This window comes from Mesorhizobium sp. M6A.T.Cr.TU.016.01.1.1, assembly GCF_003952585.1.
GTDB lineage: Bacteria > Pseudomonadota > Alphaproteobacteria > Rhizobiales > Rhizobiaceae > Mesorhizobium > Mesorhizobium mediterraneum.
In genome coordinates this window covers 6,243,551-6,301,221 of record NZ_CP034452.1, presented here as the reverse complement: position 1 = coordinate 6,301,221, position 57,671 = coordinate 6,243,551, and the positions used below count along the sequence as shown (strand labels likewise).

Sequence of the window (57,671 nt, the reverse complement as noted above, 5' to 3'; positions counted from 1 at the left end):
ATGCGGGCCGACGTGCCGGTCGGCTCCTATCTTTCGGGCGGGCTCGATTCATCCCTTGTTTCGGCGCTTGCCGCCGGCATGACTCCTCGGAGGCTGCAGACATTTTCCGTAACGTTCGACAGCACCGAGCACGACGAAAGCGCCTTCCAGACCGAGATGGCTTCTGCACTTGGCACCCATCATCGAGCCATCGCCTGCCGTCCCGGCGATATCGCTCGTGTCTTTCCGGAAGTCATCCGCTTTGCCGAGCGGCCGATCATCCGCACGGCCCCGGCGCCTCTCTACCAGCTGTCCAGCCTGGTCCGCCAGGCTGGCCTGAAGGTCGTGCTGACCGGCGAGGGCGCCGACGAGGTCTTCGCAGGCTACGATGTCTTTAAGGAAGCGTGTGTTCGCCGATTCTGTGGACGTCAGCCGGCATCGCGCATAAGGCCACAGCTGTTCCGCAGGCTTTATCCCTATCTGCCGGGTCTGCAACAGCAATCTGTGGAGTACCTGTCCGCATTCTTTGGCACCAGCAACACTGCCCTCGACGATCCGCTATTCTCGCATCGGCCGCGCTTCAAGACCACGGCGGCGGCAAAGATCTTCTTTTCCGGTGACCTGCGTGCGGCCTTGAAGGGCTATGACGCGGCCGAGGACCTAGTCAGCCGGTTGCCCCAAGCATTTTCGCTGTGGCATCCACTGCATCAGGCACAATATCTCGAAACCCGCTTCCTTCTGCCGGGTTATATCCTCTCCAGCCAAGGCGATCGCATGGCGATGGCGCATGGTATCGAAGGACGTTTCCCTTTCCTCGATCCTCGTTTGGTGGAATTCGCAGCAAGACTGCCGCCGGAGATGAAGCTGAAGGGATTGGTGGAAAAGCACATACTGCGCAAGGCAGCCAAGCACCTGCTTCCGACGGCGATCCGGGAGCGCACCAAACAACCTTACCGAGCCCCGGACGCAAGCTCCTTTGTTGGAGCCGGAGAACTGGATTATGTACGCGACTGCTTGAGCGAAGCGAGCATTGCTGCCGGCGGACTGTTCAACGCCAAGGCGGTGGCGAGCCTCCATGAGAAATGCCGCACTCAGCCAGTATCCGGGTTTCGCGACAACGCGGCCTTTGTCGGCATTTTGTCGACGCAGCTGTGGCAGAAGAATTTCACCGGCCAAGAGGTCGGCGCAGCACGAGCAGCTTGAGAGGGAAGGAAGTAAAATGGTTACAATCAAGGACAAGGTCAGAACGTTTATCGTCGACAACTTCCTGTTCGGCGACACATCATACCAGCTTTCGGATACAGCCTCACTGATCGAGAACGACATCATGGACTCGACGGCCGTACTGGAACTTGTGGCTTTCATAGAGGACAATTTCGGCATAGCGATGGTCGATTCCGACATCGTGCCGGCCAACCTGGATTCGATTGACCGCCTCTCATCCTTCATCAGGGCGAAAGCAGAAGCGCTGGCAGCGTAGGTACAGTCAGCGAGGAGCGTCCATGCGGATCGAACATCTCCTGGCCGCCAAGGCCATTGCCCATCCCGCCAAAACGGCATTGATCACCAAGGACAAAAGGCTGCGCTACGAAGAACTGGACGATCTTTCGAGCCGCCTGGCCGCCGCCCTTTTCGCGAACGGCGTCAGGCGCAACGACCGGGTCCTGATCTTCATGGACAATTGCTGGGAGGCCGCGGTTTCGATTTTCGCAGTCCTCAAGGCAGGGGCGACGTTCAGTCCGATCAACGCATCCACCAAGGCCGAAAAGCTTGCCTACATCATCGCCGATTGCGACGCTGCCGCGATCCTCACGCAAGCAAAACTGATGCCCGTAGTCGCCGAGGCGTGCGGATCGAGCGGCAAGACCGGCATCTTCGTGGCTTCCACCGTTGGTGCCGATTACCAATGCCCGGCAGGGGCGACATCCCTGGCGGATTGCCTGACGCTCGAAGCCAGTGAGATCGACCACCGCGGCATCGACGTCGATCTGGCCATGCTCATCTATACCTCAGGCTCAATGGGCCGGCCCAAGGGCGTGATGATGACGCACCGCAATTGCGACGCGGCCGCGGACTCTATCACCACCTATCTGCGCAACTCGCCGGACGACGTCATTTTGAATGTTCTTCCCCTTGCCTTCGACTATGGCCTCTATCAGTTGCTGATGGCCGTCAGGCTCGGCGCCACGCTGGTGCTCGAAAAGTCCTTCGCTTTTCCTCAGGCGGTCTTCGAACGCATTCGCGAGGAGGGCGTCACCGGTCTTCCGCTCGTGCCGACGATGGCGGCGATGATCCTGCAGATGCGTGACCTGACGCCGGGCTTCCTGCCCAGCCTTCGCTATATTTCGAATACGGCAGCGGCCTTGCCGCAGGCGCACATAGAACGTCTGCGCTTCCTTTTTCCCGGTGTCAGGCTCTATTCGATGTATGGCCTGACGGAATGCAAGCGCTGCACCTATCTGCCGCCCGAGGAGCTCGATCGCCGGCCGGGATCGGTCGGAATAGCCATTCCGAACACCGAAGCCTTCGTCGTCGACGACAACGGGCAACCCGTGCCATCGGGCGGTGCGGGTGAGTTGGTCATTCGCGGGCCGCATGTCATGCAGGGTTACTGGCGCAACGAAGCTGCAACCGAACGGGCCCTGCGGCCTGGCCCAAACTCTTGGGAGAAGGTTCTCTACACCGGCGATCTGTTCAGAACCGATGAGGATGGCTTTCTCTATTTCGTCGGGCGCAAGGATGACATCATAAAGACGCGGGGAGAGAAGGTGGCTCCGAAAGAAGTGGAAGCCGTGCTTCACGCCCATCCGGGTATCGCAGAGGCCGTTGTCGTCGGCGTGGCGGATCCGCTGCTTGGCCATGCGATCGGCGCACTCGTCATACGCTCGGATCCGACGCTCAGCGAAAAGGATGTCATGCGCCACTGCGCACGTCATCTTGAGGATTTCATGGTTCCCAAGGTTATCGAGTTCCGCTCGGAATTGCCAAAGACGGATACGGGCAAGGTCAGCCGCCGGCTTGCTGCAGAGATGATGGAGGCCGCGCAATGAGTGTTCGCCCCAGCGAGGACGCGCAGACCATTCTGGCGCAGGCTCTGGCGATCGACCCCGGCGCCGAAACGGACAGGATCGTGACCGCTTTGCGCCAGCAGTTGCGCGGGATTCGCAAGCGGGGTCTCACGCTCGGTCTTTCCGGCGGGATCGATTCAAGCGTTTCGGTGGCGTTGGCAGCGCGCGCCGTCGGGCCTCAGAATGTATTGTGCCTGTTCATGCCGGAAAACGATTCCGATCCGGAAAGTCTGCGGCTCGGCCGCCTTGTCGCCGACACGTTCGGTGTCGAGGCTATTGTGGAGGATATCGGACCGACCCTGCGCGCCATGGGCTGCTACCAGCGTCGCGACGCCTTCATCCGCGAATTGGTCCCGGAATACGGCGAAGGCTGGGCCTCGAAGATCGTGATCGCGAACGCGCTCGAGAGCGAGGGCTACAATATTTCCTCGCTGGTGGTGCAGGACCCCAAAGGCAAGCAGACGAAAATAAGAATGCCGCTGCCGGTCTATCTCGGGATCGTCGCTGCCACCAACATGAAACAGCGCACCCGCAAGCAGATCGAATACTATCATGCCGATCGGCTGAACTTCGCCGTTCTTGGAACGCCGAACCGGCTGGAATACGATCAGGGATTCTTCGTCAAGAACGGTGACGGCGCGGCCGACGTCAAGCCGATCGCACATCTCTATAAAACGCAGGTCTATGCGCTGGCGGCCTATCTCGGCGTTCCCGACGAAATCCGCAACCGGCCGCCTACCACCGATACCTACTCGCTGGCGCAGACGCAGGAGGAGTTCTACTTCTCGCTTCCCTATGACCGCATGGATATTTGCCTTTGCGGCCTCAACAAAGGCGTGGCGGCCGAAGTGGTGGGGCAGGCGGCGGGACTAGACGCCTCACAAGTGGAACGCGTCTGGGCAGACATCACCGCCAAGCGAAAAGCCACGCGCTATCTGCACCTGCGCCCGCAACTCGTTGATGAGGTGGAGGAAGTCGGTACCTGACCTGCCTCTCCAACCCGGCCACGGCGAGCGCTTCAGGTGAAGCGGCCGCCGATCAACTGGCTCCACTGCTCGCCCGCAAGCCCGTTCAGGAAAGCTTGTGAGTTCTTCATGGCATCCAAAAGCTCGGGATCGCGTGAATGCACCACGGTCGAGGCAACGGTCAGGAAAGCTATGCGTCGCCCAAGCATTGCTTCCAGAAGTGCAGGTTGAATGCGTCCGCGCAGGCCGCTGATGCCGCGCGCGGTGGCATGATCGATCAGGCAGTCGATGACGGGACCCGCCTGGCCGGGGAGGGCGAGGATCTGCAGCACGCGACCGATTTCACCCGTCCGTGCGTGATAGGCGAATGCGCCGACATTGGTGCCGACTGGCGATGTCACGGAAACGTAGACAAGCTCGCCCAGATCCGTCTTTTGTGCCGCATCGGTCAGGATATGATCGAGTAGGCCTTCCGCCCAAGCCGGGCGCAGGGCGAACTGGGCGGTCAACGGTTCGATCAGCTTGGCAAATGTGTGACTGTCGATTTCGGACATCCGAAAGGCTCCGTGGCCTGCCCCGTCCGCCGCCACACCGGACCAGCGTCGTTCGCTCGACTTCATTCGTCTGCAATAAAATCGGTCGAGGGCGTGGGCAAACGGACTGAGCATTCGGACAAGCTTCATGCGACTGGCGGAAAGGCCGAGCACAAAGGTCGACGGCCGCATTACGCGTACCCAGTCAAGGCTGTATTGCGGCAGGACCACGCCGCGCAGCCGGGTCCACAACTTCGTGGAGATATCATTGGCCGTCTCGCTGAAGGAGATGTCCTGCGGACCATCCAAATAAGCTTTCAACAAGCGAGCGCCGGCCATCGGGTCGCGCTCATGATCCTCGACCATGAGCGAGCTGCAAATGGCGGCTCGTAATTGTCGGCCGTTGAACTGCATCGGCAATACGTGAACGCCGACAAACCCAGAGACGCGGCCGGCGTCGTTGACATGGACAAGCGACCGCAGATCGCCTCCGCAACCCGGCGCCTCCAGATAAAACCGTCTCATATATTCGATGAGCGCGGCCGGCGCTTCGGTCCGTTCTTTGCGCAGCACGCGTTGAAACATGCCCGCGACTGCAGGAAGATCGGCACCCTCAAAGGCGCGAATTACGCTCAAGCGCGGCTCCCGCCATCGGAGTCCCGTCCACCGCGTTTCCGGACCAAAGGAGAGCTGTGGTGTTGCGGCAAGGGCAGTCTCTTTGCTTGAACGGATGAAACCAGCGTTGCTGTACCAACTTCGGGTAAACCGATGTTAAAGTTTTGGTAGCGAACCTCGTGCATTGGCGCGGCCTTGCTTCGTCGGCGTCGCGGAACGTCTGGCGAGGCCTCAGCCCTGAACCCGACAGCCTTGTAGAAGTTCAGCGCGTCAATATTCCGCCGCATGACTTCAAGGCAAAGCCCGGTTGAGCCGCAGGCGGCAAGGCGCTGATCGAGAAAGACCATCGCTCGCCTGCCGATGACTTTTCCGCGCGCCTGCGGCAACAGGTCGATATGGCCTTGCGAGGGATAGACGGCGAGCGCTTGCGGGACAGAAAAATCGGGATGATGGATCCGATGCCGCGCCCAATCGCTGCCGCGCCAACGGGAGCTATCGGGTCAAGGGTCGGCCACGCGTGCTTGAAGGTCGGGATACCACTTTGCGGCCAGGCTGGCATTGAAGGAATTTGTGTCGGCTGCGCCAAGGAGATAGCCGCAGGCACCCTCGGGATCATCGATGACGAAGGCCAGATCGGGTTGGAGGACCTGGTAGGAGATGGTGAAGGCCCGAGTAGATCCGGGTCGTCTTCGCGGCCGGTCGCGTCCTTGCCCGCATCACCGGTCTTCAGACAGATCATGGCAAGTGCCGGATGATCGGCTGTTGTTGCCGGCCGCAGGAAAAACCGTCACCGAAATCGAGGATCACGGCGGAAGGAGCCGAAAATCCTTGCCCTCGGGCAGCAATTGGCCGCCATCGACGACGATGGTCGTGCCGGTGATGTAGCTGGCATCGTCCGAGGCGAGGAACAGGAAGGCATTGGCCACGTCGCGCGGGCTGCCGAGCCGGCCGAGTGGAATGGAATCCTGCATGTTCTTGATATAGGCCGCGCCGCGGTGCATCTGGATTGCTTCGGTGAGGATGTTGCCGGGCTCAACGCCGTTGACAGTGACGCCGTAGCCGGAGAATTCCAGCGCCGCCGAACGGATGAAGCCGTTGATGCCGGCCTTGCTGGCGGCGTAGTGGCCGTGACCGGGGCTGGTGACGTGCGGGCCGGTAATCGACGAGGTGTAGAGCATGCGCCCGAAGCGCTGCGCCTTCATCGGCGCCAGCGCGGCAAGAGTGGCATTGAAGGTGCCGCGCAGATTGACGGCCATGACCCGGTCCCAGTCGTCCGGACTGGTGTTCTCGATGAGCTGCCAGGGGTAGATTCCGGCATTCTGGACCAGGATGTCGAGACGGCCGTGACGGTCGAGGGCCAGCGCCACGGCGGCCTCTGCATCGGCTATCTGCGAGATGTCGGTACAAATGAAGGCGGCGCCGAGTTCGTCCGCGGTCGCTTGCCCGGCCTCAACCTCGGTATCGGCCAGGACCAGCTTTGCGCCCTCTTCGGCAAAGCGTTGTGCGATGCCCTTGCCGATGCCGCGCGCACTGCCGACGATCAGCGCGACCCTGTTTTCGAGACGGCCAGTCATGCCAGCCTCTGGCGAATGGTTTGCTTGAATGCGTCGAGCAGCACGGCGGCGAGCACGAGCATGCCGTGGATCACTTGGGTGAAGTTGGCCGGCAGGCCCATGAGGTTGATCGCCGTGTTGATGGCCGACAGCAAAAGCACACCGGCATAGACGCCGGGCAAAGTGCCGACGCCACCCTTCAGACTGACACCGCCGATGACGACGGCGGCGAAGGCGTTGAACAGCAGGCCGACGCCCAGATTGGCGGTGGCGCCGGAGGTGCGGATCGCCAGCAGCCAGCCGGCAAGGCCGGCTATGGCGCCAGCGAGAACAAAGGCAATGACGAGGTTGCGGTTCACGCGGATGCCGGCGCGGAAGGTTGCGGTCTCGTTGCCACCGATCATGACGAGATGCCTGCCGAACGGTGTCTTGGCCATAATCAGCGAGAAGACCACGAAACACGAAATGGCGATCCAAGCGGTGAGGGGGAGGCCAAGGAGCCGCTGAATGCCGAACCAGCGGATCGCCGGCGCAAGGTCCTGCGCAGAGCGGCCGCCGGAAATAACCAGCACAAGGCCGCGCACCCAGATGTAGGACGCGAGCGTGATGATGAAAGCACTCATCTTCACTTTCACGACCAAATAGCCGTTGATGACGCCGATGATGCCGCCGACAATCAGGGCAAGCAGCAGCGAAACCGGAACCATCAGCCATTCCGGGTGCAATTGAACGCCAAGGCCGATACCCGCCGAGCAGAACAGGATGCCGACCGCCATAGCGCCGAGCGCCGCCACGGACTCGACCGACAGGTCCATGTGTCCAGTGATGATGACCAGCGCCAGGCCGATCGACATGACACCAAGCACGCTCGACGCCTCTATGATGTTGGCGAAGATGCCGAGCTGGAAATAGTTTGGAATGAAAATGGAGAAGACCACCAGCACGAAGACCAGCATGAACCAGACGAGGTTGTCGAGGGCGAACTCGAGGGCGTGGCGCGTGCGGGGATTCATGTGCTGATCCGGCTGGCGCATGACCCCGAAAACCGATTCGATTTTTCCGGGATCGTGCGCGGATTGAAAATTGCTGCAGCGTCCCTGCGCGTTCGTTCTGACGTGCCGGGCTGTAGCGGTTAGGCTCCGGGCCAGCTTGGCCCGAAGCCCCAGGGGACCTTGCTATTCGATCGGCTTCACCGTGTCCGAGGGCGGTTTCATATTGCCCCAGAAGGCCGGGTTATCGACATTTTCCTTGGTGATCGCAGCGCCGGGGATCTTGATGTTCGGCCCCCAGGCTTCTTTGGTCACGGTCGACTTCAGGCCGAGCACTTCGTACTCTCCCGGCTTGATCTCCTGTTTGTTGACGACCTTGTCCATGAACATGGCGACGGCGGCGGCCTGAGCGTAGAGCGGCTGCTCGACTTCGACATTGAGCCAGCCCTTGCGGATCAGGTCGAGGCCGACCGGCGCACCGTTCGAGCTCATCAGCATAACGTCGCCCGGTTTCTTGCCGGCGGCCTCGAGCGAGGCGACGGCAGCGACCGAGAGATGCGCGGCGTGGCTGAAGATCAGGTCGATATCCGGGTTGGCGAGCATCTGGTCGGCAACGATGGTGCCGGCGTTGCTGGCTTCCCATTGCATGGCCGGAACCGAGATGATCTTGACGTCCGGAAATGCCTTCATCTTCTCCTCGAAACCCTTCTGGATATCGAGCGTGTAGGGATCGCCAGGATCGCCGAGCACCTGGAGGATTTTCCCCTTCACCGAGCCGTTCTTCGCCTTCAAGAGCTTCTCGGCCTGGTCGGCGGCGACGTAGCCGATCTCGACCGTTCCCGCCACCGACGTGAAGTCGGACGGTGTCGAGGTGATCTGGCGGTCGAATTCGACCACCGGGATGCCGGCGGCGCGGGCGGCCTCGATGGACGGCTTCAACGCATTGAAATCGACGGCGGCGAGAATGATCGCCGACGGCTTGAGCGCGATGACGTCGTTCATCTGCGATTGCTGAGCGTCGGTCTTGTTATCGGCGTTCAGCGTTTTCATCTCGTAGCCGACCTGCTTCAGGAACAATTCCAGAGCGCTCACCGAGCCGGTCTGAAACTCGTCGAGTAGCGTCGGCACCATATAGTAGACGGTGCCCTTGGACTGGGCGAATGCCGGCGTGAGCGTGGCAAAGGCCAGTGCCAGGATACCGAAGACAGCAAGAAGTATTTTCTTCATGTCGTTCGCTCCTTTTGCGCCGGACCCCTCATTTTGTCCCTCAGCCAGCCGGTCCGGCACCGGCAAGCGTCTCTCCGGTGATCATGTTGATCACCGCGTCGGGACTTGTTTTGTTGCGCGCGACATCGCCCGCCACGACACCTTGCCGGATCACAACGATCCGGTCGGCGACCTGAAAGGCCTGCTGCATGATATGAGTAATGATGACGACGCCGATACCCTGGCTCGCCACCTGGCGGATCATGTCGAGACCGCGCCGCGTCTGCTCGACACCGAGTGCTGCGAACGGCTCGTCGAGAAGCACGAGCTTGCCGCCAAAATGCACGAATCGGTTGAGCTCGATAGCCTGTCGCTGACCGCCCGAGAGATGCTCGACATTGGTCCTGAGCGAGGGGATGCGCGTGCCGGCGCTGGCCAGCGCCTTCTTGACCACTTGCTCCATGGCGGGTTCGTCGAGCACGGGAACGCCAAGAAATTTCCTGGTGATCTCGCGGCCCATGAAGAAATTGGCGACCACGTCGACATTGGTGCAAAGCGAGAGGTCCTGGTAGACGGTCTCGATCCCCGCGGCCTTGGCCTCGGCGGGAGATTTGGCGAGGAATTCCTTTCCCTCGAACAGCATGCGGCCGGAGGTCGGCTCCAGCCCGCCGGCGATGATCTTGACCAGTGTCGATTTGCCGGCGCCGTTGTCGCCCAGAAGCGCCACCACCTCGCCCTTGCCGATCGAGAAGCTGATGCCCTTGAGCGCTTCGATGGCGCCATAGTTCTTGGTGACGTTGTCGAGCACCAGCAGGGGTTCGCTCATGCCAGGCTGAGTTCCGATCATGCCAGGCTGAGCTCCGCTCATGCCGCGATCCCCTTGCTTTGCAGGATGTCTCGCCCGCGTTCGCGCTCGGCGGTGAATATCTGGCCGAAGCGCGGCGAAAGCACTCCTGAAACTGCAAGTGCTGCGGCCCCGCGCAACACCGCATGCTGGCCGCCGCGTGCGACGGTGACACGGGGCGTCGTGCGGTCTCCTCGCGCCGAGACCGAGTTGGGAAGGTTCGCAACCGAACCGGCCAGCCGTTCAAGCAAATCGGTGGACGCCAGTCCGCCGAGGATGATGGTTTCGGGATCGAACAGGTTCTCGATGATGGTGATGGCGTTGCGGAAGATCGGCCCGACTTCATGAACCCAATCGGCGTCGCTGATGTTCCGGCGCCGCAGCGCCTCGAGCGAGAGGTATCGTTCGAGGCAGCCGCGATTGCCGCAGGGGCACGGCTCGCCAACCGGCACGACAGGGATGTGTCCGATTTCGCCGGCATTTCCCCAGGCGCCGCGCAAGGCGCTTCCGTCATGCACCATGACGCCGCCAAGACCGACACCGAAATAGAGATAGTAGTATTCGGAATATCCCGCTCCGAGGCCGTACAGGCGCTCGCCCATTGCCGCGGCCGCCATGTCGGTCTCGAAAAACGCGGGCAGGCCGGTCGAGGCCTCCAGCCGTTCCCGAAGCGCCACGTCCTTCCAGCCGGTCATCGTCGTCGGGCCGATAAAGCTCATCGATTCGACGCCGAAAGGGCCGGGCAGCGCCATGCCGATGCCGAGAACGCGACCGCCAGGCCGCAATCCGGTCAATTCAAGCACCATCGCGCCGATCAGATCGAAGGCATGGTCGGGCGTTGCGCTGGGAGCCTCGCGGTAGGTGCTCTCGATCACGTCACCGCTCAAATTGATCAGCGCCGCATTGATGCCGAGGGGCGTGACGTGGATGCCGACGGCGTAGCCGCCCTCCGGGTTGATCCGCAGGGTCGCCGGAGGCAGCCCGCGCCCCCGCGGCTCTTCGCGCATGGACAGAACGTAGCCATGTTCTTCCAACTCGCGAACGATGGTCGACACCGTTTGCACGGTGAGCCCGACCCGCCGAGCAATGTCGCCGCGGGCGATCGGGCCGTGGAGGCGGATGGATTCGAGGACGATGCGCCTGTTGTAAGGCCGCCCGAATTCCTGATTGGTCCCCCGCAGTGCCATGTCTTGCGCCCTTAGGAAACATAAGGTTCGCACCGAATATTTATTCAGTCAAATGGAATTCAAAAATAATTTTGCGCGCGATCCCGGTTATGTAGCGTTCCTTAGTGCCCCCCTCTGTCCTGCCGGACATCCTCCCCACAAGGAGGGAGATTGGCAGCTTCGGCGCGGTGCTCATTCATGAAACGTTGGAGACTGGCGGAAGCCGGGACGACCGCCGATCTCCCCCCATGTGGGGGAGATGCCAATTTTTGACAAAGAGGGCAGGACAGAGGGGGTGCTGTCCCGCCAGCCCCAAAAAGCAGGTACAACCTATAGGCTGCAACTAATGCCAGGGAATTAGATCAGAGATACTGCGCGACCTTCTTGCCGACCCTCAGAAAGCGCAGCGGGTCGATGGCTTCGCCATTGTGGCGGATCTCGTAGTGCAGATGCGGGCCGGTCGAGCGGCCGCTGCTGCCGGTCTTGCCGATGACGTCGCCGGCGTTGAGCCTCTCGCCGACGGTCACGCTGATTTTGCTGAGATGCCCATAGCGCGTCGCAAAGCCATTGCCATGGTCGACCTCGACCATGCGGCCATAGCCGCCGTTCCAGCCGGCCTTGACGACGACACCGGGCGCCGTGACCTTGGCGGGCATTCCGGTCGGCGCCCTGAAATCCATCCCCGAATGCAGCGCGGCGGTGCCGAGGAGCGGGTCGGTGCGCACGCCGAACGGGCTGGTGACCGAACGGCCGGGGGCAGGATTGGCGAGCGGCAGCCGTCTCGCCTCCGTCTTCAGGCGGTCGAGCGCGTCCAGCGCCTCGTCAAGTTCTTTGACCTTGCTGTCGAACATCATCGAACTGTCGAGCGGTATCAGCGGACCGCCGGCATCGCTCTTGCCGAAATCGCTGTCGACCGGCAGGCCAGCCGCCTCGAGCGCCTGTGAAATCGCATCGGCGTTTCTGTAGGCGTTGTCGGCAAGCGCGGTGATGCGGGTGAGCTGCTGGCTCTCTATGGCCTTGAGCGACTCGTTGATCGACACGAACAGTCTGTCGGCACGATCGGCCGCCGTGTCGCTCGGCAGCGGATCGGAGCGGGTCGACCACAAGGAGAACGGCCTGGTATCGCCGCCGCCAAGACTGGCGCCGACGCTGGCAACCGAATAGGCCTGCGGCTGTGCGTCGGTCACGTCGGCGCGTTTGTCCGGCTTTGCGGACGCAGGTGGCGCTCCGACGTCGCTCTCGGTGCGTTCGAGGATCGGGCCGAGGCGGCCATGGCGCAGGCTGAGCTGGGTCTGTCGTTCCAGCAGTTCGCCAACCTTGGTTTCCATGAGCTGCTGGTCGAGAAGCTGGCGGCTGGTGATCCGGTCGACCTGGGCGCGTAGCGCGGAGATGCGGTCCTCATAGGCCTGCTGCATGCGCGCCTGCCGCGCCGTGGTCGCGCCGATCAGGTCGTCGCGCAGCACGAGGTAGGAGGTCGCCAGCAGATAGCCTATGGCCATCGCTGCCAGCGCGGAGCCGCAAAATGCGGCAACCCATGGCCGTATGGTAAAATGCCTTATCTCGTTGCCCCGGGCGATAATGACCGTGTGGGGCTCCTTGCGCCTGCCAAAGACCGTTGACTGACTGGCTACGTTCACGGGACCAAGCTTTCGTTACGACACCAAACGACAAGCCTGATTACACATCATTAAGGTTAACGGTCGGTTGCTTGCGCGCAACTCCCTTACCGTTGGTTGCGTCGAATTTTTGGCGGCTCATGCTTCATTTGGGGCTTTCAAGGCCGCCATTGGCTCACCGTCAAAGCGCCCGCACCGCCTCCAGCACCGCCTCGGCGTGGCCCTTGACGCGAACGTTCCGCCAGATCCTGGCAATTCGTCCGTCGCTGCCGATCAGGAACGTTGCACGCTCGACGCCCATATAGCGGCGGCCATAAAGCTTCTTCTCGACCCACAGATGATAGGCTTCGATCACCTTGCGCTCCTCGTCGGCGACAAGATCGACGGCAAGGCCGTATTTCGATTTGAATTTGTCGTGTTTTCGGACGCTGTCCGGCGAAAGGCCGATCACGACGGCACCGAGCTTTTCGAATTCCGGCTTCAACTGCGAAAAGCCGATCGCCTCATTGGTGCAGCCCGTGGTGTCATCCTGCGGATAGAAGTAAAGCACGACCGGCTTTCCCAGCAATGCCGCAAGGCTGAGTGACCCGCCGCCGTCTCGGGGAAGTTCGAATTGCGGCGCAAGCTCGCCGACGTCGAGATCAGCCATATCGATGCCCTTGTTTGTGGTTACGCGCCAAGCCGCATCGATATAATGTCAAACCGGGATTCGTCCACCGGTCGAGTTCGTTCAACGGAAAATTGCGTGGATCAGGAGCAGCCGCAGCACGAGAAGATCAGATTCAGGCGTGATGAGATCACCGACCTGGAGACTTTCCCGTCCGCGTGCCGCGTGCCGCCGCTCGGCCAAGCGTCGATCGGCCGCGGCGTTCGTGTTCTTGCGCGGCTGTTTGCCGGCCTTGTGGCCCTCGTGCTGCTGGCCGCTGTCGCTGTGTATGCGATCGGCATTTCCGGTTTCGGCACCGAGCGGCTGCGGACCGAGGCGGAAATAGCCATCGAGAAATTGGCCGGCGTCGACGTCGATGTTGCGGTCGGACCGGCCCGTCTCACGCTCGACGGATCGAGCTTCATCGCGCTGCAGGTCAGCGACGTCAGCCTCAAGACCGCCGACGGCAAGCCGATGGCCGATGCCGGACGGGTCCGCTTCGGCATAAGGCTGATACCGCTGCTTTCCGGCGAGGTGCGGCTCACCAGCGCCAGGATTTCCGACGCGCGCATCATGATGGCGGCGATCCCGACTGCTGGCGACTGGACGGCGGCGCTGCGCAATGACGACGGCCTCATCGATCCGGAAAGACTATCCGATGCGGTCTTTGCCAACCTCAACCGCGCGCTCGACACGGTGCAGGTGGATTCGATGCGCCAGATCGACCTCAGCAATGTCGACCTCGTTCTGCCTGAGGCCGGCGCGGTCAAACTGGTCCGGATCACCGACGCCACCGTTGCGCAGTCGGGGCCGGGCGGCATGGAGTTTTCATCCGACGCGGATGTCGACGGCAGGGCACTCACCGTCGCTGCCACAGCCACCCGCGATACGACGACGCGGCTCGTGACGGCATTGGATGCGAGCGTCGAGATGGCGGAGGCCGGCAAGGCCGCGGCAGCGCCAGGCGGGAAGCTGGGCGCGATTGCCTTGAAGTTGGCGGGATCGGAAGGATCCGGCGAGAACGCGTCGCGGCTGACGGCCTCGTTGTCGCTCGCCGGCTCCGTGCTCGATCTCGGCCCGCGTGCGGGGATGCTTCCAGCCGATGTCGATCTCGACGCGACACTTGTCGCCGGCGCCAACAAGGTCCAAGTGGACAGGCTGCAGGTGAAGACCGGTCGCTCGACATTCGATTTCGCCGGTTCGGTCGGGCCGAAGCCGACGACTGGAACAGCGGGCGAGGAGCCGTCCTATCGCTACGACCTGACCAGCGACCGTTCGATACTGGCACCCTCGGAATCATCCGAACCCGCGCTCAATTTCATCGCCCGCGTCGCCGGCGTCTACCAGACCAGGAGCCATAAGCTCGTGGCCGAGCAGATCGGGATCAGGTCCGGGGGAGCCAGCGAGGCGCTGGGCACGGCGTCGGTCGAGTTCGTTGAGGCAAAGGTGCCGGGCATATCCGTTGCCTTCAACGTCCACGACATGCCGGTCTCGCATGTCAAGCAGTTGTGGCCCTGGTTTTCCGCGCGAAACGCCCGCCTTTGGGTGCTGAAGAACCTATTCGGCGGCCGCGTCGTTGACGCCAGCCTGCAGTTCCAGGTTGTGCCGGGGCGCCTGGGCAACGGGATTCCGCTATCTGCCGATGAAGTGTTCGGCCGTTTCCAGATCGAAGGGGCGCGCTTCGATACGGCCGGTCACATTCCGCCTATACGCGATGCCGTCGGCGTTGTTGAATTTCACGGCAACGACGTCGACGTCAGGCTCTCCTCGGGCAACGTCTATATGGTCAGCGGCCGCACGGTGGCGGCGAGCAACGGCACGATGACGGTCAAGGCGGCAAACCGCCCGCCGGTGATTGGCGCGCTCGACATCGACGTCGCCGGCGAGGCGTCTGCAATCGCCGAGCTCGCCTCCTATGAGCCGATCAACGCCATGCGCCATGTCGGCCTGCTGCCGGACGACCTGTCCGGCACGGTGACCGGCCACGTGAGAGCGGACATTCCGTTGCAGTCCGGCGTCGACACCTCGAAGCTCGATTGGCTGGTGGCGCTCGACTACAAGGACCTCTCGCTGGCCAAGCCGTTCGAAGGCCAGGCGGTGACGGAGGCCAACGGCTCGATCACTGTCGAGCCCAATCGGGCCGTGATCTCCGCCAAGGCGCTGCTGAACGGCATTCCAGCCGAGCTCGAACTGATCGAGCCGCTCAACAATGCCGGACCGCCACGCAGCCGGAAAGTGGCGCTGGTGCTCGACGACAAGATGCGCGCAACCGCCATGCCTGGCCTGTCGGCGCTGCTTTCCGGAACCATCAAGGTTGCGATCGACAAGAGCGGCGGCAGCAACCAGACTGTTTCGGCGGACCTGACCAACGCCAGGCTGGACATTCCGTGGGCAGGCTGGAGCAAGGGACCCGGCATTCCAGCCAAGGTCACATTTGCCATGACCAAGTCCGGCGACACCACGACGCTGTCCGACTTCGACCTGGATGGAAAGACTTTTTCGATCGACGGCGGCGTGGTGCTGGTCAACGGCGCCCTGTCCTCGGCGCGGTTCAGCAAGGTCACGTTGAACCGGGGAGACGACGTTGCCGTGTCGGTGAAACGATCGGGCAAGGGCTACGCTATCGACATCAGCGGCAACGCGCTGGACGCGCGCTCGCTGATCAAGCAATTCACGTCCGATGTCGACACCGCCACCAAGGCCACGGGTTCCGACGCAATTTCCGTCAGCGCCGATGTCAATTCCCTGACCGGCTTCCACAACGAGACACTGTCGAACCTGAAGCTCGACTACAGCGCCGCCGGCTCCAGGGTGAACGGGCTCAGGGTGAGCGCCACGGCAAGTTCGGGTGCTGCTATAAGCATCAGCAATACGACCGGCGCCGGCAGGCGCGCCCTCAACATGACGTCGGCCGATGCCGGCGCCATCCTGCGGTTCCTCAACATCTACGAGCATATGGAGGGCGGTTCGATCACGCTGGCGCTCGCTGGGGCAAGCGATGGGCCGATGAAGGGCCAGGTCGATTCGAGCAACTTCTTCGTGGTCAACGAGCCGAAACTCGCCTCGCTCGTATCGACGACGCCGGCGGGCGACAGCCGCAGCCTCAATGAAGCCGTCAAAGCCAATATCGACACGTCGAGAGTGAAGTTCGAGCGCGGCTTTTCCGAGATCGAGAAGGGCGCCGGCTATCTCAAGCTGGCCAATGGCGTGCTGCGCGGTCCACGCATCGGCACCACCTTCCAGGGCACACTCTACGACCGGAACAACAACATGGACATGACCGGCACGTTCATGCCGGTCTATGGTCTCAACCGCATCTTCGGCGAACTGCCGCTCTTCGGCGCACTGCTCGGCAATGGCCGCGATCGCGGGCTGATCGGCGTGACCTACCGGCTCAGGGGCGATGCCAACAAGCCGAAACTGGACGTCAATCCGCTGTCGGTGATCGCTCCCGGAATTTTCAGGTCGATCTTCGAGTATCGATGAGGTCAAAACCCAATCACTTCAAGCGACCGAGTCTTGACCCTAAGTGGACTCTAGCTCGCCCCGGCCGGATAGACGACGGTTTCCGCGCACGTAAGGAATGGCAGCTTTGCGCCCAATGTCGGCCGTCGAGGCCAGCTTTGCCACTTTCCGTAAGCAGACATTGCCGGCATACATATTGAGGTCGCGGTTTCCTTCCCTGGAGGCTTTCCGACGCCGGCCCCCTGCCGGAGGACAGGCTTTCGCTTGGGCCGGCATCCGAAACCCTACACATGACCGGACGTTCCCGGCACCTCTCCAAAGCGGGCGTTCGCGCTAGCGGGAGTTGCCCCAAGGGGTAGTCCAACTTCTGGCGGTCCCACAGCCTAGCCCTGGACGGTCTTACTCCGCCCGCACACTCGGCACCTATCGCCGTGGTCATCGGCTCGCACTGACTTGCGTCAATAGACGGGGCAGCCGCGCTCGCGGCCGAAAGTCAGATAGACGCGCTCACCATCGCGCGACCGACCGCGCACTTCGATGGTGCGACGACCCGCCGAGACGATGCGTGCCCGTCGGACACCTATCCGCTCGGCCTTGTCGAGCGCTTGGCCTTCCGTGCAGCCGCGACGAACGACCCGCTGCTCGACATAACGATCTTCGTAGCAGTCATCGTCTTCGTAAGGATCGCAACGTTCGCGCGTGCGCAGTTGCGGGCCATCGCGGCCGATGCTGAACTCGAATTCTTGTGCCGCGGTGGAGCCGGTAATCAGCGGCAAGCCCGAAATGCCCATTGCCAAGGCAAGGACCGTATTGATCAGGAAATTGCGCATAGTCGGTCCTCCGTTTAACACCACAACGATTTGGGAGGGCTTGGGTTTCAGCAGACCACGTAGTTTCTTTGGGGCATGGGGATAATCTGGAACCGTCTATCGGCAGCGGTTCCAGATTTCGATAGCAAAGTGCGACACGCAGCTCGGCCTGCGCTGAGCAAGGGCGGCGCTTACAGACCAGCTAGCTGATTGATCTTCGCTGCCATGATGAAATCGTTCTCGTGCAGGCCTCTGATCTTATGGGTCTGCAGCGAGATTTCCGCGTAGCCCCAGCCGAAGCAGATTTCCGGATGGTGCCCTTCCTCTTCCGCCAACCGGCCGACCCCGTCGACGAAGGTGAGTGCTTCCCGGAAATCCGCAAACTTAAATTTGCGGCGTATCAGGTGTCCGGCCTCCAGAAGATTCCAGCCGGGCGTCTGGGAAAGATATCCGCTGGCTTCCTTCTCGGTCAGCGGCGGTATGCCGCCGCGGCAAGGTGTACAGGTTTTCTGGGCAATGCTCTCTGCCATGACGATCTCCCCTTCTTGTTCCAAGTGGAGCGACCACTGTTTACCGCACTCGATATTTGCTCGCATAGTGCTTACGGAGAAACTTGCGAATCTGATCGGCAAGGCGCTTGTTGTCCGTCTCCCTCGGCCGATCGCGGCGCTTTTGTCGACTCGGTCGATCGGTACCCCGGCTCCGTTTCGGGTGTTTGTTCATCTCAGATCATCAGCGGCAACGGGGCCGTCTTCCGTTCAGAGACGATCTCGACCGGGTTCCGATCGCGAGCCCGAACCGAGGACGCTCTCTGACCACCAGCGCCGGCGACTGGCTGTATCGCCCGGTCAGGCCGGCCAGCAGACCTACCCCATCGATCGCTTCATCGACGGATTTGCGAAAATCCATTCCCACACAACCGTTATGGCGCAGGTATTGTGAACGGCAAGCTCAAGCCCGAACAGAACCGGTTTGCGCCGCCGATCCTAGCCGCCGGATTAGTCAGTAGACGGCGAACTCGCGCCCCATGTCGGCCGTTGAGGTGATGTTTGCTGCGGCCCGATGCAGACGTTGCGACCACCCTGAACATCGCCGTTGCGCCAACACCTGACATTGCTCGTAGATACAGGAAGGTCGCGATCAAGCCCACGCAGGCCCTCAGCAGGAAGTGCCACCTAAAGGTTCTGATTTCTGGCGAACCGCTCTATCGGTGGAAAAAAAACGTCGAGAGTCGGGCTACCGATCTTCCTCGCTGCGAATGGGGGACGAATCGATCGACCGTCGGTGACCTAGTATTTTTAGCTTTATTCTGCCTATGGTTCGTGTCTCAACTTAGTGGGCAGCGGTGCGACCGAGGGCTAGAACCTGCACATGCGGGAATCACACGGCCAACTCGAAGCTAGGATTGAGCTTCTCACGTTCGAGCTCAACGAAGCCCTCGAACGCGAGACGGCGACCGGCGAGCTGCTTCGCGTCATCGCCTCGTCGCCGACCGATATCAAGCCGGTCCTCGACGCTGTGGCGGCGAGCGCCGCCCGTCTTTGCGACGCCTACGACGTGATCATCCGGCTCAAGAAGGACAATATGCTCCATCTCGGTGCGCATTCGGGCCCGATTGCGGTCGACGAGGCGCCGTGGCCGCTGGAGCGCGACCGGGTAATGGCGCGATCGGTGATCGATGCGAGGACCGTGCAGGTCGAAGACCTATCCGAAGCCGGGGCCGAATTCGCGGCAGGCCGGGAAATGGCCATTCAGTACGGCTTTCGCACCATTCTGGCGACACCTCTCGTGGGCGATGGAAGAGCGATCGGTGCGATTAGCCTGCGGCGAAGAGAGGTGAGACCGTTCAGCGACAGGCAGATTGAGCTTCTGAAGACCTTCGCCGACCAGGCCGTGATGGCCATCTCGAACGTGCGGCTGTTCGAAGAAGTGCAGGCGCGGACGGCCGAACTCAGCGAAGCGCTGGCTCAGCAGACCGCGACGGCCGACGTGCTCAAGGTAATCAGCCGGTCGGCCTTCGACCTTGAACCCGTACTGCAGACGCTACTCGATTCGGCGATCCGCCTGGCCGGCGGTGATATGGGCGCGATCTCACTGCGCGATGGCGATTGGCTACGGGTCATGACCGGGACCGGTTGGACCGATGAACTTCGCGCTTATGAGAAGAGCCATCCACACCCGATCGGGCGTGGGACATTTCAAGGTCGAGCCGCCCTCGAAGGGGCAACCGTTCATGTGCCCGACGTGTCCAAGGATATGGAATACAAAAGGCCGGAAGCGGCTACCATGGGCGATTTCCGCGCGGCCCTTTCGGTCCCCCTCAAGCGAGGCCAAGAGGTGATCGGTGTCTTCGGCATGGCGAGACGAACCGTGGGGCCGTTCTCACAACGCCAGATCGAACTTGTGGAGAGTTTCGCCGACCAGGCGGTCATCGCGATCGAGAACGTGCGCCTGTTCGACGAGGTGCAGGCGCGCAATCGCGAAGTGACCGAGGCCCTGGAGCGCGAGACCGCGACGGGCTCCATCCTGCGCGTCATCGCGGCGTCGCCCACCGACATCCAACCGGTTCTCGACGCCGTCGCTGAAAGCGCCGCGCGTCTCTGCGATGCCCATGACGCGACAATCTATCTGCGGCAGGGCGATCGTTTGGCGGTCGGGGCGCATCATGGGCCAATTCCGGTCGACGACGCCGGGCTGCCTGTCGCCCGTGACGTGGTCACCGGTCGCGCGGTGCTCGACCGGGCACCGGTCCATGTTCATGACCTGACCGAGGCGGGTGTAGACTTTGCGACTGGTAGGGCAATGGCCCACCGGCTCGGCTTCCGCACCATCCTTGCGATCCCACTGCTGCGTGACGGGGAGGCGGTCGGAGCGCTGATGATCCGGCGCATCGAGATGCGGCCCTTCACCGACAAGCAGATCGCGCTGCTCAAGACTTTCGCAGACCAGGCCGTCATCGCCATTTCCAACGTCCGGCTGTTCGAGGAGGTTCAGGCGCGGACGAGGGATCTGCAGGAAAGCCTGGAATACCAGACCGCCACTTCCGACGTGCTCGGCGTGATCAGCCGCTCGCCGGCGCAGGCGCAGCCGGTCCTCGACACCATCGTAACGACCGCCGGCCACCTCTGCGAGGCGGACTATGCCTATGTCTACATGCGCAAGGATGACGGGAAATATCATCTGGTGGCGGCGCACCCGGCGGACGCCGCGCAGATCGACTACTGGCGCGCCAATCCGGTCAGCCTCGACCGCGGCACGACCACCGGACGCACGGCATTGGAGCGGCGAACGGTGCATATCCCGGACGCGACCGCCGACCCGGCCTATACGCGCTCGGAATGGATCAAGCTGAGCGACGCGCGCACCTTTCTTGGCGTACCGCTGTTGCGCGATGGCGATCCGATCGGCGTCATCGCGGCGGCGCGCAGGCGCACGGTGCCCTTCTCGGACCGCCAGATCGAACTGATCACGACCTTCGCCGACCAGGCGGTGATCGCGATCGAGAACGCCAGGCTGTTCGAAGAGGTGCAGGCGCGGACGGCCGAACTGACCGAAGCGCTTGCTCAGCAGACCGCGACGGCGGACGTGCTCAAGGTTATCAGTGCCTCGACATTCGATCTCAAGGCGGTGCTTCAGACGCTGATAGAATCCGCGGTGAAGTTATGCGGGGCCGAACTGGGTGGCATATATATGCTCGACGGCGACGTTTACCGCATATCCGCTTCGCATGGGGACTCGCCTGAGTTGAGAGCCCATGAGGAAGCCCATCCCAATCGGGTTGGCCGGGATTCCTGGGTTGGTCGCGCCGCATTGGAAAGGGTGGTCGTTCATGTCCCCGACGTGACCCTAGACTTGGAGTATGGTACTCCAGATGTGCCAAAAATAGGAAAGTTCGCAGCTGGATTATCGGTGCCGTTGTTGCGCGAAGGGATCCCGATTGGTGTCTTCTCGATGGCGCGTGCAAAGCCAGGCCCGTTTTCCGAGCGCCAGATCGAACTCGTTCAGACTTTCGCCGACCAGGCCGTCATCGCGATCGAGAACGTCCGCCTGTTCGAGGAAGTGCAGCAGCGGACGCGGGAGGCCACCGAGGCGCTAGAGTACCAGACGGCGACCAGCGATGTGCTTGGCGTCATCAGCCGCTCGCCCACTGATGTGCAGCCGGTGTTCAACATGATCGCGCAAAGTGCCGCCCGTCTGTGCGAAGCGCAGTTCTGCTTTGTCTACAGATATGATGGCCAGCTTCTGCATTTCGTCGCGCATCACGGCATCACCGAAGAAAGCGTTGAGATCGTACGCAACACCTTTCCCGTGGCACCTACTCGCGGCAGTGCCGCCGAACGGGCGATTCTCTATCTTGAGGTGGCGCAGATCCCGGACCTCACCTTGGATAGTGAGTTCACGCATCGCGCCGCGGCGGCTTTCTCGGGCCTGCGCAGCGTTGTCGCCGTGCCGGTGCTGCGTGACGGCCTGCCCATCGGTTGCATAGCAGTCGGGCGTGCTGAGACGGGCTTTCTTGCCGCCAAGCAAGTCGAACTTCTGAAGACCTTCGCCGACCAGGCCGTGATCGCCATCGAGAATGTCCGCCTGTTTGATGAGGTCCAGGCGCGCACGGCGGAGCTCAGCGAGTCGCTCCAGCAGCAGACGGCGACCGCAGATGTGCTGAAAGTCATCAGCGCATCCGCCTTCGACCTGCAGACGGTGCTGGACACTCTCGTGGAATCGGCAGTCCGGCTGTGTCGCGCGGACAAGGGTTGCCTCGAACGAATTATCGATGGCAGGTTCGAATATGCGGCCATCACCGGATTTCCCCCGGGCTTCAGGGAGTATGGCGAAACGCACCAGACGGAACCCGGCCGCGGATCGGCTGTGGGGCGCGCTGCCGAAGAACTGCGCGTCATCCAGATCGAAGATGTCACCGTGGACCCCGAATATACACATTCGGCGATTGCCGCGGTCGGCGGCATGAGCACCGTCCTTGCAGTGCCGCTGCTTCGTGAAGGCGAACTCCTTGGCACCTTTGCCATGATCCGCACCGAGGTGCGGCCCTTTAACGAGAGGGAAATCGAACTGGTCAAAACCTTCGCCGACCAGGCGGTGATCGCCATCCAGAATGTGCGCCTGTTCGACGAGGTGCAGGCACGTACCGCAGATGTCAGCGAGGCGCTGAGGCAGCAGACGGCGACGGCGGATGTGCTGAAGGTGATCAGCCGCGCGGCTTTCGACCTGCCCACCGTGTTGAACGCTCTGGTCGAATCGGCCGCCAAGCTGTGCGGAGCAAGCTATGGCGGAATCTTCCTTCGTTACGGCAACATGCTGCGTGGCCGCGCCACTATCTCCGAAAGAAAAACCGATTGGATGATGGATCATCCGATCGCAATCGACCGCCGGTGGCTTTCGGGACGCGTAGCCCTCTCGGGTAGTATCGAGTACATACCCGACGTGGAGGAGGATGCGGATTTCAATCTGCAGGAATTCCGGGCAATCACCGACACAAGGGCGCTGATGGGTGTTCCGATGCTCAGAGAAGGCAAGGTCGAGGGCGTGTTCTTCCTCGGGAAGATGGAGCCGAATTCATTCACTTCGCGCCAAGGCGAACTTGTGCAGACGTTCGCCGACCAAGCCGTGATCGCGATCGAGAACGTCAGGCTGTTCGATCAGGTGCAGGCGCGCACTGAGGAACTGTCGTGCTCGCTGGACGACCTGCGCAAGGCCCAGGATCGGCTCGTGCAGACCGAAAAGCTCGCCTCGCTCGGCCAGCTGACCGCGGGTATAGCTCACGAGATCAAGAACCCGCTCAACTTCGTCAACAATTTTTCCTCGCTGTCCGGCGACCTGGTCGTGGAGTTGCGCGAGGCGCTGCAAGGCGCGGCGATTGACGACAAGATCCGCGCGGAGATCGATGAGTTGTCGGACATGCTGAAGGGCAATCTCGACAAGGTGGTACAGCACGGCAAGCGCGCTGACTCGATCGTCAGGAACATGCTGCTCCACTCGCGCTCGGGCTCGGGCGAGCACCGGCCGGTCGACATCAATGCCGTCGTGGAGGAGAGCTTGAACCTCGCCTATCATGGCGCCCGCGCCGAGGGGAAAGGCTTCAACATCATGTTGGAAAGGAATTTCGATCCAGGCGCCGGCGAGGTCGATCTCTTTCCGCAGGAGATCACCCGCGTGCTGTTGAACCTGATCTCCAACGGCTTTTACGCGACGACGAAACGGCGGGCGGCTGAAGGCGAAACGGGTTACGAGCCGGTGTTGGCGGCATCGACGAAAAGCCTGGGCGATGCGGTCGAGATCAGGATCCGCGACAACGGCACCGGCATCCCGCCGGAGGTGAAGGAAAAGATGTTCAACCCGTTCTTCACCACTAAGCCGGCGGGCGAGGGTACGGGGCTCGGCCTGTCCTTGAGCCACGACATCGTCGTGAAACAGCACGCAGGCACCATAGAGGTCGACACCGAGCCGGGCGCCTTCACCGAATTCCGCATCGTCTTGCCGCGCGGGGCCGCGACGCTCGCCAAAGCAGGAGGCAACGCTTGAGTCTGCTCATCCTGGTCGTGGACGACGAGCCTGATGTGGAGGTGCTGTTCAGACAGCAGTTCCGGCGCGATCTTAGGGTAGGACGCTTCGCCATGGCCTTCGCGCTTTCGGCGCCGCAGGCGCTCAACGTAATCGAGGCAGCGGAGAGCGCCTCGCTCATCCTCATCCTGTCGGATATCAACATGCCGGGCATGAGCGGCCTGGAGCTTCTGCCGAAAGCGAGGGCGTTGCGTCCCGATGTGCCCGTGATCATGATCACCGCCTATGGCGACGCAGAGACCAATAGGAAGGCGCTGGAAAACGGCGCCGAGGCCCTATTGACGAAGCCGCTCGATTTCGTCGCGCTACGCGGCGAGATCGACGTTCGCGTCGGGCTCGCGGCATGACGGCGCTGATCCTGGTCGTCGACGACGAGCCGGACCTGGAGCCGCTGGTCCTGCAGAAATTCCGCCACCAAATCCGCGACGGCGCCGTGAGCTTTATCTTCGCCCGCGACGGCGTCGAGGCGCTCGACCTGATCGCCGCCAATCCCGACATCGAAATGGTCGTTACCGACATCAACATGCCGCGCATGGACGGGCTGTCGCTTCTTGCGAAGCTCCAGGACGCCGAGGAGCGGCTGTCGACCATCATCTTGTCGGCCTATGGCGACATGGCCAACATCCGGACCGCAATGAACCGCGGGGCCTTCGATTTCCTGATGAAGCCGATCGATTTCGCCGACCTCGAGACGACTATCGCCAAGACGCTGAGGCACCTTTCCCTTCTGCGCGACGCGCGGGGCAGGCAGGTGGCGGCCGAGCGCGCGCACGCCTCGCTGTCGCGCTACTTCTCGCCCAACCTCGCCGAGCGGCTCGCCGGCGACGCTGGCGAGCTTGCCGGGCAGCGACGCGAGGTGGCGTCGCTCTTCACTGACATCGCCGGCTTCACTGCGCTGGCGGAAACGCTCGACCCGGCGGTACTGGGCGAACTCCTCAACGCGTACCTCGCCGGCATGACCGAAATCGTTTTCCACCACGAGGGCACGGTGGCCAAGATCGTCGGGGACGCACTGCATGTACTCTTCGGCGCGCCGGGCGAGCAGCCCGACCATGCCGCCCGCGCGGTCGCCAGCGCGCTTGACCTCGACGACTTTTCGGAAGACTTCCGCGCCGGCTGGCGCGCCAGGGGCGTGGCGCTCGGCCCCACCCGCATCGGCGTCCACGCCGGGCCGGCGATCGTCGGCAATTTCGGCGGCGCCCGCTTCTTCGACTACTCCGCCTATGGCGACACCATCAACATCGCGGCGCGGCTGGAAGCCGCCAACAAGCAGCTAGGCACCCGTATTTGCGTGAGCGAGAGCGTCGCGAGGCAAGTTGTGAATTTCCGAGGGCGGCCGGTGGGTGACCTCGTGTTGAGAGGACGAACGGAGTCGCTGCGCGCTTTCGAGCCACTGCGGCCTGAGCAATGCGACGACCTCGCGACAAAGGATTACCTCGCCGCCTTCGCCAAGCTGGAAGCCGGCGACCCTAGTGCGGTCACCTCGTTCGCTGCTGAAGTAGGCAGGCGCGCAGAGGACCAGCTTGCGAGCTTCCACTTGAAGCGATTGCTGAACGGCGCGACAGGTCCGCGGATCAACATGGATTGATCGAGCCTACGTTCAAATGTCCACTTCCGCTCACTTCGATCGCCTTGAGGCTCGTTCCGAAATTCTTCAATACATGAACGGCATCGGCGGGCGCGCCGATCGTGGCGATGGCGCACCTCGGGAACATCCTTGGCCATCGCCAGGGACTGCCGCACCCTCCGATCGAATAGCCTATCAGCTAGGACGGTGCTCGGTAATGATTACGCAGATAGTCGACGGTCGAACGGAGGTCGGCGACATTCGAGGAGAAATTCGTCGGGGCGAATTCGCCCTCGCTCGATCCCAAGCCCGTGAAGTCGAAGCGTAGGACAGCGACTCCTTCGCGAGCGAGCCCAATTGGTTGAGAAGCACCATCCGCTCGTCCATCCGGAGGACCGGGCAATCTATATCGAAGGACTTCGCAAAGCCGGCCTCGGATGAGGCGAAGCGTCAATCGCTGCCCATTCCGAATTAGCAGCGCTCGTTGAACGAGTGCCCCCGCCCTCTCTCTATCGCTTCTCGGGCCCTTTTCTTCCAGCCCGTCCGACTTGGGTGAGATTCGGCGGCCGCCTCATCCAGGCGAATATCTGCTTTTCCACCTTGGCTGCACAAAGCGGACTGGCAGCCTTCGGCCCCGAACAAGACGTTCGGTGCATCGCCCTGAAGCGTCCGCAAGTGGTGCTACCTGCTCGTTCCGATCGATGAGACGAATGGCAATATTCACCCATCTCGGCCATTCTCAGTAGCGACCTGATTAAGTTTTACCTAGGCCGTGATCCCGAACCGAAGGTCAGCGCAGCAAGAAACCGGTTTTTCGGAAAAGATCGTGGCTAACGGAGCCCCATCCGATTCTATCGGGGACGGATCAGGCTCTGGTCAGACCGGCCGCACCAGAACGTGTTTTTTCTTGCCGAGCGACAGCTTTACGACCTCTTCCGGGCCGAGATCCTGAAGCGTCACCACCTTGCGGTCGTCGGACACAGGCTGGTCGTTCAGCCGCACGGCGCCGCCCTGGATGTGTCGCCGCGCCTCGCCGTTGGACGCGGCAAGTCCGGCGGTGACGAACAGCGACAATATGCCGACGCCGCTTTCCAGATCGGGCCTGCCCACCTCGATGGTCGGCAGTGTGTCGGCGGTAACACCTTCCTCGAACGTTTTGCGCGCTGTCTCTTCCGCTTGCTCGGCGGCGGCACGGCCGTGCAGAAGCATGCAGACTTCAGTCGCCAGGATCTTCTTCGCCTCGTTGATTTCGGAGCCGCCAAGCCGTTCCAAACGTGCGACCTCGTCCAGAGGCAGCGTCGTATAGAGCTTGAGAAAGCGGCCGACATCGGCGTCCTCGGTGTTGCGCCAGTATTGCCAGAATTCGTATGGCGACAGCATTTCGGCATCGAGCCAGACGGCGCCTGAAGCCGACTTGCCCATCTTGGCGCCGGACGAGGTGGTGAGCAGGGGCGTGGTCAGCGCGTAAAGCTGCGCGCCCTCCATGCGATGGCCGAGATCGATGCCGTTGACGATGTTGCCCCACTGGTCGGAACCACCCATCTGCAGCCGGCAGCCGAGACGCTTGTAGAGTTCGACGAAGTCATAGGCCTGGAGGATCATGTAGTTGAATTCGAGGAACGACAGTGATTGCTCGCGCTCGAGCCTGAGCTTGACCGAATCGAAGGCCAGCATGCGGTTGACGGAGAAGTGCCGGCCGACATCGCGCAGGAAGTTGACGTAGTTGATTTCCATCAGCCAGTCGGCGTTGTTGACCATGATGGCGTCGTTCGGACCACCGCCGAATTCGAGGTAGGGCATGAAATTGCGGCGGATACCGGCAAGATTGTCCTCAATGTCCTGCGGCGTCAGAAGCTTGCGTGCCTCGTCCTTGAACGACGGATCGCCGATCATCGAGGTCCCGCCGCCCATCAGCGCGATCGGCCGGTGACCAGTCTGCTGCAGCCAGTGCAGCATCATGATCTGGATCAGCGACCCGGCATGCAGGCTCTTGGCGGTCGCATCGAAGCCGATATAAGCGCTCACCGTCTCCTTGGCGAAAAGCTGGTCGAGGCCGGCATCATCCGAAATCTGGTGGATGAAACCGCGCTCGCTCATTATGCGCAGGAAATCGGATTTGAAGGCGGACATCTTTTCTTTCCCGAAAGCGCCCAACCGAAGCGGATCGGGCGTGGTATGCGTGAAGGCGGGCGTTTAGCATCCAAGCGCGATCAGCAAAAGGGGAATCCGGTTTTGCGGCCCGCGCGGATGGCGTGCGGATGCTTGCTTCATCGTTTGGGCTGGCGTAATGAGGCGCCGCGCCAGCGGGTTCTTGCAGCACTTACCCCGCTGGAACGGCACCGCACGGCATCGAATCGAATGCCATATCCTGTGACAGAGCCCGACGCGATATGCCGGAGATATCCATCATCATTCCTTGCCGGAACGAGGCGGCGAACCTGCCGCTTCTGCTCGATGAGATCGGGGCGGCGATGGCCGGGCGCGACTTCGAGGTGATCGTCGTCAACGATGGCTCGACCGACGAAACCGCTTCGGTCCTTGCCCTCCAGGCAGTACTTCGGCCGTTTCCGCTTCGCCACCTCCGGCATGAGAAATCCGCCGGCCAGTCGCTCTCTGTGCGTTCGGGCGCATGGGCGGCCCGCGGCGATATCGTCGCTACGATCGACGGCGACGGCCAAAACGATCCCAAATACATTCCGGTGCTGGTCGACGCCCTGCGGCAGGCCGGTCCCGATTTCGGTGTTGCGCAAGGAGAGCGCCTGAAGCGCCGTGACAGCAAGATCAAACAACTGGCGTCCCGTTTTGCCAACTGGCTGAGAAAGGCCATCCTGCATGACGAGACCCGCGACACGGGCTGCGGCCTGAAGGCGATCCATACCGGTATCCTCAGGAAATTGCCGTTCTTCGACGGCACGCACCGCTTTGTTCCGGCGCTCGTCATCCAGGAGGGGTATCGCGTCGTGCATTGCGACGTCGTCGACCGCTCTCGCCGCCACGGTAAGTCGAATTACGGAATTTTCGATCGCGGCCTGCAAGGGGTGCTTGATCTCGCCGGTGTCTGGTGGCTGCGCCGTAGGCGCCGGAGAATGCCAAAAACAGAGGAAATCAGGCATGGCTAACGTGCTTCAGGAATTGGCGATCTGGCTTCACGAGGTCTTCGTCAAGCAATTCGATGCGTGGGTTCTGCTCGGCTTCGTCGCTCAGTTCTTTTTTTCGATGCGCTTCGTCGTGCAGTGGATCGCGTCGGAAAAAGCCAAGCGCAGCGTCGTGCCGATCGCTTTCTGGTTCTTTTCGCTGTTCGGCGGCAGCCTGCTGCTGATCTATGCCATCCAGCGGCAGGATCCGGTGTTCATCGCCGGTCAATCCATGGGCATGTTCATCTATGTTCGCAATCTCTGGCTGATTGCCAATGAGCGCAAGGCGGCGATGACGAAGGTCGACTGAGCGACGGGCCTCCGTAAGAAGCAAACCGAAGGGGCTGACGTGGCGAGCAGGAACTATCTTTTTCTCTTCCTGTTCAGCCTGCTGATGACGATTTCGGGACTGGCGGCCATGCCGCCGCTCGACCGCGATGAGCCGCGCTTCGTCCAGGCCACCAAACAGATGGCCGAGACCGGCGACTATGTCGACATTCGCTTCCAGGAACGCTCACGCTACCAGAAGCCGATCGGCATCTACTGGTTGCAATCGGCAGCCGTCGCGCTGAGCGGCGAGGGCGCCGAGGCGCCGATCTGGGTGTATCGACTGGTCTCGGCGCTGGGTATCGCCATTGCCGTTGTGGCGACGGCCTGGACAGGGGCCAATCTTTTCGGCGCCAACGCCGGTCTGGCCGCCGGCCTTGTCATGGCTGCGATCTTCGCGACGGCTTTCGAGGGGCGTGACGCCAAGACCGACGCGATGCTTTTGGCCTGCTGCGTGGCGGCGCAAGGCGCGCTGGCGCAGATCTATACGTCGTCGCGGCGGAACGAAGTCGTCGGCAGCCACCTGCCATGGATATTCTGGGTAGCCCAGGGTGCGGCAATCCTGATCAAAGGGCCGATCGCGCCGCTGCTGTCGGCGCTGACGGTCGCCGTGCTGTTCGCGTTCGAGCGGGACTGGCGCTGGCTGTCGAAGCTGAAGGCGGCTCGCGGTCTGGCTCTCGCTTTGCTGATCGTGCTGCCCTGGCTCGTCCTGATCACCTGGAAAAGCGGCGGTGCTTTCCTGCAGCAAGCCATCGGCAAGGATATGCTCGGCAAGGTGGCGCAGGGCGAGCAATCGCATGGCCTGCCGCCCGGCTTCTATGTCTTGACCTATTCGCTGTTCATGTGGCCTTTCGGCCTGATCGCGGTGGGTGCCGGGCTCCAGGCCCTCAATCGCCTGCGCGATGATCCCCGGCTCCGTTTCTGCCTCGCCTGGTACATTCCGTTCTGGCTGCTGTTCGAGCTGATCCCGACAAAACTGCCGCACTATGTCCTGCCGGCCTATCCCGGCATGGCGCTCATGGTCGGTTGGCTTTTGACATTGAAGCCGCAGGACGCGAACGCGCCGCTCCAGCGCTGGCAGACCTGGTTGTGGTGGGCGACTGCCTTTGGCCTCGCCCTGGTCACGACAGGCCTTGCCGTGCTCTGCATTGCCGCGCCGCTGTATTTTACCGGCACCTTCTCATGGTGGAGCATTCCGGCTGCCCTTGCTGCGCTCGGAGCCGGCTATCTCGGCTTCTCTCGCCAACTGCAAGTGCCGCTCGCTCGTATCGGGGCAATCGCGATTTGCGCCGGTATCACCTACGCTTTGCTGTTCGGTGTCATTGCGCCGTCGTTGAAGCCTATTTGGATGAGCCGCGAGATCGAGGCTGCGGTTCGCGCCAATCGACCCTGCGAGACGACGGTGCTTGCCTCGGCCGGGTATCACGAACCGAGCCTGGTATTTCTGGTGGGCACAAAAACGATATTGACCAATGTCGATGGTACTGCGCAACATCTGCTTGCCGATCGAGCCTGCGCGCTGGCGCTGGCACCGGTCGGCGAGGAAAAGCGGCTGGACGGCCTGCTGGCAGGGCAGGGCAGGTCGGCGAACCGCGTCGCCCGGATCGACGGCGTCAACTATTCATCGGGGGAGAAAATGTCGCTTGGTCTATACCGGATCATCAACTGACTTCAGTGGTTTGGCATGAGCATTGGTCGCAGATCTCTGGATCTTGAGTTGCTTCGAAAGCTGCCGGCTCGGTCGGTAGGCAATGTCCAGAAAACGATAGCGATCGCTCGTTCCAGATTTGCGAGGCGGCCGGCCAATTATTCCAGGATGCCGTGGCTGACCTTGGTGGTCGCCTATCTGCTTCTGACCGCTGCCAGCATGGTTTTCCTGGATGGCATTGCCGTCAGCTGGCGAGACCGCTGGCCGAACGGGCTTGTCGCGGTCGCCAACGGCTTTACCAGTTTCGGCTTGGGCGGCTGGTATCTTATCCCGCCGCTGGTGCTGTTCGTGCCGGTCAATCTGCTGGACTGGCAAGCCCTTTCAAGGCGTTGGCGCATGGTTGCATACAACTGGACCTGCTTCGCCTTCTTCGTGCTGAGCGCGGCCGGTTTGTCGGGGCTGACGGTGACGGTCTTGAAGCACGTCTTCGGTCGCAGCCGGCCAGTCTTGGACATGGGGTTATTCTCGTTCCGCCCATTTGAGTTCGACCCGTATTTCGCCAGTTTTCCGTCCGGCCATGCAACGAATATGGGCATGCTTGCGGCCGTGGTGATCCTTCTTTCCCCGGCATGGGGGAAATACGTTGTTTTGCCCATCACCGTCTGGGTAGCGGCGACGCGGATTGCGGTCGGTGCACACTATCCGAGCGATACGATAGCGGGCTTCGGCCTCGGCATGGCTTGCACCGTCGTTACGGCGCTGGTCTTTGCTCGGCTCGGCTTCATCTTCCGCCAAACCGCGGCGGGACTGCCGATCCGCAAGAAGACGTTCAGGCTCAGCGCGGCGTGGCGCAAGCCGGCCGGGTCGACACCGACGCCTGTCCTGGCAGCAGCCAATCCCTGACGGATACTACTTGCTATCCAGCCCGCCGTAGGATCGTACCAGCCGGACCATGTCGGGCGAGTTCGGGCTCTCGCTCTCGAGCCCTTCGGCAACACCGCTACGGTCGGCGATCGGCCGGTTCTGGCTGACCTTCCACTTGCCTTGGATGTCAGTGATCTCGATTTCCAGCCCGACAATGCCCTTGATCTGCGACTGGATGAAGGTGGTTGGCGCGTCGGTCACCGCCCAAGGTGCTTCGCGAGCGCCTTCCTGTGACACCGTCAAATCGGAAATCTGCTGGGCCAGCCAGTCCTGGTCCTCGATCACCGTTACGATGCCGCGCACCTGGACAATGGCGTAGTTCCAGGTCGGCACGACCTTGCCGGTCTCGCGCTTGGTTTCATACCAGGACGGCGTCACATAGGCGTCTGTGCCCTGGAAGACGACCAGCGCCGGCGATGCCGGGCTGTCGGCCAGCAGCCGCCATTGCGGATTGGCTCTCGCCAGATGCGCGCGCAACCTGCCGTTCGGCGGCACATCGGCGTCGAGCAGGAACGGGATCGCGTTGGCGACCGGCCCCTCGGCTCCATTTGAGATCAGCAGGCCAAGCGGATGCGCCCGGATCAGCCCGTGCAGCACGTCCTGCCGCGTTTCCTGGAAATGAGGGGGCTGGTACATCGCTGCTATCTCAGCCGTTTCGGCCGCGGGTCGGACAATTCACCGGCCAACCGGCGATCGAGATAGTCCGCGCATTCCTGGAGCAGGAGGTCCGCATCGTTGGAGAAGAAATGGTTGGCGCCGGGCAAGGTCTTCTGGGTGATGGTGATGCCCTTTTGCGTGTGCAGCTTGTCGACCAGCCCTTGCACGTCCTTTGGCGGCGCCACCTTGTCGGCGTCGCCATGGATGATGAGGCCAGACGACGGGCAGGGCGCCAGGAACGAGAAATCATAGGTGTTGGGCTGCGGCGCGATCGAGATGAAGCCTTCGATCTCCGGCCGGCGCATCAGAAGCTGCATGCCGATCCACGAGCCGAACGAATAGCCGGCGACCCAGCAGCTCTTGGAATCCGGGTGCAGCGACTGCACCCAGTCAAGTGCCGCGGCCGCATCCGACAATTCGCCGGTGCCATGGTCGAATTCGCCCTGGCTGCGGCCAATGCCGCGAAAATTGAAGCGAAGCGTGGTGAAATCCCGCTTCTGGAACATGTAGAAGAGGTCGTAGACGATCTTGTTGTTCATCGTGCCGCCGAACTGGGGGTGCGGATGCAGGACGATGGCAATCGGCGCGCTCTTTTCCTTGGAAGGCTGGTAGCGACCCTCCAGGCGGCCGGCCGGACCGGTAAAAATGACCTCAGGCATAAAATACTCCACATGGCATAAGAATGCGCGGCGCCCGGAACAACTCTTCCTCTGGCCTTGACGCAGGGCGAGCGTCTTCTTAGAAGCTAGTTTAGAATTGTTCAAAACTGGGTGGCCAAAAAAATCGTGGCTCGGCCACCCGCGCCGCAAGTCGCGTAAATAGGACGGCTTGCCTTGCAATTTCAAGGAAATAACGCGCTATCCTCGCGGAATGGCTCTTGAAGGGACCAATCGAAACGAAAATGACCGGAAGACGCGCCTATCTCGACTATAATGCCAGTGCGCCGCTGCTTGCCGCGGCGCGTGCGGCAATGATTGCCGCCCTCGATGCCGCCGCCAACCCGTCTTCGGTCCATGCCGAGGGGCGCGCCGCACGGCGGCTGATCGAGAATGCGAGGCGCGATGTGGCAGCACTGGTCAACGCCAGGGCCGAGCATGTCGTGTTCACCTCCGGTGCGACGGAAGCCGCCTCGACGTTGCTGACGCCGGATTGGCAGATGGGGCGCGGCACTATCCGCATGGGCCGGCTCTACGTCTGCGAGGCCGACCATCCTTGCGTGCTGAATGGCGGGCGTTTTCCAGCAGCCCAGGTGACGCGGATCGGCGTCGAGGGCAACGGCATAATCAAGCTGGACGCGTTGGCGGCGGCACTCGCCGCGCACGACAAGGTAGACGGCCTGCCGCTGGTGGCGACCCATGCCGCCAACAACGAGACCGGCGTCATCCAGCCCGTCGACCGCATCGCCGAAATCGTCAAGGCGGCGGGCGGCATCCTGGTCGTCGACGCCGTGCAGGCGGCCGGTCGCATTCCGCTCGATATGTCAGCGGGTTACGCCGATTACTTGATTCTGTCTTCGCACAAGATCGGCGGTCCCAAGGGCGTTGGCGCCATCGTCGCCGCTTCGGACCTGATGATGCCGAGGCCCTTGATCACGGGCGGCGGCCAGGAAAGGGGTCATCGCGGCGGCACCGAAAACCCGGCCGCGATCGTCGGTTTTGGCGCGGCGGCGCGGGAGGCCCTGATCGGATTGAAGAGCATTGACGCAGTCGGTCGCCATCGCGACGAGATCGAGGCCTTCGTAAAAACGCTGGTGCCGGATGCGGAAATCTTCGGAACCGGCGCGCCGAGGCTTGCCAATACGACATTCTTCGCTATTGCGGGCATCAAGGCCGAGACGGCGCAGATCGCCTTCGACCTGGCCGGCGTGGCGCTGTCGGCCGGATCGGCCTGTTCGTCGGGCAAGGTCGGCCCGAGCCATGTGCTGAAGGCCATGGGGCACAGTGACAGCCTTGGCGCTTTGCGCGTGTCCATCGGCCACGCAACGAGCGCCGAGGACATCGAACTGTTCCGTGCCGCGCTGGCAGATATTGCCTCGCGCCGCGGGGGCAGGGAAAAAGCCGCCTGAGTGCGGCAGAATGATGCAGGCCTTCCGGCCTGGTAGAGCCGTGCGTTTCATGGTGGCCGGGTGAATTTCCGGCAGGGACGCACTATATGGAACTTACGCCGCTTAGGGTTGCCCTCGGGGTACTCGTTTCGCGGTGCCATAGTTTGAAAACTGCCGGGCCTTGACCCCGGCGTGGATGGAGAACGCATATGCCTGCTGTGCAGGACACGATCGATCGGGTCCGAAAGATCGACGTCGACCAGTATAAATACGGATTCCAGACCGAAATCGCGATGGACAAGGCCCCAAAGGGCCTGAGCGAAGATATTATCCGCTTCATTTCAGCGAAGAAGGACGAGCCGTCCTGGATGCTGGAATGGCGTCTGGAAGCCTATCGGCGCTGGGTGACGCTGGACGAGCCGAAGTGGGCGCGCGTCCATTATCCGAAGATCGATTTCCAGGACCTCTACTACTATGCGGCGCCCAAGAGCACGCCGGGACCGACCTCGCTGAGCGACGTCGATCCCGAACTGTTGAGGGTCTATGAAAAGCTCGGTATCCCGCTGAAGGAACAGGAAATCCTCGCCGGCGTGCAGAAAACCGATGTGTCGGAATTCGAGGAAGCCAGCGACAATGTCTACAAGTCTGGTCGCGTCGCCGTCGATGCTGTGTTCGATTCAGTTTCCGTCGTCACCACCTTCAAGAAGGAGCTGGCACAGGCCGGCGTCATCTTCTGCTCGATCTCGGAAGCGATCCGCGAGCATCCGGAGTTGGTGCAGAAATACCTCGGTTCGGTCGTGCCGACCTCCGACAATTTCTACGCGACGCTGAATTCGGCGGTATTCACCGACGGCTCGTTCGTCTTCGTGCCCAAGGGCGTGCGATGCCCGATGGAACTGTCGACCTATTTCCGCATGAACGAGAAGAACACCGGCCAGTTCGAGCGCACGCTGATCATCGCCGAGGAGGGGGCATACGTCTCCTATCTCGAAGGCTGCACGGCGCCGCAGCGCGACGAGAACCAGCTTCACGCCGCCGTGGTCGAACTGATCGCGCTCGACGATGCCGAGATCAAATACTCGACGGTGCAGAACTGGTACCCCGGCGATGCCGAGGGCAAGGGCGGCATCTACAATTTCGTCACCAAGCGTGGCGACTGCCGTGGCGATCGCTCGAAGATTTCGTGGACCCAGGTCGAGACCGGCTCGGCGATCACCTGGAAATATCCGAGCTGCATCCTGCGCGGCGACGATTCCAGCGGCGAGTTCTATTCAATCGCCGTTTCGAACGGCTACCAGCAGGTCGATAGCGGCACCAAGATGATCCATCTCGGCAAGAATACGTCGAGCCGCATCATCTCCAAGGGCATCGCCGCCGGCTTCTCGCAGAACACCTATCGCGGCCAGGTCTCGGCGCACCGTAAGGCGACCAACGCCCGCAACTTCACCAATTGCGACTCGCTGCTGATCGGCGACCAGTGCGGTGCGCATACCGTGCCCTACATGGAAGCCAAGAACGCGTCGGCGCAGTTCGAGCATGAGGCGACCACCTCGAAAATTTCCGAGGACCAGAAATTCTACGTCATGCAGCGCGGCATTCCGGAAGAAGAGGCGATCGCGCTGATCGTCAACGGCTTCGTCAAGGACGTCATCCAGCAACTGCCGATGGAGTTCGCGGTCGAGGCGCAGAAGCTGATCGGGATTAGCTTAGAGGGCTCGGTCGGCTGACCGGATAAAAATTTTCAGGAAAAGAAAAAATGCTTGAGATCAGAAACCTGCATGCCCGCATCGTCGATGACGGCACCGAGATCATCCGCGGCTTGAACCTGACGGTGAAAGCCGGTGAGGTCGCCGCCATTATGGGCCCTAACGGCTCAGGAAAATCGACGCTGTCCTACATCCTCGCCGGTCGCGAGGATTATGAAGTGACCGAAGGCGAAATCCTCTACAACGGCCAGTCGATCCTCGAAATGGACCCGGCCGAGCGTGCCACCGCAGGCATCTTCCTCGCCTTTCAGTATCCGATGGAGATACCGGGCGTGGCGACGATGGAATTCCTGAAAGTGGCGATGAACGAGCAGCGCAAGGCGCGCGGCGAGGAGCCGCTGAAGATCCCCGAATTCCTGAAGCGCGTGAAGGACGCGGCCGCCTTGCTCGACATGGACATGGCAATGCTGAAACGGCCGCTCAATGTCGGCTTTTCCGGCGGCGAGAAGAAGCGCGCCGAGATCCTGCAGATGAAGCTTCTGGAGCCAAAACTGTGCGTGCTCGACGAGACTGATTCCGGCCTCGACATCGATGCGCTGAAGATCGTCTCGGAAGGCGTCAATGCGTTGCGCGCGCCAGACCGCGCCATCGTCATCATCACCCACTACCAGCGCCTGCTTCAGTACATCGTGCCGGATAGTGTGCACGTGCTCTACAGAGGCCAGGTGGTCAAGTCCGGCGACAAGTCGCTGGCGCTCGACCTCGAAGCCAATGGCTATGCCGGCGTGATCGGCCAAGCCGCGTGAGATGCCAGAAGGCCCAGAAGGCAAGCCAAACAAGGCGAAACTGATGAATATACACACGACACCCCAGCGAACGCCGGCCGAAACAGCGCTGATCGACGCCTTCAGCGACCGGCTGTCGCTGCTGCCCGGCGACGGCACGGTGATGCTGAAGCGCGACGACGCCATCGAGGCGATCAAGAGCGGACTGCCGACGCGGCGCATCGAATCCTGGCATTACACCGACCTGCGCCGTCTGCTGAATGCAGTGCCGGACTTCGATCCGGCAGCCGCCGCGAAAGCCATTGCGCCGATCGTTGAGGGCTCCGTCATTTTGCCGGTGCTGAACGGCGTGTCGAGCGCGAAAGTGCCTGTCATCGACGGCGTTATCGTCCAGCGCCTGTCGGAGAAATTAACCGACGGCAGCATCGCACCTGGGCTCGATCCCTACGGCACCGACGATGCCATCGGCGCACTGAACACAGCCTTTGTCGCCGACGGCTATTTTGTCGACATCGCCGATGGCGCCGAACTGGACAAGCCAGTCGAGTTGCAGAACCTGCAGGCCGGCGGCCAGACGCATGTGCGCCTGGCCGTCCGCGTCGGTGCCGGCGCCAAGGCTGTCATCGTCGAGCGCCAGACGGGCGAGGGCGCCGCACTGGTCAGTTCGGTCAGCCAGCTTCTGCTTGACGAGGGCGCCGACGTGACGTGGCTGATCGTGCAGGAGCAGCCGGATACGGCCACGCATCTTGCCCAGTTCAAGGCGCATCTTGGCAAGAATTCCAAACTGACGCTGTTCGTGATGAATGCCGGCGGCAAGCTGGTGCGTCAGGAGATCGTGGTCAAGACGACAGGCGAAGGCGCCGATTTCACGCTGCGCGGCATCAACCTGCTTGCCGGCGACACCCATACGGACGTGACCATGGTGCTCGACCATGCCGTGCCGCACACGGCTTCCACGGAAGTGATCCGCAACGTGGTGACGGGAAGAGCGCGCGGCGTCTTCCAGGGGCGCATCAACGTCCACCAATATGCGCAGAAGACCAACGCCAAGATGGCCTGCAACACGCTGCTTCTGTCGGACGACGGCGAGTTCTCGACCAAGCCGGAGCTCGAGATCTTCGCCGACGACGTCGTCTGCGGCCATGGCGCGACCGTCACCGAGATCGACCACAGCCATCTGTTCTACCTGATGGCGCGCGGTATCGACGAGAAGTCGGCCCGTGGCCTGTTGGTGAAGGCGTTCGTCGCCGAGGTGATCGAGGAACTGGACGACGAGGCGATTGTCGAGGCGCTGGAAACGAGGCTCGACGGCTGGTTCGCGACGCACGGGTGAAGTGGGTGAGGGGTGCTGGACGGAATGAGGCGATGCCTCGAGAGAGCTTGTGATGGACCAGAAAGTCGAAAACATCCCCTACGACGTCGAGGCGATCCGCCGCGACTTCCCGATCCTGTCGCGGGAAGTCTACGGCAAACCGCTGGTCTATCTCGACAATGGCGCTTCGGCACAGAAGCCGCAGATCGTGCTCGACACCATCCAGCACGCTTATTCCCAGGAATACGCCAACGTCCATCGCGGGCTGCATTTCCTGTCGAATGCCGCGACCGATGCCTATGAGAAAGCGCGCGAGACGGTTCGCCGTTTCCTCAACGCGCCAAGCACCGACAACATCGTCTTCACTTCCAACACGACCGCGGCAATCAACACTGTCGCCTACGGCTATGGCATGCCCAATATCGGCGAGGGCGACGAAATAGTCCTTTCGATCATGGAGCACCATTCCAACATCGTGCCGTGGCATTTCATCCGCGAGCGGCAGGGTGCCAAGCTTGTCTGGGTGCCGGTCGACGATCTCGGCGTCTTCCATATCGAAGAGTTCGAGAAGCGGCTGACCGATCGCACCAAGCTCGTCGCCATCACGCACATGTCGAATGCGTTGGGCACGGTGACGCCGATCAAGGAGATCGTCCGTATCGCGCACGCGCGCGGCATTCCGGTGCTGGTCGACGGCAGCCAGAGCGCCGTGCATATGCCGATCGACGTCCAGGATCTCGACTGCGATTTCTTCGTCTTCACCGGCCACAAAGTCTACGGGCCCTCGGGCATCGGCGTGCTCTATGGCAAGAAGGACATGCTGGAACGCATGCGCCCATTCATGGGCGGCGGCGAGATGATCGAGGAGGTGACGCAAGACATCGTCACCTACAACGATCCGCCGCACCGCTTCGAGGCCGGCACGCCGCCGATCGTGCAGGCGATCGGGCTGGGCGCTGCGCTGGAATACATGGAAAAGATCGGCCGCGAGCGCATTGCCGCGCACGAGGCCGATTTGAAGGATTATGCCCATCAGCGGCTGCGGGCCATCAACTCGCTGCGCATCTTCGGCGATGCGCCCGATAAGGGCGCCATCATCTCCTTCGAGCTTCAGGGCATTCATGCCCACGACGTGTCGATGGTAATCGATAGGCAAGGCGTTGCTGTCCGCGCAGGCACGCATTGCGCCCAGCCGCTGTTGAAACGTTTCGGCGTAACCTCCACATGCAGAGCATCGTTCGGCATGTATAATACCAGGGCCGAAGTCGACGCTTTGGCAGATGCGCTCGAAAAAGCGCGAAAGTTCTTCGGGTGACGATCATGGATGATGCAGGCCGCACCGCTGAGACCACTTCGGAAACGACCGCTAACGGTCTAGTTTCCGCCTCGGCCATTCCCGCCGACGAACTGGCGCGGCTGACCGACGACATCGTCTCGGCGCTCAAGACAGTCTACGATCCGGAAATCCCGGCCGACATCTACGAGCTTGGCCTGATCTACAAGATCGACATCGAGGACGACCGCTCGGTCAAGATCGACATGACGCTGACCGCGCCGGGCTGTCCGGTGGCCGGCGAAATGCCCGGCTGGGTGGAGAATGCCGTCGGCGCCGTCGAAGGCGTGTCCGGCGTCGAGGTCAACATGACCTTCGATCCGCCCTGGTCGCCCGACCGCATGTCGGAAGAGGCGCAGGTCGCGGTGGGCTGGTATTAATGGGCATACTTGCGCCGGGCAGAAAATTTCACCATTTTAGGTGAGGAATCATTCGGCAGGCCTTGAACCTGCACGCAATGGAGAAAGAAGAAGATGGGACGCTTCGCCGTCATCACGATGACCGAAAAGGCTGCTGACCGGGTGCGCGAGATCGTCGCAACCCGTGAGAATGCGCATGGCATTCGTCTCGGCATCAAGAAGGGCGGCTGCGCCGGCATGGAGTATACGGTCGACCTGGTGACCGAGCCGAACACCAAGGACGATCATATCGAGCGCGACGGCGCCCATGTCTATGTCGCGCCCGAAGCGGCGCTTTTCCTGTTCGGCACCGAGATGGATTTCGAGCAGACGACGCTGCGCACCGGCTTCACCTTCCGCAACCCGAACCAGAGTTCGGCCTGCGGTTGCGGCGAATCGGTTGAGCTCAAGCCGGCCGATCTGAAGGCACTGGCCGAGGCACGCGCTTCGGCCTGATCGGGCTCCTCACTCCACCCACATTTTTGTTCGTTTGTGCCAGTCGGCGATCGACTCTTCCGGGTAGACGTCGAACACCTTGTCGCCCTTGCCGACGTCAGGTTCGACCCAGTTCGCCTTGTATTTCAGCATGAGATGCACCTTTTCAGGTGGTTTCGGCAGGTCTGTGTCGATCGCCGACGCGAAGGGATGGACCAGTTCCGGCCAGGTCGGATCGTAGAGCCACAGTGCCGATCCGCATTTCCGGCAGAAATTCCGCTCGCCCGTTGAAACCTCGCATTGCGGATGCTCGTCGTCCTCGATCTCCGCCTGGTAGACGCCAAGATTGCGTTTGCCCTTGATTTTCAACGTGTCGAAATCGGCGCCGAGATTGATGGCAAAGCCACCGCCGCCCTGCTGCTTGCGGCAGATCGAGCAGTAGCACAGCATGAACGGCACCGGCGTGTGGCTTTCCACCTCGAAACGGACAGCGTTGCACCGGCAGGACCCTTTGAGCAGAAGCGGCATGAAAAAACTCCGACGAAATTGGTCTCAACTTGTCAGGATGGTGCTGGTTGCGGCGATGACAAGGAGAAATCCCGATGACATGATCGCGGCATGGACAATGAACGCATCGCCGAACTTTTCGAAGGCTTGGGCCCGGTCAGCATCCGCAAGCTGTTCGGCGGCAAGGGCATCTACTTCGACCGGGTCATCGTCGCGGTCGTCCTTCGCGGTGAACTTTTGCTGAAGGCCGACGCGGAAAGCGCGCCGGAATTCGAAGCGGCCGGCTGTCGGCAATGGACCTATACCGGCTCGAGGCATGGCAAACTCGTGTCCATGCCATACTGGAGCATCCCTGACAGTGCCTTCGATGATCCGGATGAGATGGCGGTCTGGGCACGCCGGGCCTATGAGGCGGGGCTGCGGGCCGGCAAGTAGGCTTGCCTCCCCGCTGGTCATCACCTCATGCCAAGTCCTGCGCCTCGGGCACAAGGGTCAGCGCCTCAGCAAAACTCGCCGCCGTAAAAGCCGGCGCACGCCCCATACCCTCGCTGGCAAGCATCGCCACGGCAACGCCTTCGCGTAGCGCCGCACGTAGTGTCAGGCCGTTGAGCAGGGCAGCCACCGTTGCACCCCCCAGCGCATCGCCGGCGCTGTCCGACACCTTTCCTGGGGCTGGCGGCAGGATCGAGAAGGCGCCGACCTCGTCGAAGCCCAGCACCGGACCGTCATCCGCCGTCACGACGCCGCCTTTGAGGTCCGCGCGCCTCAGGCCGTCGATGATATCTTGCTCCGCAGCACCGATACCCACATCGGCGAGTGCGATGGCCTCGCGCCGGTTCATGAAGACCAGCGCCAGACTGCCGAGCATTGGCGCGAGTCGCGCCGCCTTGGCCGGTGAGACGGCAAGGGCGAAAACCGGCTTGCCGGCGGCAAGCGCCACCAGCCGCTCAAGTGCTGCCGACGGCAGGTTTGCGTCGCACAGGATCGCATCGGCAGTGCTGATCGCCTCGCGCACCTTGGCGCGGCGGATCTGCTTGGCAAGCGCCAGATCGTAGAGCGCCATGTCGGCAAGGCCGACGATCAGCGCACCGTCGCCGTCGACCAGCATCGTGTTGCTCGGCGTCGCGCGATCGAGGAACACCGCGGACAGATCGGCAATGCCGGCAGCATGGATGGCGCGCGAGACCGTATCGGCCAGAACATCACCGCCGCGCACCGAAAGCAGCGAGCCGGAAACGCCGCGGCGCACGGCGCTGCGCAGCGCATTGAAGACGGCGCCGCCGACAGCCTCGCGCATCGTGCCGGGATTCGACGCTGCCGGCACAAAGGCGCCCGAAACCTGGCCGCGCCGATCTATATAGGCGCCGCCTACGGCCAGGATTGTCGGCGACTTCATCATGCCGGCGAGAAGACCATTGCTGTTGCCAGGTGAAGACTAGGTTGTCCGGCGGAACCCGGCAACCGGAGGCGCGATTCGGAAGATGCCGGCACGATCCTGCGGGAGACGCGGGATACATCTTGGCGTGAACGGATGTATACCGTTCGAACATGTAAGCGTGAAAACTCAAGCCCTTGGCCGGACGCGCTAATGCGGGCGCTCTTGCGAGTGATTCTAGGCTGCCTTCTTGGTGCCCTAGCCTTATGTCATAGCGCCATGGCTGGTCGGACTGACACGAAAATTGCCGGGGTCAAAATTGCCGCTTCTCAGTTCATCGACACCGGCTCTTCCGATGTAATGAACTGTGAGTGTTACATCAGATATCCTGTTTTTAATGTCTTCGAAGACACTGTCGTACCGAACGATAGATCGCAAGATCGCAGGTGTGTCTCTCATTTCAACAATTTGCTCCGGCCTAAAGAAGATGGGGCTGGAAAAGAACGATCGGGATGGAGAGATGATAGACGAGTTATTCGAAATTTTATCGAAGTCGGGTCCTCCGTTCTTGAAAGCCGGCCCACTTGCATGTGCGGTGACGGCAACCGTGTTATAGGCCGGAGTGCTTCCGGTGTTTATCCACTCAAAGACGATCTCAAAGGCGTCAATAGAATCTATTTTGCCTACTCCGCTGAGGTGCCAAGTGTTGAATCCAATCCAAGCTCTAAGTTCTATCTGAGAGGTGCGGGAAGCAATTTGATTGGCGGCAATAGCAGCCTCGGCAGCTTTCGCCGCTGCATTGGTGGCATGACTATTCAGAATGAGCGTGTAAACCAGCAATCCCATACCGATGAGCCCAAAGATGGCCTGAGCGTATGTCGGTATTACCTGCCGTTCAGTGGCTGTAGCGCCACGCTCAGCGGCATTAGCGGCACGTACCTGAGCGTCCAAATCCTCTGCCTCGTGCTTGTCGGATTTGGTCTCGCGTTCGGATGCGTGATTGGCCTGATCTGGACTTTCCATGATTGTTACCGGAAGCGCCGACTTCCAGGCATCGCCCTTGCCAGCCTCTGCATTCCCTTGGGTTTTCTTATCAACGGCTGGGCCTTCAGTGGCCACCCCTTGGGCTTCCTGCGCACTTACGTGGGTGGCTAGCACCATGAACAGCGCAACGAATAGAAACCGCATAATGACCCCTCTTGCTGCCCTTATAAACAGTAAGCCGATTCGCGGATATTCTAGAAACGTGCTTGTATATGCGCGGGGAATCCGTGGGGGGTGCGTTGGAAAATTCTTTTCATATTCGTTCGACGGGCTGGTTGCGGAGCATCACGTTTTACCAATGCACCAGCTCGGGAATTCGTTGGTTGGCACAGACCGTATCATCAATGCCGGCCTCATATACTTGTCTTATGGACGGCAACCCAAAAGGGGCGAGCGCTTCGATTTGGTTGTGAATGCGAGAGAGCCGATCTCCGGTTCCGTGGATATCGTTGCCGTCTTGCAGCAGACTCCTTGGATCTTGCCAGTGGTGCAGGATTTTCTCGTTACCGGAGGCGTCGATGCTGCGTATCGGTTCGCAAGCTACGTCCTTACAAAACTAGGTGGCAGACCATCGGAGGCAACCGTGCACTATGATGCGCTTCTGCAGATGAACCGGGATCACCTTGCCGCACGAAATCAAAATGACGAACAATGGCGCGCCGGGTTCCTTGAACTTGTAGACCGATTGGTTCCTGCCGCTCGGCAAGCGGTGCAGCCAATAGGCAGTGGCGCCGCAAAAATGGCAATAAGCGGTCCTAAAAAGGATCAGGAGACCGGAATTGATGAACCGATGGCGGATGCCATCCGTTCAAAGGAAGACGACGAGGTTGGCGACATGATCGAAATGAATTTGCGGGTCGACGGAATAATCCATCACAATCGTCAGCTAAAAATACTTCATCCAGATATCAGCGGTCGATATGTAACCGCAGAGGTGCGCGACCCGACATTTGATGCGGTTCCCAATGCCTACTCAGAAGCCGCTGCAAATATGTCAATGATCAGGGTAATGGCCAAGCCGATCTATAGAAATTCGGTCTTGCACAAGCTCTATATAATGGACGTGATCAATGCCTAATACCGACACACCAAATGCCCGCTTCGACCGCCTCCTGAAGGCGATGGCTACCAAGCCGCCGTTCACTTCCCAACAGGGCGCGGGAACGATTGCAACAAAAGATCAATCATCAAGTGCGGCTCCCGACGAAGGTTCTGGCGGAACTCGAACTCCCAAAGGTAAGTCTGCAACCACTTCTTCGAAACCGAAACGTAAGTCCCGCACATAGAGCGCTTAACGTGCGACCAGAAGGCTTCGATGTTGTTGGTGTGAACTTCACCGGAAACGTATTCGCCTTCGCTATGGTTGACCGTTCCATGCATGTAGCCGTTCTCTGATATCTCGCGGAACGCTCCAGCCGTATCGGTCGCAACGCGCGAACCACGCTTAACCCACTTGAAAATCGCGGGCATGACATGGCGGGCGCCACGGCTCGGCAGGATTTGGGTAACGACATCGCCACCGCGCTCGATAGCACCGAACACAATCGCCTTGTCGTCCTCGCCGCGCTTATCAACACCACCGAAGAAAGCCTTGTCTGCCTCCACAATGCCGCCGTCGAAGCCGCCAAGCACGTTGTCGCCATCGACATAGCCCATGTACTGGCGAATGAGGTTGCACATGCGCCAAGCGGTCTTGTAGGTCACGCCGATGGTGCGCTGGACTTCCTTCGCGGACACGCCGTTGCGGGATGCGCAGAACATGAACATGACGGTAAACCAGTCGCGCAATGACGTGCGCGTGGCTTCAAGCGGTGTGCCAGCGGTCGGGTAGACTTGCGCGCCACAGAAATCGCATTCGTAGCAGCGGCGAGCCTTAACACGGTGGAACTTAGCCACGCGGTGACACTTGGCGCAGGAATGCCGCAAGCCGTACCGGGTCACCATGAGGTGGTCTAGGCAAGCGTCCTCGCTAGCGAATCGCTCTTGGAATTGACGGAGGGTGGGGAGTTTGTTGCTCATGTCTTATTATGTAGCATATCCCCGTACATGTTTCAAGGGGATACATCCGGGCGTGAAAGCGCGAAACAAAAAAAGAACAAATGCGGATACTTTTTGTTTTTCAATGGGTTGTATCCCCTTGCCAAATGAGAACAAAAAAGGTACAAATTAATAAGGATTACGGATTGTCCGGCCTTCATTGACGACAAAGGGGTGATGTATCATGGCTCAGAATTCTTTGCGGCTTGTAGAGGACAAAGCAGTGGATAAATCAAAGGCTCTGGATGCGGCGCTGTCGCAAATCGAGCGTGCCTTCGGCAAGGGCTCGATCATGCGGCTCGGCGCAAACGAGCAGGTCGTCGAGATCGAAACGGTGCCGACCGGCTCGCTTGGCCTCGACATCGCGCTTGGCGTCGGCGGTCTGCCGCGCGGCCGCATCGTCGAGATCTACGGGCCGGAAAGCTCGGGCAAGACGACGCTAGCGCTGCACACGGTGGCCGAGGCCCAGAAGAAGGGCGGCATCTGCGCCTTCGTCGATGCTGAGCATGCGCTCGATCCGGTCTATGCCCGCAAGCTCGGCGTCGATCTCGAGAACCTGCTGATCTCGCAGCCTGATACCGGCGAGCAGGCGCTGGAGATCTGCGACACGCTGGTGCGTTCCGGCGCCATCGACGTGCTGGTGGTCGATTCGGTCGCGGCGCTGACGCCGCGCGCCGAAATTGAGGGCGAGATGGGCGATTCGCTGCCGGGCCTGCAGGCCCGCCTGATGAGCCAGGCGCTGCGCAAGCTGACCGCCTCGATCTCGCGCTCCAACACCATGGTCATCTTCATCAACCAGATCCGCATGAAGATCGGCGTCATGTTCGGTTCGCCCGAGACCACGACCGGCGGCAACGCGCTGAAATTCTATGCTTCGGTCCGCCTCGACATTCGCCGCATCGGCTCGGTCAAAGACCGCGACGAGGTCGTCGGCAACCAGACCCGCGTCAAGGTCGTCAAGAACAAGCTGGCGCCGCCCTTCAAGGTGGTCGAATTCGACATCATGTATGGCGAGGGCGTGTCCAAGACTGGCGAGCTGGTCGACCTTGGCGTCAAAGCCGGCGTGGTCGAGAAGTCGGGCGCCTGGTTCTCCTACAATTCGCAGCGTCTCGGCCAGGGCCGTGAGAACGCCAAATTGTTCCTGCGCGACAATCCCGATACGGCGCGCGAGATCGAATTGGCGCTGCGGCAGAATGCCGGGCTGATCGCGGAGAAATTTCTCGAGAATGGTGGTTCCGAAGGCGGCGACGATGGTTTCGAGGATGAAGCCGGCGCGATGTGAGGCTTCGGTGGTGGCCGGAGTTTGGCCATAATTCCCGCTCATCACCTGCAGCTCATGTAATCGAGTTCTGTATTGTTGCGTTTCGAACCGCCGGCCTAGCGCCGGCGGTTTGCGTTTCAGCGGCGGCGCCGAGATGACCGACAAGCCCTGCAAATTGGCCCAATTCCGTGTTTCTGGACAGGGTGCAACGCGGCGGCTAAAAGGCCATGTCCATTTGCCGTCGGCCGGGCCGACGGCTCTCTCTAAAAGTTAAAAGGCAGTATTATTCATGAGTGGCGTTAACGAGATCCGGTCGACATTCCTCGACTATTTCCGCAAGGAGGGTCACGAGGTCGTCGCGTCGAGCCCGCTGGTGCCGCGCAACGATCCGACGCTGATGTTCACCAATGCCGGCATGGTGCAGTTCAAGAACGTCTTCACAGGCCTGGAAAAGCGACCTTATTCGCGTGCCACGACGGCTCAGAAGAGTGTGCGCGCCGGCGGCAAGCACAATGACCTCGACAATGTCGGCTACACCGCCCGCCACCTGACCTTCTTCGAGATGCTCGGCAATTTCTCGTTCGGCGACTATTTCAAGGAACGCGCTATCGAGCTTGCCTGGAACCTGATCACCAAGGAGTTCGGGCTGAAGCAGGACAAGCTGCTGGTCACCGTCTATCACACCGATGACGAGGCCGCCGCCTTCTGGAAGAAGATCGCCGGCTTTTCCGACGATCGCATCATCCGCATTCCGACCTCGGACAATTTCTGGGCGATGGGCGACACCGGACCTTGTGGGCCGTGCTCGGAGATCTTCATCGACCGTGGCGAGCACATCTGGGGCGGGCCTCCCGGCAGCCCCGAGGAGGACGGCGACCGTTTTCTCGAATTCTGGAACCTGGTGTTCATGCAGTATGAACAGGTGACGAAGGACGAGCGCATCGACCTGCCGCGCCCGTCGATCGACACCGGCATGGGCCTGGAGCGCATGGCCTCCATTCTGCAAGGGGTGGAGAGCGTCTTCGAGACCGACCTGTTCCGTCACCTGGTCGACGCTGCGTCGTCCGCGCTCGGCCGCGGTCCGGATGCGGACACCGTCGGATCGTTCCGCGTCATCGCCGATCATTTGCGTTCGTCTTGCTTCCTGGTGGCCGACGGCGTGCTGCCGTCCAATGAAGGCCGCGGCTATGTGCTTCGTCGCATCATGCGCCGCGCCATGCGCCATGCACAGTTGCTCGGTGCCCGCGATCCGCTGATGTGGCGCCTGGTGCCGGCGCTGGTGCGCGAGATGGGCCAGGCCTACCCGGAACTGGTGCGCGGCGAACAGATGATCACCGAGACGCTGAAGCTTGAGGAAACGCGTTTCCGCAAGACGCTGGTGCGCGGCCTGGGCCTGCTTTCGGAGGCGACGGAAAGACTGGGCGCCGGCGACATGCTGGATGGCGAGACAGCCTTCAAGCTCTACGACACCTATGGCTTTCCGCTCGATCTGACGCAGGACGCGCTGCGTCAGCGCAACATCTCGGTCGATCTTGCCGGCTTCACCAATGCGATGGAGCAGCAGAAGGCCGAGGCGCGCAAGAGCTGGGCTGGCTCCGGCGAGGCCGCGACCGAAACGGTGTGGTTCCCGGTGCGCGAGAAGAACGGCGCCACCGAGTTCCTCGGTTACGAGACCGAGCAGGCGGAAGGCCTCATCCAGGCGCTGGTCAGGGACGGCAAGACCGTTGACAGCGCGGCCAAGGGCGACGCCGTTGCCGTGGTCGTCAACCAGACGCCGTTCTATGGCGAATCCGGCGGCCAGATGGGCGACACCGGCCTCATTTTAGGCGAAGGGTTCTCGATCGAGATCTCCGATACGCAGAAGAAGGCCGATGGGCTTTTCGTGCATCTCGGCAAGGTGATCAGCGGCACGGTCAACACGGGCGGAACCGTCGAGCTGAAGGTCGACCATGCGCGCCGCTCCAGGCTGCGCGCGAACCATTCCGCGACGCATCTGATCCATGAGGCGCTGCGCGAGGTGCTCGGCACTCATGTCGCGCAGAAGGGCTCGCTGGTCGCGCCCGAGCGTCTGCGCTTCGACATCTCGCACAACAAGCCGATTTCGCCGGACGAGCTCGAAGAGGTCGAGCGCATGGCCAACGAGATCGTCGTCCAGAACAGCCCGGTGTCGACGCGCCTTATGTCGGTCGACGACGCCATCGCCGAGGGCGCCATGGCGCTGTTCGGCGAGAAGTATGGCGACGAAGTGCGCGTCGTTTCGATGGGAACGGGCTTGCATGGCGCCAAGGCCAACCGGCCCTATTCGGTCGAGCTCTGCGGCGGCACGCATGTCAGGGCGACCGGCGATATCGGTCTGGTGCGCGTCGTGTCGGACAGCGCTGTCGCCGCCGGCGTGCGCCGTATCGAGGCGTTGACCGGAGAGGCGGCCAGAAAGCATCTCGACGAGCAGGACAAACGGCTGAAGGCGGTCGCTGCCACGCTGAAGATTTCGCCGGCCGACGTGCCGGCCCGCGTCGAGGCGCTGCTCGATGAGCGCAAGAAGCTCGAAAAGGAACTGACCGAGGCGCGCAAGAAGCTGGCGCTGGGCGACCGCTCGCCATCCGGTGTGCCTGCGGAAAACGAAACCATTGCCGGTATCGGTTTCCTTGGCAAGGCGGTGTCCGGCGTCTCGCCAAAAGATTTGAAGCCGTTGGCCGATGCCGGCAAGAAGTCGCTCGGCTCCGGCATCGTGGTCTTCGTTGGCGCCGGCGAGGACAACAAGGCGAGCGTCGTGGTCGGTGTCACCGACGATCTGACCGCTCGCTTCAGCGCCGTCGATCTGGTGCGCGTGGCATCCGCTGCCTTGGGCGGGCAGGGCGGCGGCGGTCGGCCTGACATGGCCCAGGCCGGCGGCCCGGATGCCTCGAAAGCCGAGGAAGCGATTGCTGCGGTGAAGGCGGCGCTGGAAGCTGCGTGAATCCTCCACCAGTCAGGCGAGGCCGAAGTGGCAGCGGGGATGATGTGGCAACGTTGACCATGTATCAAGTCGACGCCTTTGCCGAACGGGCTTTCCAGGGCAACCCTGCTGCCGTTCTCATTTTGGCGGACTGGCTATCGGACGATGTGATGCAGGCCATCGCAAACGAGAACAATCTTGCTGAAACCGCGTTTGCGCGGCCGAATGGCGAGAGTTGGGATTTGCGCTGGTTCACGCCGGTTCATGAAGTCGACTTCTGTGGCCATGCTACTCTTGCGACCGCCCATGTATTGGCCGCGGAACACAATGTGCCTGGCGACATGGCCTTTGCCACGCGGGTGGGTGAGTTACGAGTTTCCCAGCGGGAAGGTACCTACCAGCTCGATCTGCCGTGTTTTCCGCCGCAGCCGCTCGGAGGGAAGTTAACGCTGGCGCTGCAAGAGATATTTCCCCTGCGTCCGGTTGCGAGCTTCCGCAATTTCGAAAACCTGTTTGTCGAGCTTGCCGACGAGGCTTCCGTACGGTCATTCGTTCCCGATCTGCTGAGGATCGGAACCCTTCATCCTCTTGGCCTGGTCATTACGGCGCCTGGGCGAGCCCATGATTTCGTCTCGCGTTATTTCGTGCCTGGGGCGGGCATTCCCGAGGACCCGGTGACTGGCTCCACTCATGCGACACTGGTGCCTTACTGGTCTGAAAAACTCGGCAAGACGCATCTGTCGGCATTCCAATGCTCGCGGCGCGGCGGGCATTTGCTGTGCGACCTGGCTGGAGATCGCGTGCTGATCATAGGTCGTGCGAAGACTTTCATGAAGGCGGAAATCTATCTTCCCGAATGAGCAGCTGCCATTCGGAGACCGCTTCGCCTCACCCGGCCTTTTCAGTACGGGCAAAACTCGGGCGCTCGGCGATGCGAACCCACCAGGCCTGGACATCGGCAAACTCGGCGAGCAGGTTCCGCCCTTCGGCGACCCTGATGAAATAGCCGATGATCGGCGCCGCATGCAGGTCGGCCAGCGTCAGTTCGCTTCCCATCAGCCATGGTCCCGGGGCTTTCAGGGAGGAGAGCGCCTGCAAAGTCGTGCGGGCCTTTAAAAGCCCGTCGGCGATCAGGGCTTCGTCGGGTGTTGTCTTCTCCAGCCGCTCGACGGCGACATCCCAGACCATAGCCCGATAGGCATAGGCGTCGAGCATGCCGATGATCTGGTTCATGGTCGCCCGACTGCGCGCCTCTTGCGGTTGCAGCGCCGGCCCGTCGAACGCCTCGTCGACATATCTGGCAATTGCGCTGGTCTCGCAAAGCCGAAACCCGTCATGCTCGAAGGCAGGGATGCGACCGAACGGGTGATGGCCGAAATACCAGCGGGGAATACCGTCCGCCGCGAAGACATCGACCGGCACAAGCTCATAGTCGATGCCCTTTTCCTCGAGCACGAGGCGGACGATGCGCACATAGACGCTGTAGTCCGCCCCGTAGAGGATCGGCTTGGTCATCTCGTTTGGCCGTCAGGCCATCGCCTTCTGCAGATTCTCATCGATCTTGTCGAGGAAACCGGTGGTCGAAAGCCATGGCTGGTCGGGGCCGATCAGCAGCGACAGGTCCTTGGTCATGAAGCCGGCCTCGACGGTCTGGATGCAGACCCTTTCGAGCGTCTCAGCAAAACGCTTCAACTCGGCGTTGTCGTCGAGCTTGGCGCGATGGGCGAGCCCGCGCGTCCAGGCGAAGATCGAGGCGATCGAATTGGTCGAGGTTTCCTCGCCCTTCTGATGCTGGCGATAGTGACGGGTGACGGTGCCATGTGCCGCCTCCGCCTCCACCGTCTTGCCGTCCGGCGTCATCAGCACCGAGGTCATCAGGCCTAGCGACCCAAAACCTTGCGCCACCGTGTCCGACTGCACGTCGCCATCGTAGTTCTTGCAGGCCCAGACATAGCCGCCCGACCATTTCAGGCTGGAGGCGACCATGTCGTCGATCAGCCGGTGCTCGTACCAGATCTTTTTCGCCTTGAATTCGGCCTCGAATTCAGCCTCGTAGACTTCCTGGAAAATGTCCTTGAAGCGGCCGTCATAGGCCTTGAGGATGGTGTTCTTGGTCGAGAGGTAGACCGGGTAGTTGCGCAGCAGGCCGTAATTCAGCGAGGCGCGGGCGAATTCCCGGATCGACTCGTCGAGATTGTACATGGCCATGGCGACGCCGGCGGCCGGCGCATCGAACACCTCATGCTCGATGACCTTGCCGTCCTCGCCGACGAACTTGATCGTCAGCTTGCCCTTGCCGGGAAAGCGGAAGTCGGTGGCACGGTACTGGTCGCCGAAGGCATGACGGCCCACTATGATCGGCTTGGTCCAGCCGGGCACCAGCCGCGGCACGTTCTTCATGATGATCGGCTCGCGAAAGATGGTGCCGCCGAGGATGTTGCGGATGGTGCCGTTCGGCGACTTCCACATCTTCTTCAGCTTGAATTCCTCGACACGCTGCTCGTCGGGCGTGATCGTTGCGCATTTCACGCCAACGCCATGTTTCTTGATGGCATTGGCCGAATCGATCGTCACCTGGTCGTTGGTGGCGTCGCGGTGCTCGACGCTGAGGTCGTAATATTCAAGCTTGAGGTCGAGATAGGGGTGAATCAGCTTATCCTTGATGAACTGCCAGATGATGCGGGTCATCTCGTCGCCGTCGAGTTCGACGACCGGGTTCGCCACCTTGATCTTCGCCATGGAAAGAATGCCTCATTGTTGGGGATCGGAACGGCCTTGCCCGCATGGCTTTCGGCCGGGGATGCGGCCCGTATATCAAAGCATTTTTGGCCGCGCAAACGGCGATCCGCGTGGCCTGGCTCGACTACCGCCATCGGCCTCTCCTTGTGAACGCTTCATTTTCGCGGCCGGATATGGCAGGGGACGCTGAAATGCCGCAAACAGCAGTTCATTGACATCATGCAAGCCAGTAACGACATCCCTCCTGCCGCAGGCCCGGCGATCATCCTCGTCGAGCCGCAGCTCGGCGAGAATATCGGCATGGTCGCGCGCGCCATGGCGAATTTTGGGCTTGCCGAACTGCGCCTCGTGAATCCGCGCGACGGCTGGCCAAGCGAGAAGGCGCGCGCTGCCGCGAGCCGCGCCGACCATGTCATCGATGCCGTCACGGTCTTTGACGATCTGGCCTCGGCGGTTGCCGACCTGAACTTCGTCTTCGCCACCACGGCGCGCGCGCGTGATAATTTCAAGCCGGTGCGCGGACCGGTCGAGGCGGGCAGGGCGCTGAGAGCGCGCCAGCAAGCCGGGCAGCGCACCGGCATCCTGTTCGGCCGCGAGCGGTTCGGGCTCTACAATGACGAGGTCGGCCTCGCCGACGAGATCGTCACCTTCCCGGTCGATCCCGCCTTCTCTTCGCTCAACATTGCCCAGGCGGCCCTGCTGATGTCCTATGAATGGATGAAGTCGGGCTTGGAAGATGAGACGAAAACCAATTTTTCCAGCCCTGACATGATGCCGGCGACCAAGGAACAGTTGCACGGCCTGTTCGCGTATCTGGAAGGCGCGCTCGAGGCGCGCGGCTATTTCCGTCCGGCGCCGAAGAAGCCGAAGATGGTCGACAATCTGCGCGCGGTGCTGACGCGTGCCGGCTTCGCCGAGCAGGAGCTCAAGGTGCTGCGCGGCATAATATCATCGCTGGACAGGTTTTCGCCGGCCATGCCGCGCGGCGACGGATCGCCGGGTGATGATCCAAGACGGCTTCCGGCAGCCGCGGCACGCGCCGCCAAGGCGGAAGACAACGACTAGGAACAAATCGTTGGGCCTACCACTGGTAACCGAATGTTATTTGGTGGGGTCCATCATTTCAAAATGATGGACCCTCGGATGTGCGACCATCTTCCTGCCGTGGTCCCAGCCTTCCCTCTGAGTCCCAGTCTTTTCTCGTAATCCCAGTCCTTTCTCCTAATCAATGACAATGACCAACCCTTCAAACCCCCGTCCAATCCTGATGTTCGATTCCGGCATCGGCGGCCTGACGGTGCTGCGCGAAGCGCGCGTGCTGATGCCCGACCGCCGCTTCGTCTATGTCGCCGACGACGCGGCTTTCCCTTATGGGGCTTGGGAGGAACCGGCGCTGAGGGCACATGTACTGGAGCTGTTCGGCAGGCTGCTCGCCCGTTTTTCGCCAGCTATTTCGGTCATCGCCTGCAACACCGCCTCGACGCTGGTCATCGATGCGCTGCGCGAACGATTTCCCGGCCATCCTTTCGTCGGCACGGTGCCGGCGATCAAGCCGGCGGCGGAACGCACGCGCTCCGGACTTGTTTCGGTGCTGGCGACGCCCGGCACCGTCAAGCGCCAGTATACGCGCGACCTAATCAGCAAATGGGCCCAGAAATGCCATGTCCGCCTGGTTGGCAGCGACGGCCTGGCGGGACTGGCCGAGGTCTATATGCGCGAGGGCTTTGTCGACGAAGAGGCCGTGCGTGCTGAGATCGCACCGTGCTTCGTCGATCATGATGGACTGCGGACCGACATCGTCGTGCTTGCCTGCACCCATTATCCCTTTCTGGCCAACCGCATGCGCAAGACGGCACCTTGGCCGGTTGATTGGCTCGATCCAGCTGAAGCGATCGCGCGACGGGCGCTCTCGCTGCTCGTTGACATCGAGGGCAGGAATCGCGGCGACGCGCTGCCGGAAGGCGCCGATGTTGCTGTCTTCACCTCAAAGAGGGTTGATTTCCCGACTCGCCGCCTGATGCAGGGGTTTGGGCTGGCGATTTCCTGATATTTAGGAACATCATCCCGACCGATACGTTTTCTCCCATTGGCAACAGGAGAAACGATCATGCCAGCCACATCAAAGTCCCAGCAGAAAGCTGCCGGCGCGGCATTGTCCGCCAAGCGTGGCGAGACCAAGAAGAGCGAGCTCAAAGGCCCTTCGAAGGGAATGTACAAATCCATGAGCGAAAAACAGCTCGAGGAATTTGCCGAGACCAAACGTAAGGGCCTGCCGGAGAAGAAAGCGAAGCACTAGCCGCTCGTCCGCACCAGGCAGGGAGGTCGGTTCCGGTTCCATGGTTTGACAGCCGCGGCCGAGCCGCGGCCCTTGGGTCGTATCCACTCGCCATCACCGGCGCCAGCCGCAAGCTTGACACCGGTTAAATCTCCGTTTAATCAGCCCATCAACACCGGGCCGCAATGCCCGGTGGTTTCTTTATGTGCGCAAGACGTTTGGGAAGCGCTCTATTTCCCGGGTCTTGTGTAAAATGACGTGTCCCGTGGGTTTTCCGCCGCGTTGCGTGGGAAAACCCTGTCAGGTCTCGAAAACGGGGGCCAGAGGAGGGCGCGTTTCCTTCACCCGGACCATGAGGTTCCGGGTGTACTGTTTTGAAAGGGAATGCGATGAGCAAGCGCGAATCTGCGAAATACAAGATCGACCGCCGTCTCGGCGAAAACATCTGGGGCCGCCCGAAATCCCCGGTCAACAAGCGCGAATACGGTCCCGGCCAGCATGGCCAGCGCCGCAAGGGCAAGCTTTCCGATTTCGGCCTGCAGCTGCGTGCCAAGCAGAAGCTGAAGGGTCACTACGGCGACGTTTCGGAAAAGCAGTTCCGCAAGGTCTATGAAGAGGCGGATCGTCGCAAGGGCGACACCTCGGAGAACCTGATCGGCCTGCTCGAATCGCGTCTCGACGCGGTCGTCTACCGCGCCAAGTTCGTGCCGACCATTTTTGCCGCCCGCCAGTTCGTCAATCACGGCCACATCAATGTCAACGGCAAGCGCGTCAACATCGGCTCGTACCGCTGCAAGCCGGGCGACGTCATCGAAGTGCGCGAAAAGTCGAAGCAGCTGGTGATCGTCCTGGAATCGGTAGGCCTGGCCGAGCGCGACGTGCCTGATTACATCGAGGTCGACCACAACAAGATGACCGCGACCTTCGGGCGCATCCCCGGCCTGTCGGATGTTCCATTCGCCGTGCAGATGGAACCGAACCTGGTCGTCGAATTCTATTCGCGCTGATCGATTTCTTCATCTGCAACAGCATCGAAGGCCGCCCCTCGAGGCGGCCTTTTCTTTTGGGCATCCGAAAATCGATTTCGATTTTCGGGCCGATGCGCTAATCCGGGCAGCAACAAGGACCTTTGGGGCCGACGCGCCATGAACATGCTGCCTGATGCCAAGACACTCGAACCGATCGCCGATGCCGCAGGCGGCTTTCATCCGCTGTTTGCCGATGTGCCGTCCTCCGTCGAGTTCAACAAGCTGCGCAAACGGCTGCTGCGTCTCGCCCGTCAGGCGATCGACGATTTTTCGATGGTGAGGCCAGGCGATCGCTGGCTGGTTGCCTTGTCGGGCGGCAAGGATTCCTATGGCCTGCTCGCTTTGCTGCTCGACCTCAAATGGCGCGGGCTGCTGCCGGTCGAGCTGTTGGCCTGCAATCTAGACCAGGGCCAGCCCAATTTTCCCAAACACATATTGCCCGACTATCTCAATAAATACGCCATCCCGCACCGCATCGAATATCAGGACACTTATTCGGTGGTGACCGACAAGCTTCCCGAGGGCAGCACCTACTGTTCGCTGTGCTCGCGGCTCAGGCGCGGCCATCTCTACCGCATCGCGCGGGAGGAGGGTTGCTCGGCGCTGGTGCTCGGGCATCACCGCGAGGACATACTTGAAACCTTTTTCATGAACCTATTCCATGGTGGGCGCCTCGCCGCCATGCCGCCAAAACTGCTCAACGACGACGGCGACGTCATGGTGCTGCGGCCGCTTGCCTTTTGTGCCGAGGCCGATCTCGAAAAATTCGCCAGCGCCATGAAATTCCCGATCATCCCGTGCGATCTATGCGGGAGCCAGGATGGCTTGCAGCGCAATGCGATGAAGGCGATGCTCGACGGCCTGGAAAAGCGCATGCCCGGCCGCAAGGACACGATGATCCACGCCATGACCAATGTGCGGCCCTCGCATCTGCTCGACAGAAAGCTGTTCGATTTCGCCGCCCTCAACGAGACCCACACCACAAGGCAAGACATTCCCGATGACATTTGACGATACCGCGATCGACTGGCTTGCCACCCTTCTGTCCGACGCCGCCATTGCCGAGATCATGCCGCGTTTTCGTCGGCTGGATGAGGGCGAGGTTCGCCAAAAAACCTCGGCAGCCGACCTGGTGACGGAGGCCGACGTGAATGCCGAGCGGCTCATCACCGTCAGGCTGCGTGAGCGTTACCCCCAGGCGATGATCGTCGGCGAAGAGGCATGCTCCGACGATCCGGCGCTGCTCCAGGGTCTCGGCGACGCCGATCTCGCCTTCGTCATCGATCCGGTCGACGGCACCTTCAACTTCGCCTCCGGCGTGCCGCTGTTCGGCGTCATGCTCGGCGTCGTGGTGAAGGGCGAGACCGTCGCCGGCATCATTCACGATCCCGTCGGCAAGGACTGGCTGATCGGCGCCAAGGGTGCCGGCAGCCACATACGGCATGCGCATGGCACTCTGGAGAAGGTGCATGTCGCCGAGCCTGCACCGATCTCGCAAATGACCGGTGCGGTTTCCTGGCAATACATGCCCGAGCCGGAACGGTCACGGCTGGCGCGCAACCAGACGAAATCCCTGTCGCAGTTCGGCTATCGCTGCGCGGCGCACGAATACCGCCTGCTGGCGAGCGGCCACGCCCACTTCGTCGTCTACAACAAGCTGATGCCGTGGGATCATCTGGCCGGTGTGCTGATTCATGCCGAGGCAGGTGGTTACGCGGCGCGTTTCGACGGCAGCGCCTATCTGCCTTCGCATGTCGGAGGCGGCCTTCTTGTCGCGCCGGACAAGGAAAGCTGGCACGAACTGCGCCGCGAGCTCTGGGCGGAATAGGCCGTCCGGCATCGATCCGGTTCAGGCCACGCCCGGCCGATCTCGATTAGCCCGCATTGCGCTCGATATGATTCCGACTTTTAGGGTCACGCGCTAGCCGAGGCTGTCGCCCAGGTTTCCGCGATTGCGACTACGGCGGCGTTGATCGGCCCGCTCGGGATCGTCGGCATCACTGACGCGTCGACGATGAAGACGTTGTCGAAGCCGTTCAGCCGCAAATCCGGGTCGACGACGGCGTCGGCATCCCCGCCCATCCTGCACGTGCCGGCAGGATGATGATGTGTGGAAGCGGCGCTCGCGATGAAAGCGTCAAGATCGGCGTCCGACCGCACCGGCGATCCC

At 61.5% G+C, this 57,671-nt stretch carries 50 protein-coding genes and 1 pseudogene (2 of these 51 running past the window's edge); 30 read left to right on the top strand and 21 right to left on the bottom strand.

The genetic code is table 11. From position 1 onward, the window contains the following. The 4 genes in view from asnB to nadE are tightly spaced (at most 22 nt apart) and all read left to right on the top strand, a layout consistent with a single transcriptional unit that may run on beyond the window. Positions 1–1,182 carry the 3' portion of an asparagine synthase (glutamine-hydrolyzing) gene (asnB, locus tag EJ075_RS30545; RefSeq protein ID WP_245458240.1) on the top strand. Its footprint begins 696 nt before the window's first position, so only the last 1,182 of its 1,878 coding nucleotides appear in the window; its start codon lies beyond the left edge, outside the window; its stop codon occupies positions 1,180–1,182. 16 nt (positions 1,183–1,198) lie between these two features. Beyond that, positions 1,199–1,459 carry an acyl carrier protein gene (locus EJ075_RS30540; RefSeq protein ID WP_126106852.1) on the top strand — a complete coding sequence of 87 codons (261 nt, stop codon included), beginning with the start codon at positions 1,199–1,201 and terminating at the stop codon, positions 1,457–1,459. Between the two features lie 22 nt (positions 1,460–1,481). Then, a complete protein-coding gene (locus EJ075_RS30535; protein WP_126106851.1) occupies positions 1,482–3,029 on the top strand; it encodes an AMP-binding protein in 1,548 nt (515 codons plus the stop codon). Continuing rightward, complete coding sequence (gene nadE, locus EJ075_RS30530) at positions 3,026–4,033, top strand: NAD(+) synthase (RefSeq protein ID WP_126106850.1); 1,008 nt, start codon at positions 3,026–3,028, stop codon at positions 4,031–4,033. The genes EJ075_RS30535 and nadE overlap by 4 nt, the downstream gene beginning before the upstream one ends. Before the next feature lie 32 nt (positions 4,034–4,065). On the opposite strand, the gene EJ075_RS30525 is transcribed toward nadE, so the two are convergent. The 8 genes from EJ075_RS30525 to EJ075_RS30485 form a co-directional block, all read right to left on the bottom strand. Further along, positions 4,066–5,181, bottom strand: a complete 1,116-nt coding sequence (locus tag EJ075_RS30525) for a hypothetical protein (protein WP_126106849.1) — start codon at positions 5,179–5,181, stop codon at positions 4,066–4,068. Between the two features lie 782 nt (positions 5,182–5,963). Further along, positions 5,964–6,734 (bottom strand): SDR family oxidoreductase, encoded by a 771-nt coding sequence (locus EJ075_RS30515; protein WP_095489617.1) that lies wholly within the window; start codon positions 6,732–6,734, stop codon positions 5,964–5,966. Beyond that, positions 6,731–7,726, bottom strand: a complete 996-nt coding sequence (locus tag EJ075_RS30510) for an ABC transporter permease (RefSeq protein ID WP_095489697.1) — start codon at positions 7,724–7,726, stop codon at positions 6,731–6,733. Before EJ075_RS30510 ends, EJ075_RS30515 begins: the two co-directional genes overlap by 4 nt. A 162-nt stretch (positions 7,727–7,888) precedes the next feature. Continuing rightward, positions 7,889–8,929 carry a sugar ABC transporter substrate-binding protein gene (locus tag EJ075_RS30505; RefSeq protein ID WP_095489616.1) on the bottom strand — a complete coding sequence of 347 codons (1,041 nt, stop codon included), beginning with the start codon at positions 8,927–8,929 and terminating at the stop codon, positions 7,889–7,891. Between the two features lie 40 nt (positions 8,930–8,969). Then, positions 8,970–9,734: an ATP-binding cassette domain-containing protein gene (locus tag EJ075_RS30500; protein ID WP_126106848.1), complete on the bottom strand. Its 765-nt coding sequence runs from the start codon at positions 9,732–9,734 to the stop codon at positions 8,970–8,972. Positions 9,735–9,772: 38 nt separating this feature from the next. Beyond that, a complete protein-coding gene (locus EJ075_RS30495; RefSeq protein WP_126106847.1) occupies positions 9,773–10,939 on the bottom strand; it encodes an ROK family transcriptional regulator in 1,167 nt (388 codons plus the stop codon). Positions 10,940–11,280: 341 nt separating this feature from the next. After that, on the bottom strand, positions 11,281–12,555 hold the full coding sequence (locus tag EJ075_RS30490) for a M23 family metallopeptidase (protein WP_126106846.1): 1,275 nt from the start codon (positions 12,553–12,555) through the stop codon (positions 11,281–11,283). A 160-nt stretch (positions 12,556–12,715) separates the two neighbouring features. Beyond that, complete coding sequence (locus EJ075_RS30485) at positions 12,716–13,183, bottom strand: peroxiredoxin (protein WP_126106845.1); 468 nt, start codon at positions 13,181–13,183, stop codon at positions 12,716–12,718. Between the two features lie 96 nt (positions 13,184–13,279). Here EJ075_RS30485 and EJ075_RS30480 point away from each other — a divergent pair, with 96 nt between their 5' ends. After that, positions 13,280–16,666, top strand: coding sequence for a DUF3971 domain-containing protein (locus tag EJ075_RS30480; RefSeq protein WP_126106844.1), 3,387 nt, complete (start codon positions 13,280–13,282; stop codon positions 16,664–16,666). 437 nt (positions 16,667–17,103) lie between these two features. On the opposite strand, the gene EJ075_RS30475 is transcribed toward EJ075_RS30480, so the two are convergent. Together EJ075_RS30475 and EJ075_RS30470 are read right to left on the bottom strand one after the other, a co-directional pair. Then, entirely contained in the window at positions 17,104–17,475 is a 372-nt protein-coding gene (locus EJ075_RS30475; RefSeq protein ID WP_095489612.1) for a hypothetical protein, read from the bottom strand. Between the two features lie 170 nt (positions 17,476–17,645). Continuing rightward, positions 17,646–17,984, bottom strand: a complete 339-nt coding sequence (locus EJ075_RS30470; protein ID WP_095489695.1) for a 4a-hydroxytetrahydrobiopterin dehydratase — start codon at positions 17,982–17,984, stop codon at positions 17,646–17,648. A gap of 841 nt (positions 17,985–18,825) precedes the next feature. Between EJ075_RS30470 and EJ075_RS30465 the strand changes: the two genes are divergently transcribed. The 3 genes from EJ075_RS30465 to EJ075_RS30455 are packed head-to-tail and all read left to right on the top strand — an operon-like array spanning position 18,826 to position 25,618. Beyond that, positions 18,826–23,991, top strand: a complete 5,166-nt coding sequence (locus EJ075_RS30465) for a GAF domain-containing protein (RefSeq protein WP_126106843.1) — start codon at positions 18,826–18,828, stop codon at positions 23,989–23,991. Continuing rightward, the gene (locus EJ075_RS30460; RefSeq protein WP_126106842.1) at positions 23,988–24,377 is read left to right on the top strand and encodes a response regulator; all 390 of its coding nucleotides are present in this window, start codon (positions 23,988–23,990) and stop codon (positions 24,375–24,377) included. The genes EJ075_RS30465 and EJ075_RS30460 overlap by 4 nt, the downstream gene beginning before the upstream one ends. Beyond that, on the top strand, positions 24,374–25,618 hold the full coding sequence (locus EJ075_RS30455; protein ID WP_095489609.1) for an adenylate/guanylate cyclase domain-containing protein: 1,245 nt from the start codon (positions 24,374–24,376) through the stop codon (positions 25,616–25,618). Before EJ075_RS30460 ends, EJ075_RS30455 begins: the two co-directional genes overlap by 4 nt. A gap of 7 nt (positions 25,619–25,625) precedes the next feature. On the opposite strand, the pseudogene EJ075_RS33890 reads toward EJ075_RS30455, so the two are convergent. Then, positions 25,626–25,955 (bottom strand): annotated as a pseudogene (locus EJ075_RS33890) (alpha/beta fold hydrolase); the annotation flags it as partial. A gap of 518 nt (positions 25,956–26,473) precedes the next feature. Continuing rightward, positions 26,474–27,727, bottom strand: coding sequence for a tyrosine--tRNA ligase (gene tyrS, locus EJ075_RS30445; protein WP_126106841.1), 1,254 nt, complete (start codon positions 27,725–27,727; stop codon positions 26,474–26,476). 260 nt (positions 27,728–27,987) lie between these two features. Here tyrS and EJ075_RS30440 point away from each other — a divergent pair, with 260 nt between their 5' ends. The 4 genes from EJ075_RS30440 to EJ075_RS30425 all read left to right on the top strand — a co-directional run bounded on the left by EJ075_RS30440 (position 27,988) and on the right by EJ075_RS30425 (position 31,609). Beyond that, a complete protein-coding gene (locus EJ075_RS30440) occupies positions 27,988–28,716 on the top strand; it encodes a glycosyltransferase family 2 protein (protein ID WP_126106840.1) in 729 nt (242 codons plus the stop codon). Next, positions 28,709–29,041, top strand: coding sequence for a lipid-A-disaccharide synthase N-terminal domain-containing protein (locus EJ075_RS30435; protein WP_095489606.1), 333 nt, complete (start codon positions 28,709–28,711; stop codon positions 29,039–29,041). The genes EJ075_RS30440 and EJ075_RS30435 overlap by 8 nt, the downstream gene beginning before the upstream one ends. An 84-nt stretch (positions 29,042–29,125) precedes the next feature. Next, positions 29,126–30,727, top strand: a complete 1,602-nt coding sequence (locus EJ075_RS30430) for a glycosyltransferase family 39 protein (RefSeq protein ID WP_126107516.1) — start codon at positions 29,126–29,128, stop codon at positions 30,725–30,727. 147 nt (positions 30,728–30,874) lie between these two features. After that, positions 30,875–31,609 carry a phosphatase PAP2 family protein gene (locus EJ075_RS30425; RefSeq protein ID WP_245458049.1) on the top strand — a complete coding sequence of 245 codons (735 nt, stop codon included), beginning with the start codon at positions 30,875–30,877 and terminating at the stop codon, positions 31,607–31,609. Positions 31,610–31,615: 6 nt separating this feature from the next. Here EJ075_RS30425 and EJ075_RS30420 read toward each other — a convergent pair whose 3' ends face one another. Together EJ075_RS30420 and EJ075_RS30415 are read right to left on the bottom strand one after the other, a co-directional pair. Next, a complete protein-coding gene (locus EJ075_RS30420) occupies positions 31,616–32,266 on the bottom strand; it encodes an FMN-binding negative transcriptional regulator (protein ID WP_126106838.1) in 651 nt (216 codons plus the stop codon). A gap of 5 nt (positions 32,267–32,271) precedes the next feature. After that, on the bottom strand, positions 32,272–32,946 hold the full coding sequence (locus EJ075_RS30415) for an alpha/beta hydrolase (protein ID WP_095489603.1): 675 nt from the start codon (positions 32,944–32,946) through the stop codon (positions 32,272–32,274). A 242-nt stretch (positions 32,947–33,188) separates the two neighbouring features. Between EJ075_RS30415 and EJ075_RS30410 the strand changes: the two genes are divergently transcribed. The 7 genes from EJ075_RS30410 (at position 33,189) to sufA (ending at position 40,321) form a co-directional block, all read left to right on the top strand. Beyond that, on the top strand, positions 33,189–34,352 hold the full coding sequence (locus EJ075_RS30410) for a cysteine desulfurase family protein (protein WP_095489692.1): 1,164 nt from the start codon (positions 33,189–33,191) through the stop codon (positions 34,350–34,352). 188 nt (positions 34,353–34,540) lie between these two features. Then, positions 34,541–36,058: a Fe-S cluster assembly protein SufB gene (sufB, locus tag EJ075_RS30405; RefSeq protein WP_126106837.1), complete on the top strand. Its 1,518-nt coding sequence runs from the start codon at positions 34,541–34,543 to the stop codon at positions 36,056–36,058. A 29-nt stretch (positions 36,059–36,087) separates the two neighbouring features. Beyond that, positions 36,088–36,843, top strand: coding sequence for a Fe-S cluster assembly ATPase SufC (gene sufC, locus EJ075_RS30400; protein ID WP_095489602.1), 756 nt, complete (start codon positions 36,088–36,090; stop codon positions 36,841–36,843). Positions 36,844–36,886: 43 nt separating this feature from the next. Beyond that, entirely contained in the window at positions 36,887–38,155 is a 1,269-nt protein-coding gene (sufD, locus tag EJ075_RS30395) for a Fe-S cluster assembly protein SufD (RefSeq protein ID WP_095489691.1), read from the top strand. Between the two features lie 52 nt (positions 38,156–38,207). Beyond that, on the top strand, positions 38,208–39,449 hold the full coding sequence (locus EJ075_RS30390) for a cysteine desulfurase (RefSeq protein ID WP_126106836.1): 1,242 nt from the start codon (positions 38,208–38,210) through the stop codon (positions 39,447–39,449). A gap of 5 nt (positions 39,450–39,454) precedes the next feature. After that, positions 39,455–39,847, top strand: coding sequence for an SUF system Fe-S cluster assembly protein (locus EJ075_RS30385; protein ID WP_095489690.1), 393 nt, complete (start codon positions 39,455–39,457; stop codon positions 39,845–39,847). 93 nt (positions 39,848–39,940) lie between these two features. Further along, a complete protein-coding gene (sufA, locus tag EJ075_RS30380; protein WP_006206001.1) occupies positions 39,941–40,321 on the top strand; it encodes a Fe-S cluster assembly scaffold SufA in 381 nt (126 codons plus the stop codon). Between the two features lie 9 nt (positions 40,322–40,330). Here the strand turns inward: sufA and EJ075_RS30375 are convergent, their stop codons facing one another. After that, a complete protein-coding gene (locus EJ075_RS30375) occupies positions 40,331–40,828 on the bottom strand; it encodes a GFA family protein (RefSeq protein ID WP_126106835.1) in 498 nt (165 codons plus the stop codon). 90 nt (positions 40,829–40,918) lie between these two features. Between EJ075_RS30375 and EJ075_RS30370 the strand changes: the two genes are divergently transcribed. Then, complete coding sequence (locus EJ075_RS30370; protein WP_126106834.1) at positions 40,919–41,242, top strand: TfoX/Sxy family protein; 324 nt, start codon at positions 40,919–40,921, stop codon at positions 41,240–41,242. A gap of 25 nt (positions 41,243–41,267) precedes the next feature. On the opposite strand, the gene EJ075_RS30365 is transcribed toward EJ075_RS30370, so the two are convergent. Then, positions 41,268–42,206 (bottom strand): carbohydrate kinase family protein, encoded by a 939-nt coding sequence (locus tag EJ075_RS30365; protein ID WP_095489598.1) that lies wholly within the window; start codon positions 42,204–42,206, stop codon positions 41,268–41,270. Between the two features lie 240 nt (positions 42,207–42,446). Further along, positions 42,447–43,370, bottom strand: a complete 924-nt coding sequence (locus EJ075_RS30360; protein ID WP_126106833.1) for a hypothetical protein — start codon at positions 43,368–43,370, stop codon at positions 42,447–42,449. A gap of 1 nt (position 43,371) precedes the next feature. Here EJ075_RS30360 and EJ075_RS30355 point away from each other — a divergent pair, with 1 nt between their 5' ends. Continuing rightward, a complete protein-coding gene (locus EJ075_RS30355; RefSeq protein ID WP_126106832.1) occupies positions 43,372–44,304 on the top strand; it encodes a hypothetical protein in 933 nt (310 codons plus the stop codon). Positions 44,305–44,366: 62 nt separating this feature from the next. Here EJ075_RS30355 and EJ075_RS30350 read toward each other — a convergent pair whose 3' ends face one another. After that, positions 44,367–45,245: an IS1595 family transposase gene (locus EJ075_RS30350; protein ID WP_126106831.1), complete on the bottom strand. Its 879-nt coding sequence runs from the start codon at positions 45,243–45,245 to the stop codon at positions 44,367–44,369. Positions 45,246–45,447: 202 nt separating this feature from the next. On the opposite strand from EJ075_RS30350, the gene recA reads away from it, so the two are divergent. The 3 genes from recA (at position 45,448) to EJ075_RS30335 (ending at position 50,319) form a co-directional block, all read left to right on the top strand. Further along, positions 45,448–46,545: a recombinase RecA gene (recA, locus tag EJ075_RS30345; protein WP_008875470.1), complete on the top strand. Its 1,098-nt coding sequence runs from the start codon at positions 45,448–45,450 to the stop codon at positions 46,543–46,545. Between the two features lie 268 nt (positions 46,546–46,813). Beyond that, complete coding sequence (gene alaS, locus EJ075_RS30340; RefSeq protein WP_095489597.1) at positions 46,814–49,480, top strand: alanine--tRNA ligase; 2,667 nt, start codon at positions 46,814–46,816, stop codon at positions 49,478–49,480. Positions 49,481–49,539: 59 nt separating this feature from the next. After that, entirely contained in the window at positions 49,540–50,319 is a 780-nt protein-coding gene (locus EJ075_RS30335) for a PhzF family phenazine biosynthesis protein (RefSeq protein ID WP_095489596.1), read from the top strand. 28 nt (positions 50,320–50,347) lie between these two features. Here EJ075_RS30335 and EJ075_RS30330 read toward each other — a convergent pair whose 3' ends face one another. Further along, complete coding sequence (locus tag EJ075_RS30330) at positions 50,348–50,974, bottom strand: glutathione S-transferase family protein (RefSeq protein WP_126106830.1); 627 nt, start codon at positions 50,972–50,974, stop codon at positions 50,348–50,350. A gap of 12 nt (positions 50,975–50,986) precedes the next feature. Continuing rightward, positions 50,987–52,198 (bottom strand): NADP-dependent isocitrate dehydrogenase, encoded by a 1,212-nt coding sequence (locus EJ075_RS30325; RefSeq protein WP_126106829.1) that lies wholly within the window; start codon positions 52,196–52,198, stop codon positions 50,987–50,989. A 219-nt stretch (positions 52,199–52,417) separates the two neighbouring features. On the opposite strand from EJ075_RS30325, the gene EJ075_RS30320 reads away from it, so the two are divergent. The 6 genes from EJ075_RS30320 to EJ075_RS30295 all read left to right on the top strand — a co-directional run bounded on the left by EJ075_RS30320 (position 52,418) and on the right by EJ075_RS30295 (position 57,329). Continuing rightward, on the top strand, positions 52,418–53,263 hold the full coding sequence (locus EJ075_RS30320; RefSeq protein WP_126106828.1) for an RNA methyltransferase: 846 nt from the start codon (positions 52,418–52,420) through the stop codon (positions 53,261–53,263). 169 nt (positions 53,264–53,432) lie between these two features. Continuing rightward, positions 53,433–54,245: a glutamate racemase gene (gene murI, locus EJ075_RS30315; RefSeq protein ID WP_126106827.1), complete on the top strand. Its 813-nt coding sequence runs from the start codon at positions 53,433–53,435 to the stop codon at positions 54,243–54,245. A 60-nt stretch (positions 54,246–54,305) separates the two neighbouring features. Further along, a complete protein-coding gene (locus EJ075_RS30310) occupies positions 54,306–54,494 on the top strand; it encodes a DUF3008 family protein (protein WP_126106826.1) in 189 nt (62 codons plus the stop codon). Between the two features lie 368 nt (positions 54,495–54,862). After that, positions 54,863–55,480, top strand: coding sequence for a 30S ribosomal protein S4 (gene rpsD, locus EJ075_RS30305; RefSeq protein WP_029353615.1), 618 nt, complete (start codon positions 54,863–54,865; stop codon positions 55,478–55,480). A gap of 138 nt (positions 55,481–55,618) precedes the next feature. After that, the gene (gene ttcA, locus EJ075_RS30300; protein WP_126106825.1) at positions 55,619–56,512 is read left to right on the top strand and encodes a tRNA 2-thiocytidine(32) synthetase TtcA; all 894 of its coding nucleotides are present in this window, start codon (positions 55,619–55,621) and stop codon (positions 56,510–56,512) included. Next, positions 56,502–57,329, top strand: a complete 828-nt coding sequence (locus tag EJ075_RS30295) for an inositol monophosphatase family protein (RefSeq protein WP_126106824.1) — start codon at positions 56,502–56,504, stop codon at positions 57,327–57,329. Before ttcA ends, EJ075_RS30295 begins: the two co-directional genes overlap by 11 nt. An 86-nt stretch (positions 57,330–57,415) precedes the next feature. Here the strand turns inward: EJ075_RS30295 and EJ075_RS30290 are convergent, their stop codons facing one another. Beyond that, on the bottom strand, positions 57,416–57,671 hold the end of the coding sequence (locus EJ075_RS30290) for a GMC family oxidoreductase N-terminal domain-containing protein (RefSeq protein WP_164547225.1). 1,280 nt of this gene lie beyond the right edge of the window; 256 of the gene's 1,536 nt are visible here — the last part of the coding sequence; its start codon lies beyond the right edge, outside the window — the gene reads right to left on this strand; its stop codon occupies positions 57,416–57,418.

Bases quoted from the DNA above. Each gene is read 5' to 3' on its own strand.
- EJ075_RS30540 (WP_126106852.1), top strand. From the start codon at position 1,199: ATGGTTACAATCAAGGACAAGGTCAGAACGTTTATCGTCGACAACTTC.
- EJ075_RS30535 (WP_126106851.1), top strand. From the start codon at position 1,482: ATGCGGATCGAACATCTCCTGGCCGCCAAGGCCATTGCCCATCCCGCC.
- nadE (WP_126106850.1), top strand. From the start codon at position 3,026: ATGAGTGTTCGCCCCAGCGAGGACGCGCAGACCATTCTGGCGCAGGCT.
- EJ075_RS30515 (WP_095489617.1), bottom strand. From the start codon at position 6,734: ATGACTGGCCGTCTCGAAAACAGGGTCGCGCTGATCGTCGGCAGTGCG.
- EJ075_RS30510 (WP_095489697.1), bottom strand. From the start codon at position 7,726: ATGAATCCCCGCACGCGCCACGCCCTCGAGTTCGCCCTCGACAACCTC.
- EJ075_RS30505 (WP_095489616.1), bottom strand. From the start codon at position 8,929: ATGAAGAAAATACTTCTTGCTGTCTTCGGTATCCTGGCACTGGCCTTT.
- EJ075_RS30500 (WP_126106848.1), bottom strand. From the start codon at position 9,734: ATGAGCGAACCCCTGCTGGTGCTCGACAACGTCACCAAGAACTATGGC.
- EJ075_RS30495 (WP_126106847.1), bottom strand. From the start codon at position 10,939: ATGGCACTGCGGGGGACCAATCAGGAATTCGGGCGGCCTTACAACAGG.
- EJ075_RS30485 (WP_126106845.1), bottom strand. From the start codon at position 13,183: ATGGCTGATCTCGACGTCGGCGAGCTTGCGCCGCAATTCGAACTTCCC.
- EJ075_RS30475 (WP_095489612.1), bottom strand. From the start codon at position 17,475: ATGCGCAATTTCCTGATCAATACGGTCCTTGCCTTGGCAATGGGCATT.
- EJ075_RS30470 (WP_095489695.1), bottom strand. From the start codon at position 17,984: ATGGCAGAGAGCATTGCCCAGAAAACCTGTACACCTTGCCGCGGCGGC.
- EJ075_RS30465 (WP_126106843.1), top strand. From the start codon at position 18,826: ATGCGGGAATCACACGGCCAACTCGAAGCTAGGATTGAGCTTCTCACG.
- EJ075_RS30455 (WP_095489609.1), top strand. From the start codon at position 24,374: ATGACGGCGCTGATCCTGGTCGTCGACGACGAGCCGGACCTGGAGCCG.
- tyrS (WP_126106841.1), bottom strand. From the start codon at position 27,727: ATGTCCGCCTTCAAATCCGATTTCCTGCGCATAATGAGCGAGCGCGGT.
- EJ075_RS30440 (WP_126106840.1), top strand. From the start codon at position 27,988: ATGCCGGAGATATCCATCATCATTCCTTGCCGGAACGAGGCGGCGAAC.
- EJ075_RS30435 (WP_095489606.1), top strand. From the start codon at position 28,709: ATGGCTAACGTGCTTCAGGAATTGGCGATCTGGCTTCACGAGGTCTTC.
- EJ075_RS30430 (WP_126107516.1), top strand. From the start codon at position 29,126: ATGACGATTTCGGGACTGGCGGCCATGCCGCCGCTCGACCGCGATGAG.
- EJ075_RS30425 (WP_245458049.1), top strand. From the start codon at position 30,875: ATGCCGTGGCTGACCTTGGTGGTCGCCTATCTGCTTCTGACCGCTGCC.
- EJ075_RS30420 (WP_126106838.1), bottom strand. From the start codon at position 32,266: ATGTACCAGCCCCCTCATTTCCAGGAAACGCGGCAGGACGTGCTGCAC.
- EJ075_RS30415 (WP_095489603.1), bottom strand. From the start codon at position 32,946: ATGCCTGAGGTCATTTTTACCGGTCCGGCCGGCCGCCTGGAGGGTCGC.
- EJ075_RS30410 (WP_095489692.1), top strand. From the start codon at position 33,189: ATGACCGGAAGACGCGCCTATCTCGACTATAATGCCAGTGCGCCGCTG.
- sufB (WP_126106837.1), top strand. From the start codon at position 34,541: ATGCCTGCTGTGCAGGACACGATCGATCGGGTCCGAAAGATCGACGTC.
- sufC (WP_095489602.1), top strand. From the start codon at position 36,088: ATGCTTGAGATCAGAAACCTGCATGCCCGCATCGTCGATGACGGCACC.
- sufD (WP_095489691.1), top strand. From the start codon at position 36,887: ATGAATATACACACGACACCCCAGCGAACGCCGGCCGAAACAGCGCTG.
- EJ075_RS30390 (WP_126106836.1), top strand. From the start codon at position 38,208: ATGGACCAGAAAGTCGAAAACATCCCCTACGACGTCGAGGCGATCCGC.
- EJ075_RS30385 (WP_095489690.1), top strand. From the start codon at position 39,455: ATGGATGATGCAGGCCGCACCGCTGAGACCACTTCGGAAACGACCGCT.
- sufA (WP_006206001.1), top strand. From the start codon at position 39,941: ATGGGACGCTTCGCCGTCATCACGATGACCGAAAAGGCTGCTGACCGG.
- EJ075_RS30375 (WP_126106835.1), bottom strand. From the start codon at position 40,828: ATGCCGCTTCTGCTCAAAGGGTCCTGCCGGTGCAACGCTGTCCGTTTC.
- EJ075_RS30370 (WP_126106834.1), top strand. From the start codon at position 40,919: ATGGACAATGAACGCATCGCCGAACTTTTCGAAGGCTTGGGCCCGGTC.
- EJ075_RS30365 (WP_095489598.1), bottom strand. From the start codon at position 42,206: ATGATGAAGTCGCCGACAATCCTGGCCGTAGGCGGCGCCTATATAGAT.
- EJ075_RS30360 (WP_126106833.1), bottom strand. From the start codon at position 43,370: ATGCGGTTTCTATTCGTTGCGCTGTTCATGGTGCTAGCCACCCACGTA.
- EJ075_RS30355 (WP_126106832.1), top strand. From the start codon at position 43,372: ATGACCCCTCTTGCTGCCCTTATAAACAGTAAGCCGATTCGCGGATAT.
- EJ075_RS30350 (WP_126106831.1), bottom strand. From the start codon at position 45,245: ATGAGCAACAAACTCCCCACCCTCCGTCAATTCCAAGAGCGATTCGCT.
- recA (WP_008875470.1), top strand. From the start codon at position 45,448: ATGGCTCAGAATTCTTTGCGGCTTGTAGAGGACAAAGCAGTGGATAAA.
- alaS (WP_095489597.1), top strand. From the start codon at position 46,814: ATGAGTGGCGTTAACGAGATCCGGTCGACATTCCTCGACTATTTCCGC.
- EJ075_RS30335 (WP_095489596.1), top strand. From the start codon at position 49,540: ATGTATCAAGTCGACGCCTTTGCCGAACGGGCTTTCCAGGGCAACCCT.
- EJ075_RS30330 (WP_126106830.1), bottom strand. From the start codon at position 50,974: ATGACCAAGCCGATCCTCTACGGGGCGGACTACAGCGTCTATGTGCGC.
- EJ075_RS30325 (WP_126106829.1), bottom strand. From the start codon at position 52,198: ATGGCGAAGATCAAGGTGGCGAACCCGGTCGTCGAACTCGACGGCGAC.
- EJ075_RS30320 (WP_126106828.1), top strand. From the start codon at position 52,418: ATGCAAGCCAGTAACGACATCCCTCCTGCCGCAGGCCCGGCGATCATC.
- murI (WP_126106827.1), top strand. From the start codon at position 53,433: ATGACCAACCCTTCAAACCCCCGTCCAATCCTGATGTTCGATTCCGGC.
- EJ075_RS30310 (WP_126106826.1), top strand. From the start codon at position 54,306: ATGCCAGCCACATCAAAGTCCCAGCAGAAAGCTGCCGGCGCGGCATTG.
- rpsD (WP_029353615.1), top strand. From the start codon at position 54,863: ATGAGCAAGCGCGAATCTGCGAAATACAAGATCGACCGCCGTCTCGGC.
- ttcA (WP_126106825.1), top strand. From the start codon at position 55,619: ATGAACATGCTGCCTGATGCCAAGACACTCGAACCGATCGCCGATGCC.
- EJ075_RS30295 (WP_126106824.1), top strand. From the start codon at position 56,502: ATGACATTTGACGATACCGCGATCGACTGGCTTGCCACCCTTCTGTCC.